The organism is Sedimentitalea sediminis (assembly GCF_042687825.1).
Classification (GTDB): Bacteria; Pseudomonadota; Alphaproteobacteria; order Rhodobacterales; family Rhodobacteraceae; genus Sedimentitalea.
In genome coordinates, this window is sequence record NZ_JBHUQE010000005.1 from 1 (window position 1) to 55,420 (window position 55,420).

The window sequence follows — 55,420 nt, forward strand, 5'->3', positions numbered from 1 at the left end:
AACCGATTTGTGCAACAAGGCCAATCATTCCACTACCCAATGTCTCTCGAAAGTGCGCACTCAATCATGAAATATAAGGGTCGTGCGACACGATCGAACAAACTATTTGAACCGAGGTCTGGTAGGAAAGCAGGTGGTGTTCGCACATATCTCGCCAAGGATCAGGGGGCCGCGACCGTCCCTGGAACGAGGCCGTCAGGTAAAAGGTCCGGGGGACCTTTTGCGGTCGGAGCGATCGAAGATCAGGGGGCACGCAGTGCGCCCGCGTCGTGCCAAAGGCACGCAGTGTGCCCGCGTCGTGCCAAAGGCACGCCTGCGGAGCGAAGAAGACGGTCGGACGCGGCCCGGGCTGGCAGCCCGCGCCAAATTCTCCCTCTGTGGGACATCTACTATACGCGACTTCATCGCAGCAGATCAGCCCGAGTCGTGCCTCTGCTGTGCTCTGCGCGTTTGGGGCAGTATAAGTCCACCGCCCCTACCGGGACGCGGCTCACCCCGCTTCAACCACACAACGGAGCGGCAGGACGACGCGGGATATCCAAGGATGGGATTCATCTGTGCGCGACGGCGTGAACTCTGCCTATCCGCCGCCCTTGGGCATTGCCCGCCTGTTAAAAAACGGAGTCAAACCGGTTATCCCGCCCTCACGGCTCTGACAGCCGCATACGGACCTCGCCCTGGCGCATCGCGCCGAAGATCAAAAAGCCATCGTCCTCGATCTGCGGATGTTCGCTGACCCAGTCGCGAAAGCGGTCGTTGGTGACCACGCGGGCCTGCAGATGCGTGGCGGCTGCCAGCAGCAGCGGGTCGGCGGGCGTTCCTTTTGGCGCGACAAAGACCTGACGCGCGGAAATCCCCAGCGCCTTGGCCAGCGCATGCGGCCCCAGATACCGTTGGCCGATCTTGTAGCCGGCATTGGCGTCGAACCAGACCACCGGCACATATCCCTGCCGGCTCAATTCCTGCAGCACCTTGCGCACCGTTTCGATCCTGGCCTGCCCATCTTGCCAGTGCATCACATTCGACCCATCGACCACGATAAACCGCTCTTGCCGCCGCCGGCGTGCTATCAGGATCAGGATCGTGGCGGCCAGCAGGCAGACAGCGAAAAACGGAAAAAGAACCCCCGACAGCGGACCGGGAATCAGGATTGAACCGGCGAGTCCGGCAAGAGAAATCAAAAAGACGACGAAAGGAACAGGCACCGGTATTCAGAATCTTAGGCGGGGCCTTCAGGATCGCAAAACTTTGCTAAAGTTCCGTTGTGACGTGGGGAAGGGAAGGTTCCCGCTCACAGACTCGGCCCCTTCAACTGTCCCGCGCACCTGTTCCGGAAAATTGCACAGGTCGCAGCGTCCAAGCATCGTTGCCGAAAGACCGGCCCAGTTCCACCGAAAGACGGCACAATCCCGGCAGCAAAGGACCCCATTACCGGCTCCTGCAGGCTCTGCCTGTCAGGAGGCCGCCCCATGCATGTTGCGCATTGCCCCGGGCGACGGACCCGGGCAGCCCGAACGGGCCACCCGAACTGTTTCAGGAACCGGTGGGCGCGCAGACTGTGGCGCCGGCTTCGGTTGTGGCCAGTTGGTAACCCACGGCACAGCTGGCGTTGCCGGCCTTGTCAAAGGTCGGCTGCACATAGACCGGTGTCGGATCGGGCTGGGCACAGGCGGTAAGGGCCAACGCGCTTAGGCCGAGTGCGGCAATTCTGAGTTTCATGATGTGCAATCTCCTCGCTTTGAATGGGTATCCCAAACCAGTTCTGGAATATGCATTGAAGAATAGGCGGGCGGCCACGCGCTGGCAACATGGGTGGCACATTTCGACCCTGGGCGGCAGGATTTCGGTCGGGCAAGAAAAAAGGGGCGACCGGTTCTGGTCGCCCCTGTTCGCATCTTCAGGTCGTGTCGCGGCCGAAATCAGGCCTGACGCTGTTTGCGCCGGCGGGCGAATGCCCCCAGCCCGGCCAGACCGGTGACCAGCAGCAGACCCGCTGCCGGAACCGGAACCGCAGCGATGTCCAGGCGAATGACCATGTCGTCATAATCCTGGTCGCCGGCCCCGTCGCCAAAGAAGGCGTAGACCGTGGTCACGTCACCAACCGCATTACGGATGTCGGTGAAGGCCATGTGCAGATCCGGGCTGTTGGCCTGGCCGCTGTTGTTGTCGATGAAGAAGTTGCCACCGAGATTGGTCAGGAAGCGCAGATCGACAAAGTTACCGGTATTCAAGTAGGTGAAGGTGTCACCGACATTCGACGTCAGGTTGTCAAAGGTCGTACCGCCAAAGGACAGGCGTGCGCCATTGTTGGCCCCGGCCTCGGACCCCAGATAGGTCGCCGTGATCACCGTGTTCGGATCGACCGTCAGGCCGCCAAAGCCGGCGCCACCGATACCGTTGACATCCTGAAAGTCAACGATTGCATGCGGCAGCGGCGGAACGACGTTGTCGTACATGCCCGCAGGCAGTGTCGTAGAGGTCGGGTTCCCGACGATTCCAAAAGTTGCTGCGGCTGCGGATACGGTCATGCCGACGACCGCCACTGCCGAATATGTAAGGGTTTTGAAAGTGTTCACTTTTTTTTCCTCGCTAACACTGGGCGTTTTGTACTGGTTCGTTTCAAATTCCATTGAACATATATTAACTAGCAAGTTTTCGCCGACAGGGCAATTTCTTTCTGATTTGAGCCAAATTTTCGATTGCAAACGAATCACTTGGTGGCAAGAGACCGTCAAACCGACGCGAACGTGGTCAGAATGCGTGTCAGCGGCACCGTGCGGACCGTCTCTGGCCCGGACATGAAGCGCACCGAAAACCCGTGTCTGCCGCGACGGATCTCGCGTGTACTGTTGCCGTGCAGGATCGGTGTTACTCCTTGCGGAGCATCCGCCCGGGAACCTGCCATCGGCAGGCCCAGGGCGAAATGTTGCATCGGATCACCGAACCACGTGCACGGCGCAGCGGGCGTGGCGCACAACCTGCGCCGCGGTCGATCCCAGCAGCAGGTCCTGCATGCCGGGACGATGCGAGGCGATGATGATCAGGTCCGGATCGTTCTCTTCGGCCCAGTCCAGAATCGAACGCCCGGAATGTCCCTCGATCACAATGGCCTGTGCGTTCGGCAGGGCTGACGCCAAATCGTTCAGCTGACCCTGAATCGCATCGCGCGCCTCGCGCAGGTAGTCGGCGGGCATATAGGAAATCGCATAGCCCGGTATGTGCTCGACCACATGCAACAGGGTTATGTTGGCCTCTGGCGCCGCCAGCAGCTGCGCCAGCTTCAGTGGAGCCGAGGTGTCGCGGTCAGCGTCAAAGGAAATTGGAACGAGAATATTGTGATACATCGACTGTCTCCCCTTTTCTGTCGGCACCAGTCTGCGCCCGTACCGCGCAGACGGCCTTGATCCACATCATAAGATTTGCATGTGTCGCCCGTTTCAGCCAAAGGATTCTGCAACATCATACATCACCGGTTCGAACGACCGGCACAGCTCGTTTATCTTGCGATTGCGCTTGCGCATTTCGTCGCTGCGCAACATCGCCTGGAAATCCTCGCGGCGTTTCCATTGCGAATAGTTGGCGATCCGGGTCTGCGCATCGTTCACATGCAGGCTGGCCGCGATGAATCCCGGCTGCTTGCTGATGAACTTGTCATAGGCATCGGTCAGCGCATCCAGCAGATCCTGACAGGTGCCCGGCGACATTTCGAACGTCGTGATGACGGTCTGAACGTCACTGTCCTTGGTGATGGTTTGCATCGGTTCCTCCTTGGTATTGGCCCCAGCCTATCACAGCTGCTCCAGCCTTTCCTCGACTTCGCGCATCAGGGCCGCGATCTCTGCATGTGCCGGCCCCTTGGGCGCCTCCAGCGCTGCGCGCCCCTGTCCCAGCGTTTCGGCATAGACGACCCGGTTGGTCATTGCCGTCTCGGCCGTGTCCGCGTCCAGTTCGGCGGCCTTTTCGGCGACATCGGCGGACAGTCTGGTCCCGGCACGCGCCCGGGTCATCACCATCAGCGCCGCCTTGTTCTCGCGGATCGCCAGGTCGAGCACCGCTTCGACGGCCCACAGGTCCAGATGCGAGGTCGCCACCGGGATCAGCACCAGATCGGCGGCGCGCAGGGCCGGACGCAGGTCGCTGTCGGCCTTTGGCGGCGTGTCGATGATCACGATGTCATGGTTATCGGCCAGTTTGCGGCATTCGTAACTGACCCCCCAGGCCGAGGCCGTGGAGAACTCGACCCCCGGTTCCTCGCCGGTTTCAAGACGGGTCATGAACCAACGTCCGGCGCTGCCCTGCGGGTCGGTATCCATCAGGGCCACCGACCGCCCGGCACGGGCAAAGCCCACGGCCAGATTCACCGCCAGCGTGGTCTTGCCGGCCCCGCCCTTTTGTTGCGCGATCGTGATGATATGTCCCATGGCACCTCCCGCTGTGCTGCGCCGCAGCTTACGCGGTTGCCGATGAGGCGCAATGGCCAATCAGACGCATCCCGGCACGGCGGTAATACTCGGTTAACCAAGCTTTCGGATGCTGAGCGCCGGAGGGAGCGCAATGCGCTGCATCGTCATTGCCCTGTTGTTCTGCGCGGTCTGCGCGCCACCGGCCCTGGCCGGCGCCTGGTTGCGCGAGCAGAAAACCGCGTTCACCGCTCTGGGCGCGACGGTACGGGGCCACGATCAGGGCATCGATTACGAGACCCGGTTCTATCTGGAATATGGCCTTCGTCCACGGGTTACCCTGGGGCTGGATTTCAACGAGATCCCCGGCAAGGCGGGGCATGCGCTGGTGTTTGCCCGCCTGCCCCTGGGCCGGCCCGACCGGCGCACCCGCCTGGCCCTGGAACTGGGCCTCGGCGGGCACCACTGGCAACGGGACTGGGCCGCCATGTACAAGATCGCGCTGGCCGCCGGACGGGGGTTTGAAAGCCGTTTGGGCAATGGCTGGATGGGGGTCGAAACGGCGGTTGAACGGCGCACCGGCCTGTCCGACCCGGCCTTCAAGCTGGATACGGTGGTCGGCCTGTCCTCGGGGTTCCGGTTCCGGCCTCTGATCAAACTGGAAACCGCCTATATGCGCGGCCAGCCGTTTAGCTGGGCGCTGAAACCCGGGGTCATGTTCGATCTGGCCGGCAGCACATGGGTGGTCGGTTTGGAACGGCGATCGGCGGCACAGGACACGCTGGGCGTGACCTTTGGACTGTGGCGGAATTTCTGAACCGGACCTGGCGGGCTTGACCCGCGCCCGGACCGGTCTAGTCTGGCCCGATGCCCAGCCCGATCCGCCCCACCGACGACGCCGCACGCGCCCTGGCCCGCGATCTGATGGCGCAGGCCAGGATTGCCGCGCTGGGTGTTTTGACCCAACCGGGCACGCCCATGGTCACACGCATCGCCTTTGGCCTGTCGCCGGCCGGACAACCCCTGAGCCTGGTGTCGGATCTGGCCGCCCATACCGGCGCCCTGCGCGCCAACCCGGCCTGTTCGCTGCTGGTTGGCGAGGCCGGTGGGCGTGGCGATCCGCTGAACCAGCCGCGCCTGACCCTGCAGGCCCGGGCAAAGTTCCTGCCACGGGACGATCCGCGCCATGACGGCATCGCCGCGCATTACCTGCGGGACCATCCCAAGGCCAAGCTGTATATCAGCTTTGCCGATTTCGCCTTTGTCCGGTTCCGGATCACCGATGCGCATCTGAACGGCGGTTTCGGCAAGGCCTTTGTGCTGACACCGACAGATCTGGGCCTGACCACGGCCTGAATCCGCAGGCGCGCGGTCGGGCCGGCGCCCGGCAACCCGAACAGGGCCGGACGGGCAAAGCGCAGGTGCAACGGCGGCGCGGGTTCGCCTCAGACCAGTTCGCCGGCCAGCGCGCGGTCGATCAGTTCCACGGTCTCGTCGATTCCATAAAGCGCGATAAAGCCACCAAAACGCGGACCCTGGCTGGCGCCCAGCAGCACCTCGTACAGCGCGGTGAACCAGCCGCGCATCGGATCGAAACGCTCGCGCCCCACGGCATAGACCACCGATTGCAGCGCCTCGTCCTCGATACGTCCATCATAGACGGCCAGTTGCGCGCGCAACTCCTGCAGCGCCTCGCGTTCGGCCTCGGTCGGGGCGCGATAGCTGCGGGTCGGTTTCACGAAATCGTTGAAATAGCGCAGCGCGAACCCGGCCGCCTTGTCCAGGTCGGGGTGGCTTTCCGGGGTTGCGTCGGGCGCATAGCGGCGGATGAACCCCCACAGTTGTTCCTTGTCCTCGGCACCGGACACCGAGGCCAGGTTCAGCAGCATCGCAAAGGGCACGATCAGGGTGGATTCGGGTACGTCACCGCCGTGAATATGCCAGACCGGATTGTTCAGCCGTGCCTTGAGATCCTGCCCCTGATAGGCCCGCAACTGCTGGTGATACTCGTCGACCGCCTTGGGAATCACGTCGAAATACATGCGCTTGGCCGTTTTCGGCTTTTGGTACATGAAATAGGCCAGACTTTCGGTGCTGGCGTAGGTCAGCCATTCGTCGATGGAAACGCCATTGCCGCTGGATTTGCTGATCTTCTGGCCGTTCTCGTCCAGGAACAGCTCATAGGTGAAATGCTCGGGCCGACGGCCGCCCAACAATTCGCAGATCCGGTCATAGATCGGTGTGTTGGTGCTGTGATCCTTGCCATACATTTCGAAATCGACATCCAGCGCCGCCCAGCGGGCGCCAAAGTCGGGCTTCCACTGCAGTTTGACGTTGCCGCCGGTCACCGGCAGCGTCATTTCCTCGCCATCGTCGGTGTCAAAGGTGATGGTGCCGTTCTCGGCATCCACATGTTTCATCGGCACATACATCACCCGGTTGGTTTCCGGGTGGATCGGCAGAAAGATCGAATAGGTCTTGCGGCGCTCCTCGCGCAGCGATTTCAGCATTACCGCCATGATCGCGTCATAGCGTTCGGCGGCGCGCAGCAGCACCTGGTCGAACTGGCCCGAGCGATAGAATTCGGTCGCCGAGATGAACTCGTATTCAAACCCGAACGTGTCCAGAAACCGGCGCAGCATCGCGTTGTTGTGATGCCCAAAGCTTTCGAACTTGCCGAACGGGTCGGGCACGCTGGTCAGCGGGCGCTGCAGATGCGGTTCCAGCATCTCGGGGTTGGGCACGTTGCCGGGCACCTTGCGCATGCCATCCAGATCGTCGGAAAAACAGATCAGCCGGGTCGGGATGTCGCTGATGGTCTCAAAGGCCCGCTGGATCATCGTCGTGCGGGCAACCTCGCCAAAGGTGCCGATATGCGGCAGGCCGGACGGCCCATAGCCGGTCTCGAACAGCACATAGCCCTTTTCCGGCGGAGCCTTTTGATAGCGTTTGACCAACCGCCGCGCCTCTTCGAAAGGCCAGGCTTTGGACGCAAGGGCAGCTTCGCGCAGTTCAGGCATGTCGCACTCCGAAAACAGTGGCCGCGCTGACTGCGCGACGGTGCTGCATCTCCTATTGCGCTGCCACCACCCCGTCAACACGGCGGGGCATCTGCAGCATCGGAAGGACTCTATTGCCGCGGCAATAGAGCAATGCGCCCATAGCGCAGAAAGAACCCGGCAAAGCCCAGCGCCCAGATCGCGCCGGACAGGTGGATCGGCAGCATCGGATCGCCAAACACGGGCGCGATCACCCGCAGCGCCGCGCCCAGATGCACGGCGCCCAGGATCGCGACATCCAGTCCGTTGCCGGCAATTGGCCGGTTCGCATGGCCCAAAACCGCCCGGATCATCACGATCATCGTCATGCCGCCCACCGCTCCGGCGCCGACCGCATGCGCCACCTGAATCTCATCCACCCCCGATCCCAGGGTCTGGGCGGCGATCAGGGCAAAGGACACGGGCAGCCATGCATAGCCCATATGCAGCGCCAGCAGCAGCGGCTCGGCGGCCACCGACCAGGCTTTCCAGCGGGCCAGCCGCAATGCCAGCAGCACCGCCGCCAGCAGCGCCAGACCGCCAGTGACCAACTGGTCCGGCAGCACGATCCAGCCAAGCACCGCAGCGATCGCCGCGCCCATCGCCACCGCGTCGAACCTGCCAAAGACGGGAATGCCCGGCGTATGCCCGCGCGCTTTCAGCCAGTTGCGGCTGAAAGCCGGGGTGACCCGCCCGCCGACCAGCGTGATCAGAATCAGCGCCAGACCGAATCCCGCCCGCTGCGCCAATGCCTCGTGACCGGCCAGAAACAGCGCATCCGCACCTGCGAACAGCCAGACCAGCGCCGCCACCGGCAGGTTCCGGCGATTGCCCCCGGCCCAGATCTCGCGGCTGGCCAGCGCCGCCAGGGCCACCGGAAAGCCCAGCGCCAGCGCTGCCTGCAGCGCGCCGGCCGGCATCAGCGCCAGACCGGCCCGACCGGCCAGCCACAGCGCCAGCAGCCCGACCAGCGGCGCGCCGCGCAGCGCCGCCCGCCCGGTCCAGTTGGGGATCGCCGTCAACAGAAACCCGCCCAGCGCCAGACTGAGATAGCCAAACAGCATCTCGTGCCGGTGCCAGCGCAGCCCGTCGGCGGGCAAGGCCAGATCGACGCCCGAATACAGCAGCAGCCAGATAGGGATCACCAGCGCGGCGAACAGGCCGGCGACGGGAAAGAACAGACGATAGGCGCCGGTGATCAGGATATGCATGGGTAGGCCTTTCTGCCGGTGGGCGGCCTGCCCCCGCGCCCGCAGAGGCCAACCACGAGACTGCCTATTGTGCTGACCGGGCCGCGTCAATATTCTGCACTGCAACAAGACTTGACCCAAAGGATGTTATCCCGTGACCAATTCCGCCGCCAACGTACTCAGCGCACAGGATTGCCTGGTCGCGCTGATGATCGCTGTTTCCGCTTCAGACGAAAACATGCGCACCGCCGAACTGGTCAAGATCCAGTCGGCGGTCAACATGCTGCCGGTCTTTGCCGAGTACGACATCGACCGGATCAAGGCCACGGCCCAGGTCGTGTTCGACCTGTTCGAACAGGAAGACGGGCTGGATGCGCTGTTCGGACTGATCCGTGACAATCTGCCGGAACGGCTGTTCGAAACCGCCTATGCGCTGGCCTGCGACGTCGCCGCCGCCGATGGCGCGCTGGCCGAGCCGGAACTGCGCCTGCTCGAGGAAATGCGTTACGAGTTGGACATCGACCGCCTGCATGCCGCCGCCATTGAGCGCGGCGCCCGGGCACGACACGTGACCTGATATCATAGCCGGCACCGTCTGGCCGGCTCTGCGGCAGTGCCCATGATCGTTGGCGAAAAATCGCCGAACCGCACGCTGTGCCGCGCTTGGAAATCGCCCTGTCCCTCCTATATCAGGTGCGTTCGGACAAGCGCGCCGAGCAGCGCGCGGTCCGGATATCCGATTACCGGAATCAACCCTTTTGGGAGTTTACGATCATGTTGAGAACGTCTGCCATCGCACTTGCCATCGCCACCACAGCCGGCATGGCCCAAGCAGCAGGGCCCGCAGCCCCCGAACCGGCCTTTGCCGCCCCGACGGCGCGGTCCTGGGAAGGCGGATATGTCGGTGGTCAACTCGGCTATGCCTACAGCGAATTCGACCTGAACAGCAACAGCCTCAGCAATTTCGACAAGGACAGCGTCAGCGGCGGTATCACTGCCGGTTATCTCTGGGCGCTCGGCCAGGGCTGGTACATGGGTCCGGAATTCCAGTACGACTGGGCCGACCTGTCCGTGACCGACAACACTTCGGGGCAAACGGCGACCTTTGACGGTATCGCCCGGCTCAAGTTGATTGCCGGTTATGAACTGGGCAATGGCCTGCTGTATGGAACCGCCGGTTTTGCCTATGCCGATTTCGACAATGTCGGCTCGATCATCGACATCGACAAGAACAGCTATGTGGTCGGTATCGGCTATGACTGGCGCGTTACCGACGAATGGACCGTGGGTGCGGAATATCTGTACCACAATTTCGACAGCGTCGGATCGGCGGGTGGCGACATTGACCTGAATACGATCCAGCTGCGGGCGGCGTACCGCTTTTGATCCCGTGAGACTGCGAGACGGCGCTGGGCGTGCCAAGCCCGGCGCCGGTTCGATCATTGCCATTGTGGCGCCTTGCCGCAATGGCCTTTCGTGGCCCTTGCCGCAAGCGAACGGCCACGGAAACCCGTCAGTTGCCGTATAACATACCCCAGCGTTCGATCATTTGCTGCTGCAACCTCTTGGCCCGCCGGTTCCAGCCTCGCGCGCCCTGGGGTCGTTCGCGATCGGCCCGCCGCAACTGCGATCGCGCCCGCGTATCGGCGGCAAAGATGGCAAAGGCCAGTTCGGTTCCGTCCTCGGCCACCATGTAGCCACCCAGTCCGGAAACGAAATTCAGCGTTCCGGTCTTGGCGTTCACCGAAATGGGGTGGGACCGGTTGACCCGGCCCTTTGCGTCGCGCAGCCCAAACGGTTTCAGCAGCGGCCCCAGCACGTCCTGTTTGCGCGCCTGAACCAGGGCCCCGACCAGATCCTGCGCGGTCATCCGCGACGCGGCACCCAGGCCCGAATGGTCGACCAGGCGGGTTCCTGTCATACCGAACCGGCCAGCGGCCCAACGACTCATCTCGGCCGCCGAATCGGCCAGCGAAGCGGGCCGCTTGCCGCGCGCGACAGTGGTCGACAGGCCGACCATCTCGGCGGTCAGGTTGTTCGAGTATTTCAGCATGTCCTTGAGGATCGGCCGCAGCGGGGTGCTGTGGTGCTGCACCAGAGTCCGGGCCTCGCCGGGCAGACGCACGGCGATCCGGGCCGGTTTCAGAACGATCCCGTGCGACCGGGCCATGGTGGCAAAGACATCGCCGGCATAGGCCCCCGGTTTGCGCACCGGCAACCAGCGCGCCCCGCCCTTGCCCAGCGCCTTGCTGGCCACCGTCCACTGGTCGCTGCCCTGCTGATCGGCATAGGTATAGACAGGCAGGTTGCGCCGCACCACTTTCATCCGCGCCATGGCGACGTCTGGGCGATACCGTCCGGTGCGCGCATCCATGGTCACGGCATAGCGCTTGCCCGCCAGCCGCCATTCGAAATGCACCCGGTTGAAATTCAGCGCCAGCCCCGAAACCGCCGGGCTATAGCCCACGTGGTCGGGCTGTTCCGGATCGATGCTGCGCACCACCGGTAGCGCGGCCTCGTAGACCAGGAAATCGCCGTGCACCTCGCGGATGCCAGTTTTCTTCAGGTCGGCGGCCATTGCCGCCAGATCGTCGGTATTCAGCGTCGGATCTCCGCCTCCGGCCAGGATCAGATCGCCCTTGAGAATACCGTTCTGCACCGGCCCGACGGCCATGAGACGGGTTGTAAACCTGTGGTCGGCCCCCAGTGTTTCCAAGGCATAGAGCGCCGTCAGCGCCTTGGCGACGCTGGCAGGGGGCAGGCCCGTGGTGCCGCCCGCGGCCTCCAGTTCCAGACCGGTTTTCACATCCGCCACGGCACAGACCACCTGGCCGCTCAATCCGGATTTGGCGATCAACGCATCAATGCCGCCCGCCTGGCGCCGCACGAAATTCGCGCCCCGCATTTGCGGACGCAGCGACACTTGCGGCGGCCCGGCCTGCGCAGCACCCGCCGCAATCACGGCCCCAAGCCCCCCCAGTACGAAACGCCGTGTGCAGTATCTGTCCATGTGCTTTCCGTCATCCTGGTCGGTCTGCGCCGACCCCCGTCACGCGTTCGCCGCAGGTTTACTAAACCGCAGCTTGCAGGCGCAGACAACCTTCCGGGGCGTGTCTTAACAAACTGTTACCGCACCACCGTAGACCATTTTTCCCCGGCCCGGATCGCGGTCGAACTGAGATCGCTCATCGGCACGTTGACGAAACACCAGGCCGGTGCCGGCGCCATGGCCAGCGCGTGACTGGCAATGCCGGCGATCCGGTCGCGGCGATAGAGTCGCGCCGCCGGCGACATCCGCGCGCTGATCCGCTGGCCGGGCCTGGCCAGCACCCCCAAGGGCACGCTTTGGGCGATCCGTCGCCAGTTGCGCCAGCGATGGAACTGCGCCAGGTTGTCCGCCCCCATCAGCCACACGAACCGCACGCCAGGATACAGAGCCTGCAATTGCGCCACGGTATCGGCCGTCGCGCGGGTACCCAGCCGCGCCTCGATATCGGTCACCTGCACCCGCGGGTGGGTAACCAGCGCGCGGGCCGCCGCGATGCGCGCCGCCATCGGCGCCGGACCGCGCGTTTTCAGCAGATTGCCGGGACTGACCAGCCACCAGACCCGGTCCAGCCCGAAGCGTTTGAGCGCCTCGCGCGACACATGCACGTGCCCCGCATGCGGCGGATCAAAGGACCCGCCGAACAGGCCCACGCGCATGCCCGCCCGCGCCACCGGAAACCCGACACCGACCACCGCTTCATCCCGCATTGCTCTTTCAACCGCCCTTGGATAGACCACCGGCGTCGCAGCGCACAAGCAGGAGAGCACTGAAATGGCCGCCTACCAGTACGTCTATCACATGCAAGGGGTCTCCAAGACCTATCCGGGTGGCAAAAAGTGTTTCGAAAACATCCACCTGTCCTTTCTGCCCGGCGTCAAGATCGGCGTCGTCGGCGTCAACGGCGCCGGCAAATCCACCCTGATGAAGATCATGGCCGGACTGGACACCGATTTCACCGGCGAGGCCTGGGCCGCCGAGGGCGCCAAGGTCGGCTATCTGCCGCAGGAACCGCAGCTGGACGAGTCCCTGAGCGTGCGCGAGAACGTCATGCTGGGGGTCGCGCCGAAAAAGGCCATTCTCGACCGCTATAACGAACTGGCGATGAACTATTCCGACGAGACCGCCGACGAGATGGCGCAATTGCAGGATCGGATCGACGCCGAGAACCTGTGGGATCTGGACAGCCAGATCGATGTTTCGATGGAGGCGCTGCGCTGCCCGCCGGACGACGCCGACGTGACGACCCTGTCGGGTGGCGAACGCCGCCGGGTGGCACTGTGCAAGCTGCTGCTGGAAGCGCCCGACATGCTGCTTTTGGACGAACCCACCAACCACCTGGACGCGGAAACCATCGCCTGGCTGCAACAGCACCTGATCGATTACAAGGGCACCATCCTGATCGTCACCCATGACCGCTATTTCCTGGACGACATCACCGGCTGGATCCTGGAACTGGACCGCGGCCGCGGCATTCCCTACGAGGGCAATTATTCCGCCTGGCTGGAACAAAAGGCCAAGCGGCTGGAACAAGAGGCCCGCGAGGACAAGTCCAAGCAGAAGACGCTGGAACGGGAACTGGAATGGATGCGCCAGGGCGCCAAGGCGCGCCAGGCCAAATCCAAGGCCCGGATCAAATCCTATAACGAAATGGCCGAACAGTCCGAGCGCGAAAAGCTGTCGCGCGCCCAGATCGTCATCCCCAACGGGCCGCGCCTGGGGTCAAAGGTGATCGAGGTCAACGGGCTGTCCAAACACATGGGCGACAAGCAGCTGATCGAAGGGCTGGATTTCTCGCTGCCGCCGGGCGGCATCGTCGGGGTGATCGGCCCCAATGGCGCGGGCAAATCGACCCTGTTCAAGATGCTGACCGGGCAGGAAAAACCCGATGCGGGTACCGTCGAATACGGCGACACCGTCGATCTCAGCTATGTCGACCAGTCCCGCGACGACCTGAAACCGGACGATACCGTCTGGCAGGCGATCACCGGCGGTGCCGAACTGATCCAGCTGGGCGATGCCGAGGTCAATTCGCGCGCCTATTGCAGCTCGTTCAACTTCAAGGGCGGCGATCAGCAGAAAAAGGTCGGGCTGCTGTCGGGCGGCGAACGCAACCGCGTGCACATGGCGCGGCTGCTGAAAGAGGGCGGCAACGTGCTGCTGCTGGACGAACCGACCAACGATCTGGATGTGGAAACCCTGCGCGCGCTCGAAGACGCGCTGGTCGATTTCGCCGGCTGCGCCGTGGTGATTTCGCATGACCGGTTTTTCCTGGACCGCATCTGCACCCATATCCTGGCGTTTGAAGGCGACGCCCATGTGGAATGGTTCGAGGGCAATTTCGAGGATTACGAGGAAGACAAGAAACGGCGGCTGGGTGACGTCGAACCCAAGCGCATGAAATTCAAGAAGTTCACCCGTTAGGGTGGGCTTCTTGAATTCCGCGTGGGTTCGACGGGTGCGCGAAAGCGTTTGCGCAGCAAATGCGGGCGTACACGTCGAATCGTGTATGTTGGCACCTGATTTATTGACTCCCCACACCAGAACTACTATATTTTGTGGCGGCAGCGGAAGGTTGAAAAACTACCGTGTGGTGGACAAGCCGGTCTCTCGGCGTAGAGCATCCCGCGAATCTACCCCGAAACTGCAGGCGCTTAGCGGTGCTATGTCGGTCCCTAGCTCGGATTGGCTAAGGTGGTCCGACAACCATGTTGTCGGGTGACCGCCGAAAGGCAGCTCCAAGTGATCATAGGAGCACGCCAAACCGCCGTTATAGGGGCGGTATAAAAGTACTGAGCGAACTATAACGCTCATCCGGATGGGCATCGCTAGAGGCTAACTCAATGCGGTTCACATTCAAGGTGAAAGGGCGAGTGACCTATTCCGACATTGTCGGAACTTTGGCTCTCTTGCTGACGATTATCGGCTTAGTGCTGTAACGTTGGGCGGTCTTCGGACCGCCCTTTCTTCATTAATACACCCAAGCGCCCGACCGCAGGTCGGAGGCCGTCTTGCAATGGGTGAAGGCGTCAAGCAATCGGTCCAGAGGAGCGATTGCAGCCGGAACGGGGACCTTTTGAGGCCGGAGAGGGCGTAGCCCCGGGGGTGACCCAGTCGCGCCCGCCGACGCACCAAAGATGCGCCGATCAATAGATGGCACGCCTTCGGCGTGACGGGGCGGTCTCTCGTGCACTGATACTCTATGCACTGTCGACAGGCGATTGTTAGCAATCGCAGAGAGACGGGCGCGGCGAAAATGCGGGGCGTTTCCGCTGGGGTGAAATACCCGACCGGGCCGAACCCGGTCGACCGCTCGTTCAGTGCGGCGCTAGACACTGCCGGCTGCGCGGACGCTCAGACCCTTCGCAGATTTTGGCGAACAGACGCGCGGCCTGTGACCATGCTATTCTGGCGCCACCACAACCCGCGACACAGGACATCCCCGATGAGCAAGGACTCCGTCAAGGCCGTTGCCGAGACCCAGAGCGGCAAGAAGGCAAGCATCAGAAAATACCAGACCGAACCCGCCGACACCAAGGAACTGAAACTGCCCAAGGACGTGCGCGAAGGGCTCGAGGCTCATTTCAGCGGCGCCAAGCTGTCCAAGGTCCGCGTGCATATGGGCGGCAACATCAAGGAGGTCGGCAAGGAGTTGAAGGCCAAGGCATTCACCATCGGCCAGAACCTCTATGTCACCAAGTCAGGCGATGCCAAGAACAGCGAATTGCTGGCGCATGAACTGACCCACGTGATCCAGCAGGCCGGCGGCAAGATGCCAAAGAAAAGCAAACCCGGCACCGCCTTTGTCGCCAAGAAATAGCGGATTGGCGCAGGGCCTGCGTCAGGTGCGCGGAATCAAAAGGCCTTGCCTTCCTTGACGCCCAGCTTGCGGAAGAGCATCGCCGCCGGGCAGAACCCGGTGATCGAGGACTGGATCAGGTTGGCGCCGATGAACACGGTGAACCACATCCACAGCGGCGAGACCAGCGCGGTCAGAACCACGCTGAGCAGAATCATGAAACCGGCGAACATCATTACGGTGCGATCGAGGGTCATCTGGAATATCCTTTCCTGTCCGGCGGTACAGTTTCCGCCACATGCAGGACATATGGACTCTCTTTCTAAAATATTCAAGTTATAGAATATTAATTTTCCCCCACCTGTTCCGGCACGCGCCGGGGTCCATGGGACATCGTATTGTTGCGTTCAACGCCAGCCATCGCGGCCACCGCCCGGTGCAAGACCATCAGGTCTCGGCGACGACTTCGCCACGCATTTCACCGGTCATGCGCGACAGGTCTTCGGTATGCACCTTTTTGCGGACCTCCTCGATCGCCCGGTTGGCGGCGTCACGGGCGGCCTCGTCCGGCCATTCGGTGATCGCGGCACTGGTGCGCTCGCTGGTTCTGACCACCGTCACGCGGGTGGCCCCCAGTGCCTTTAGCGCGGGCAGACGCTTTTCGCGGATACCGCGCATGGCAATGTCATAATCGGCCCCGTCCGTAATCTCCCATGTGGTGATCGTCACATAAGCCATCATCCTCTCCTCTCTGTGTCGTGCGCTGAAAGCATACACTTTTTTCGGCCAGATTGACAGATTTCCGGGCCACCTCGGTACGCGGACCGGACGAGGCGGGCGCAGGATCGCCGCGGGCCACTGGACAAAGCCGCCCGCGTCGCGGGGTTTTCGGTTGCGGGTCCGCGTCCGGAGCGGCAATGCTGGGCGATGTTCACCGCAAAGCGGCAAAATCCGGCCCTCGCCGCCGGGCTGATCCTGCTGGCCACCAGTTTCATCGCCGGCACGACGCTGTTGGCCAAGGCGTTGGGCTCGGATGTACTGGGGCCGGCGCTGAATCCGCTGCAGATCAGCCATGGGCGGTTCGTCTTTGCCTTTCTCGCCCTGGCCGGCACTGCCACCGCCCTGCGGCCGACCTTTCAAAATCCGCATTGGCGCCTGCATGCAGGGCGCACCCTGTTCGGCTGGCTGGGCGTGACGCTGATGTTCGCTTCGGTCACCCTGATTCCGCTGGCCGATGCCACGGCGATCAGTTTTCTGAACCCGGTCTTTGCGATGCTGCTGGCGATTCCGCTGCTGGGCGAACGCGTCGGCCCGGTGCGCTGGAGCGCTGCCGCGATTGCCATGACCGGGGCGCTGATCCTGCTGCGACCGTCGCCGGGCAGTTTTCAGCCGGCTGCATTTCTGGCGCTGGCGGCGGCAATGATGCTGGGGCTGGAACTGATCTTTATAAAGACTCTGTCCGGTCGGGAACCTGTTTTCCAGATCCTGCTGATCAACAACCTGTTCGGCCTCGGCATATCGTCGATGGCGGTTCTGGCGGTCTGGCAAATGCCCACGGCCGCGCAATGGGCTGGTCTGGCGGCGCTGGGCGTGCTGATGGCCTGCGCGCAGACCCTGTTCGTCAATGCCATGGCCCGGGCGGATGCCAGCTTTGTCGCGCCGTTCAGCTATGCCACTCTGATCATGGCGGCGCTTTTTGACTATGCCGGGTTTGGCGTGGTGCCGGACAGTATCACGGTTTTGGGCGCGGCGGTGATCATCACGGGCGCGCTGTTGCTGGCGTTGCGCGAAGGCCGCATGCGCTGATCCGGCCGGTGGCGTTCCTTTTGTCCCACGGCCCGCCGGCGCCGCATCCTTGCCAAAAGACCGCCGCCCGATGCACGCCGGTTCAAGATGCCTTGTAACTCGGGGCACAGTGACTAAAATAGATGACCGAAACGGATTTCCGAAGCGGCCGCAAACGCGGGCCGCTTTTTAGCTGGAAAGGTAGCCTATGTCCTGGACTGACGAGCGCGTCGAAACGCTCAAGAAAATGTGGGGCGAAGGCCAGTCGGCCAGCCAGATCGCCAAGGAACTTGGCGGCGTGACCCGCAATGCAGTGATCGGCAAGGTCCATCGTCTGGGGCTGTCGAACCGCGCCGCCGGCGCGGCGGCAGCCAAGCCCGAGGCCAAGCCCAAACCGGTCGAGACGCCGAAACCCGAGGCCAAGCCGCGGCCCTCGCCCAAGACCGAGGCCGCCCGGCCGGTCACCACGCCGGAAACCAAGCCGGCCATACCGGCCCGCAAACAGATCATTCCGGCCGGACAGCCGCTGCCACCGCAGCCGTCGGCCAATGAAATCAGCCCCGAAGCGTTGGCAAAGGTCAACGAGGTCGAAAAGAAGTCAAAGAAGATCAGCCTGATGGAACTGACCGAGCGGACCTGCAAATGGCCTGTCGGCGACCCGGCAACCGAAGATTTCTGGTTCTGCGGCCTGCCGGTACAGGCCGGCAAACCCTATTGCGAGGCGCATGTGGGCGTGGCCTTTCAGCCGATGAGCTCACGCCGCGACCGCAAACGCTGACCGCACCCGGTTGCGGTCGCCCCGCCCCGCAGGGCGAGCGACCTGCTGCCGGCATCAGACCGCTGATCCGCTCCGCCTGACCACACCGCACAAGGCATAGCGACCCGTCATGAACGGGACGCCACCCGGTGACCGCCGATGGCGCCGGGTCTAATCCCCGATCGGCGCTGCCGACGTAAAGTTGGGGATCGGGTTGCCCGAGGCATCGGAAGGCTCGATCTCGGGCCAGTTACCTTCGGCCAGGTCGATATTGCCCGGAATGTCTTCTTCCCAGAATCCGACCACGTTCTTGGTGATGTTCAGATACAGCTTGTCATCGACGATGCGCCACAGGTTCGGGTTGCCGGGCACCTTGCCGCCCTTGCTGACGCCATAGGCGCAATGACCGTCATATTGCGGCGCGTATTTGGCCGGATCGCTCAGAAACAGGTCGCGGTTTTCTTCGCTGACAAAGGCAAAGGTGGCGCCGTTATAGTCGGCGGTGATGTCCTTGTGGCCGGGGATGCCTTCGGGCTGGGGCGTGCCGACCGGGCTTTGGGTCAGACCGCGATAGGCCACCACATCGTATCCCGAGACGGCAAAACCGGTGTGATCGGTATATTGCTCGCCGGCAAGGGCCGGCAGAGACAGGCCGATGGCGGCCAAAAGGGCCAAGGCAATGGATTTCATTGGGTTTCCTCACATCTGTCGCGCCGGCACCATGCCATGCGTCCGCAGTTACACTATGAGATCCAGCGCATCTGGCTAGATGCGCTCGCGCGTGTGTGACGAAACCGGATCGGACGTGACCGCCGCTGCCAAGCCAAGGACAGACGCGCGGAGATGTCACCGATCATGACGCAACATGGTCAGATATGCCGCGCGATATCCGCGATCAATGGCCGGGACAGCCGGTATCGCGACCGCCCCGCGCCATCAGCGCAGAATCGGAGGGCTGTCAGGATCGCTGCCCGGTGCGGCGCGCAGCGGGCGCACCGGATCGGGCTGTGGCAGGTCGAACCGCAAGCCGTGCCGCGCCAGTTTCGCCGCGATCGGTTCGGCAGAGGCAAAGAAACCTACATCCATCGCGCCGGCCTCGACCCCGGAAAAGGTCAGCGCCTCGCCCGCCGCGCGCGCCAAAGCATCCTGTGCCCCCTCGACAGCATCGACAAAGCCCAGCAGATGCCCACGGCCACCATCGGCATAGGTCACCCCGACCAGATAGGCGGCCGGCGCCAGCCCCGTGGCCGTGGCCAATTTGCCATCCAGCGCGGTGATCAGCGCCTCGGGCAGGCCCGTGGGGGCGGACATCTCGGCAATCCGCGCTTCCATCCGGTCCGGCGACCGCGCCAGGGTCCGGGCCAGCCAGGCAATCGCCTCGGACGGGATCAGGATCGCGGACGGGGCGACATCCAGGTTCAGCCCCAGCCCGATCTCTTGCTGCGCCAGCAATTGCGCCAGCGCCCGGCCCGACAGCGCCGCATAGGGCGCGGGTCGTCCGGCGAACTGGGCCAGACGGGCCTCGCGGTCAAAGGCCAGAACATAGCGCCCGTCGGCCACTTCGAACAATTCCGGCGACAGGTTTTCATCCCGCGCCTCTTCGGTCAGCAGCAGAAACAGCTCGCAATCGCCGACGCGCTCGAAAAACCGCAGTCGCGCGGTATCTTCGTCCGGGTCTGCCTGCATCGCGGCATGCGCCTGATCCAGCGGCGTTGTTTCGGTCATGTCTGCATCTCCTGCCTTGCACCCCGATCCGGCAGTCACCGTACCAGCGGGCGGTCTCTGGCCACTCGGTAATTCGCCCGAACCGGTGACGCAAGGGTCGCAACCGCGGCGCTTGGTCCCCGGCCCGGCTCAGTCCGCTGTATCCCGTACGCGCTGCACCGCCTGTTGCAGTGCCGGCAGGACCTCGCGCTGAAACCAGGGGTTGGCCCGCAACCAGGCCGTATTGCGCCACGAGGGATGCGGCAGCACAAAGGTCTGCGGTGCATGATCGCGCCAGGCTTTGACCGCCTCTGTCACCGACCCGCGATGCCCCAGATGCCGGCGCATCGCATGCCCGCCCACGATCAGGCGCAATCGGCTGGGACCGATCTGCGCCAGGCACCGCGCGTGCCAGGTGTCCCAGCAGATCGGTGGCGGCGGCAGATCCGCGCCCTTGGCCGAATATCCCGGGAAACAAAAGCTGGTCGGCAGGATCGAAACGATCCGGCGATCATAGAAGACGCCCTCATCGACGCCCATCCACTGGCGCAGGCGATCCCCGGATCGGTCGGAAAACGGGCGGCCGCTGTCATGCACACGCATTCCCGGGGCCTGACCGGCAATCAGGATCGGAGTGGCGTGACGGAACCAGACGACAGGCCGTGGGCGATGCGCCGTCGCGGTCGCCGCGAACCGCGCGCGACACAGATCGCAGCCCGCGATTTCCAGTTCAAGATCCGTCTTTTCCGTCCGCATGGTCCAACCCGGCCGTTCCCTCCCGATCGCCGATGCTGCCCCCGCAAACGGACGGGTGCAAGACCTGTCCGCGCAAAGGTCGGGCTTGCGCCAGCCATCGCACCATGTCACGTCAACACCGACAACCACAGGTTTCAGGCAGACGACGGCACGCCCGCGCATGGATATTTGTTTCACAATTGGACATAATGCGGCCCATCCCGGGCTACACCCCGTTAACGTCTCTTTGTTAAGCAGGCCGAACAGCGACCGCGCCCTGATCGCTGACGCCGCAATGAAAATTGGCAGATTATCGCCAGGAAACCGATGATAGAATTCGAGAATGTCAGCAAATCATTTTGGACGGGTACTCAGCGCAAGGTGATCCTGGACCGGGTGTCGTTCCGGGTCGATCTGGGGCAGTCTCTGGGCATTCTGGCCCCCAACGGCACCGGCAAGACAACGCTGATCAACATGATGGCCGGACTGGAGAAACCGGACGAGGGCGAAATCCGACGCGGCTGCAACATCTCGTTTCCACTGGGCTTCATGGGCGGGGTGATCGGCAAGATCTCGGCGATGGAAAACGCCCGCTATATCGCCAAGCTGTATGGGCTGGACCCGGACTATGTCGAGGCCTATTGCCGTTGGTTGTGCGATCTGGGCGAGTATTTCGACCAGCCACTGGGCACCTATTCCGACGGCATGAAGGCCCGGTTTTCTTTTTCCCTGATGCTGGCCCTGGATTTCGACATCTATCTGATCGACGAGGGCATGCCCGGCACGACAGATGTCGAATTCAACAGAAAGGCCGGTTCGGTGCTGCGGGAGCGACTGAAAACCACGACCATCATCATCGTGTCGCACCAGGCCGCAACGCTGCAGAAATTTACCCGCTCTGCGGCCGTGCTGCTGGACGGAAAATTGCACATGTTCGACACTTTGGAAGAAGCGAAACGGCTGTATGACTACGAAACCTAGGGCAAAGAAATACCGCATCAGGCGGATTTCCGCAGCACCTGCCGAGGCTGCTGACGGCACGGGCGCACAGGACGCTCCGCCCCCAACGGATCAACCAGCACCGGCCAATCCCGACCACCCGGCCGGGGCGTCCGCGGCGGCCCGGCCCGACGCAGGGCACCCGGCCCCGGCGGACTCCACCGCGCCCCGCAGCGAAACCGAACCGGCAGGACCCGACACCGGCTTGGGTACCGGCGCTCCAAAAACCGACGCACAGGCGCAGATTGAGGCGATCCAGAACGAGGGACTGACAGGACGGCAATTGCGGATGGCCAGACGGGTGGCGCAAAAGCACAATCTGCAGGCGACCTCGGATTTCGATGCGGTGCGGTTGCTGCGCCAACGTGGGATCGACCCGTTCAAGCGGGCCCATATGCTGGAACTGGTGGTGCCCCGAGCCAGTGGCGCGCCAAAAGGCGACCGTCCGGCCTTTGCCGATCTGACCGACCCCGATCAGACCGATGGCACCGACCGCGGCCGAATTCAATTGCCACAGACGGTGTCCCCGGGCAAGCCGTCGCTGCCCTCGACCGAACTCAGCCCGGCCGAACAGCGCAACCGCCAGATCACCGAGATCCAGCGCGATATCGTCCGCCGCCGTCGCCGGAAACTGCTGCTGCTGCTGACCCGGCTGGCCGTTTTCGTGCTGCTGCCGACCGCGCTGGTCGGACTGTATTTCTACAAGATCGCGTCGCCGATGTATTCGGCCAAATCCGAGTTTCTGATCCTGCAGGCGGACAATGCCGGCGGCGGCGGACTGGGCGGGCTGCTGACCGGAACGCAATTCGCCACCAGCCAGGATTCCATCGCCGTGCAATCCTATCTGCAGTCCAAGGATGCGATGCTGCGGCTGGATCGCGATGTCGGGTTCAAGGCACATTTTGCGCAGGACTGGATCGACCCGATTCAACGTCTGGCGGCGGATGCCAGCAACGAGGACGCCTTTGAAACCTACAGCAAGAACGTCAAGATCGGTTACGATCCGACCGAAGGCGTCATCCGCATGGAGGTGGTTGCCGCCGACCCGCAGGTCAGCGCCGATTTCTCGACCCGCCTGATCGGCTATGCCGAGGACCGCGTGAACAACCTGTCCCGGCAAAAGCGCGGCGACCAGATGCAGGACGCGGTGCAGGGGTTCGAAAACGCCCAGACAGAACGACGCAAGGCGCAAGAGGCGCTGGTACAATTGCAGCAGAAAGGCGCGATCCTGGATCCCGAAGGCGTGATCGCGGGCCTGCGCAGCCAGATCAACAACATTGAAATTCAATTGCTGGAAAAACAGCTGCAACTGGCCGCCCTGATGGACAATGCACGGCCCAACCAGGCCAAGGTCGATGGCGTCAGCGGCGATATCCGCCGGCTGGGCAATCTGCTGGACGAGTTGAACGCGCGCATGGTCGACGCCTCGGAGGGCGAGAATTCGCTGGCGCAGCTTTCGGTGCGCATCCAGATGGCACAGGCCGATCTGGCAACGCGCGACATGATGCTGCAATCGGCGCTGCAACAGGTGGAACAGACCCGCATGGAGGCCAATCGCCAGGTGCGCTATCTGACCGTCTCGGTGAACCCGGTGCCCAGCCAGGAGGCCAGCTATCCGCGCAAGTTCGAGGACACGGTCCTTGCATTTCTGGTATTTTCAGGCATCTATCTGATGATCTCTCTCACCGCATCGATCTTGCGCGAACAGGTAACGACCTAATCATGACCCAAGTCGCCGTCGCCGATCTGACCATCGGCAATGACCGCCCGCTGACCATCATCGCTGGTCCCTGCCAGCTGGAAAGCGCGGAACACGCGCAGATGATCGCCACCGCCATGAAAACCGCCTGCGACGCGGCGGGGGCGCAATATGTGTTCAAGGCCAGTTTCGACAAGGCCAACCGCACCAGCCTGTCGGGCCGGCGCGGGCTGGGCATCGACGAAGGGCTGAAAATTCTGGCCGATGTCAAAACACGGATCGGCGTGCCGGTCCTGACCGATGTCCACACCGAAGCGCAATGCGCCCCTGTGGCCGAGGTCGCCGATATCCTGCAGATCCCCGCCTTTCTGTGCCGGCAGACCGATATGCTGCTGGCCGCCGGTCGCACCGGCGCCGCGATCAACGTCAAAAAGGGTCAGTTTCTGGCGCCCTGGGACATGGCCAATGTGGTGGCCAAGATCGAAAGCACCGGCAATGACCGCATCCTGTTGACCGAGCGCGGCGCGTCCTTTGGCTATAACACGCTGGTCGCCGACATGCGCAGCCTGCCGATCATGGCAAAGACCGGCTATCCCGTGGTGATGGACGCCACCCATGCGGTGCAGCAGCCCGGCGGCCAGGGCGGCAGTTCCGGCGGACAGCGCGAATTCGCCCCGGTCATGGCCCGCGCCGCCGCCGCGATCGGTGTCGCCGCGATCTTCATCGAGACGCACGAGGCGCCCGATACGGCGCCCAGCGACGGTCCCAACATGATCCCGCTGGATCAGATGCCACCCCTGATTGACATGTTGATGGCGCTGGACGGGATTGCTAAGGCGCACCCAATCCAACTGTAACGCAATTATCCGAGACGATTTCCCATGTATAAACCTGCTGCCAAGGTGTCTCCGAACACCTGGGACTTTCTGCGCGATGCGATGATCACCCCGACCGGGTTCCGCGAATATGACGCTCGCTGGAAATACCCGGACGAAATCAACCTGCCCGGCATCACCGCCCTGGGTCTGGGGCTGGGCACCCAGATGCACCGGCGCGGCATCCGTCCCGAGATCGCGGTCGCCAACGATTACCGGGACTATTCCCTGTCGATCAAGAACGCGCTGATGCTGGGGTTGATGCAGGCCGGAATCCGGGTCCGCGACATCGGTCCGGCCCTGTCGCCGATGGCCTATTTCAGCCAGTTCCACCTGGATGTGCCCGCCGTCGCCATGGTCACCGCCTCGCATAACCCGAACGGCTGGACCGGGGTCAAGATGGGGTTCGAACGCCCGCTGACCCATGGCCCGGACGAAATGAGCGAACTGCGCGACATCGTACTGAACGGCCAGGGCGAGCCGCGCCCGGGCGGTGCCTATGAATTCGTCGACGGCGTGCGCGAAGCCTATCTCGACGATCTGGTCGGCGATTTCCGCATGTCCCGCCCGCTCAAGGTGGTCTGCGCCACCGGCAATGGCACGGCCTGCGCCTTTGCGCCGGAACTGTTTGAACGTATCGGCGTCGAGGTCGTGCCCAGCCACAACGACCTGGACTATACCTTTCCCAACTACAACCCGAACCCCGAAGCGATGGAAATGCTGCATGACATGGCCGACAGCGTGCGCGCCTCGGGCGCCGATTTCGCGCTGGGATTCGACGGCGATGGCGACCGCTGCGGTGTCGTCGATGACGAGGGCGAAGAGATCTTTGCCGACAAGGTCGGCGTCATCATGGCGCGCGATCTGGCGCGGCTCTATCCCGGTGCGACATTCGTCGCCGACGTCAAGTCCACCGGGCTGTTCGCCTCGGACCCGGAACTGCTGAAACACGATATCAAGGCGGATTACTGGAAAACCGGCCATTCGCATATGAAACGACGGGTCAAAGAGATCGGCGCGCTGGCGGGATTCGAGAAATCCGGCCACTACTTTCTCGCCGAACCCATTGGCCGCGGCTATGATTGCGGCATGCGCGTGGCCGTTGAAATCTGCAAGCTGATGGATCGCAACCCGGATAAGTCCATGTCGGATCTGCGCAAGGCCCTGCCGCAGACCTTTGCCACCCCGACCATGTCGCCCTATTGCGCGGATACCGAGAAATACGATGTGCTGCAGCGCTTGGTGGAAAAGCTCGAAAAGCTGGCCGAAACCGGCGGGACGGTCGCGGGTCGTCCGATCGACCGGGTGGTCACCGTGAACGGTGCCCGGGTGATCCTGGACAACGGCGCCTGGGGGTTGGTGCGCGCCTCGTCCAATACACCGAACCTGGTGGTGGTGTGCGAAAGCCCGGAAAGCGACGCGGAAATGCGCGCGATCTTTGCCGATATCGACGCCGTCATCCGCACAGAACCCGCGGTCGGAGATTACGACCAGACGATCTGAGGCGCCGAACGGCACAACCCGAGGCCCGCGCCGGTTGACGCGGGCCGAAATGGGATAGGTCGCGCAAATATCGCACCGGGCGGCAAGCCCGCCTCAGTCGCGGCCCAGCAATTTCAACAGCTGGGACTTGGCCTCGTCTTCCAGCTTGTCCTTCAGCACTTCTTTGGCGTCCTGGTCCGGCGCCACCTTGACGTCTAATTCGCGTTCCAGTTTCTGCTGCAGCTTGGCCTTGGCATCCTCTTCCAGCGCCTTCAGCTCTTTGTCCGCCCGCGCCTTTGCCGCCGCTTCCAAATCCGGCTGAATGCGCACCGCGGTCCATGGCCCTTTTATCCGGATCGGGATCGACACCCCCTGCCCGGACTTGGCCCGCAATGCCACCGGCGTGAATTGATAGTTGATATCGCGCGCGCCCAGACCCACCCGACCAGCGCCGTCGGCGCGATAGTTCTTGAGGCTCAGCAGCAGGTCGTCATTCTGCAGGTTGCCACCCTGCATCGTCCAACTGGCGGTCAGGCTGTCAAAGACCGTGGTGCCACCGCTGCCGCTGCCGCGCCGCATCAACTGATCCAGATCCACCCCCAGGATCACACCGCGCCCCATGCGCAACGCCCCCGCGCCCGACAGCGAGCGCATGATCGCATCGACCGACCCGCCGGAACCAAGAAACTGCAATTCTCCGGCCGCCTGCCCCTGAATGCGTTCGAACCCCAACAAGGCGCGCTGCGCGGCCAGGATATCGATATCGCGGGCCTTCAGCTTGCCGCCCACGGAAAACCCCTTGCGGTTATTGGCCACCAGCCGTCCGCTGAGATTGCCCTTGAACACCGAAACCCGGTCCAGATGCAGCACCGCGCGCGATCGTTCCAGCGCCAGCCGGGCCTGAACCGAACCCAGTGACAGGTCCGGGGTCCGGAGACCCTGCAGGGTCAGGCTGATCTCGGCATTGGCCAAGCCCAGCGCGCTGGCGTCAATCGGCGCTTTTGACCAGCCATCGCCAGTTGTGCCAGGCGCGGCCGCGGCATCCCCAGCCCCGGCACCCGTACCAGCCGGCGCCAGGTCCAGCACGCCGGCCTGCAACTGCGCGGTGATCTGCGGCACGCCGGTCAGCAGAATATCCGCGGCCCCGCTGAGGCGGTTCTGGTCCAGCTTAGCCGTGATCTCGCGCAGCGCCAGCCGGCCATCGGCGGTATAGGTCACATCCGTCGTGATCTCGGCCGACCGGCCCAGCCCCTGCGGCGGTACGGTGCCCGCCAGCCCAAAACCCGCCAGCATCGCCGCCATGTCGCGCCCCTGCACTGTCAGGCGGCCCGCCGCGTCGCCCGCCATGGCCGCGCGCCCTTGAAACGCCACGGCACCTCCCGGCGCCGCCAGATCGGCCTGCACCGGCACCACCGCGCCTTGCAGAAAAGCCGCCGGCTGCGAGATTTGCGCGGCAATGCTAATCGGCTGACCGGCCGGACGCAGCACCACCGCGATCTCGGCCGCGGCATCGGGATCGGGCCAACGCAGCGTCAGGTCTGTATCAGTCAGGATGATCGGATCGCCTTGTGCCGCGGCGTAGACCAGCGTTGCCCGTTTCAGTTCCAGCAATTCCAGGGTGACCGGCATCTGCCCCGCCCCGGTGTCCGGCGTCGCCGGCACAGAAACGGCCGATGGGTCACCTGGTGCGCCGAGTTCCCAGTTTCCCCGCCCGTCCGGCGCGGTCTGCAGGCGCAGCACCGGCTGCTGGGCCCGGATTTTGGTGATGTGAATGTCGCGCTGCAGCAGGGCAGGCAGCGCGACCCCGATCTCCAGACTGTCGGCGGTCAGCATCGGGTCAGGGCCCGCCCAATCGGCATTGCTCAGTTGCACCGGGCCTGTCCGTATCCCCAGAACCGGCCACAGGCTTATCGAGACATCGCCGCCAATCTGCAGGCTGCGCCCGGTCCGCGCCTCGATCTGGTCGGCTGCGATGCGCGCGATCCGCTCGCCGGGCAACAGCAAAATGCCGCCCAAGACAATGGCCACCGCCGCAACAACAACAATTCCGATCCGTACCAGCCAGCGCATCGCCTACCCCCGACAAAACTGCCCCGACCCTAGCCCGCCGCCGTGGTGCTGCCAACACCGGCCAGGTGTCCAGCGCATTTGTGGCGCGGTTTGGCGTCAGACGTCTGGGGCATCCACGGGTTGCCGCTGGCACCAGCGCCAGGCCGCGACGATCTCGGACACCACCAGGTCGGCATCCGCATCCTGCATCGCGTATCCGATCACCGAAATGCGGATGATCTGGCGGCCCGCCCATTCGCCATGGGTCGGATAGACCCTTCCCCGCTCTTGCACCCGGCGCAGCACCCGCATCGTCTGATCATCCGCGCCAGTTCCCTCGCCACAGGCGACCGTGACCTGATTGCTATGGATCCGGTTCAGAACCGTCAGCCCGGGCTCGCGGGCCAGCCCGTCGGCGATGCGCCCGGCAAGGCGGCAGTGCCGCGTCACCATCTCGCGGACACCGGCCCGGCCCAAATGCCTGAGAATGGCATAGCTGGGAACGCCGCGCGCCCGACGCGACAGCTCCGGCGTGGAATCCGTAGGTTCCCAATGGGCGGTGGTTTCGGGCAGATAGGCGCCCCGGGCCGACATCGACGCGACCAGCGCCGCCCGGTCGCGTACCACCACCATGCCGGCGTCAAACGGCGCGTTCAGCCATTTGTGCAGATCGACCGCCCAACTGTCCGCCAGCTCGACACCGGCCAGCCTGTCGGCCAGTTCAGGGACCGCCGCCAGCCACAGCCCGAACGCCCCGTCCACATGCACCCATCCGCCGCGCGCGCGCACCATCGGAATAAGCTGCGAAAACGGGTCAAACGCGCCGGTATTGATCTGCCCGGCCTGCAAGATCACCAATGGCGGGGCCGAACAGGCTTCCAGTGCCTTTTCAAAGGCCCGGGGGTCGATCCGGCCCTGGGCGTCGGTCGCCACCTGGACTGCACGGGCAGCACCGAAACCGGCATAGCGCAGCGCCGCAAAGGGGGCGGAATGGGCATCCCGCCCGATCAGAACGGGAATTTCCGCGGCCCCGAACAGACCGTCCCGTTCCACGTCCCACCCCTGGTCCGCCAACAGCCGGTTGCGGGCCGCCATCACCCCGACCATGTTCGCGACACTGGCTCCGGTGACCAAACCCGCGCCGCTGCCCGGCGGCAGCGACAACAGATCGATCACCCAGTTGCAGACTGCGCGCTCCATGCCGGTGACGGCGGGTGTTTCAAAGGACGATCCGGCGTTCTGCCCCCAGGCCGAAACCAGGAAATCGGCCGCCACCCCAACCGGGTGCGAGGCCCCCAGCACATATCCGAAAAAGCTAGGGGCCGCCATCTTGTGCAATCCGCCCTCGGACGCCTTGACGATATGGCCGATCACCTCGGTCTCGGACAGCCCGGTTTCTGCCAGGGGTTCCAGAAACGGCGCCACCGCCGCGTCCAGACTCAGCTGCGGACGCGCTTGCCCCTGCCCCAGCGTTTCGCGAAAATCCAGGGCGGCATCGGCGGCCGCCCGGATCGCCTGTGACTGGGCGTCGGTCAATCCCGCCCGTTCCAAGGTCGGTTTGTCCATGTGTTCTCCTGCGTTTTGCCAATCTGGTGGGTCGCGCTATGCCGATCACCCTAGCATGGATGCGCCCCGCGGCCGTGGAAATTTGCAACGCCGGCGCGACGGTTGCCCTTGTCCCGAAGGCGCATCGAGACGCGTTGCCCGCGCGCAGAATCTGGCCGTCCGGCGGGTTGCGGCTCTAGGCATCGCCCCCCGGCCCGTCTATATGCCCGGGGATGAGCACCAACCCGCCCGATCTGCGCCCCGACCTTGCCCCCGCCGCCCGCCTGCGCGACAGCGCCCGCCCGGGCCAGCCGACCATCGGCATGGTCAGTCTGGGCTGCCCAAAGGCATTGGTGGACAGCGAACGCATCCTGACCCGCTTGCGCGCCGAGGGCTATGGCATCTCGCCGGACTATGCCGGGGCCGACGCGGTCATCGTCAATACCTGCGGATTTCTGGACAGCGCCAAGGCCGAAAGCCTGGATGCCATCGGCGAAGCCCTGACCGAAAACGGCCGGGTCATCGTCACCGGGTGTCTGGGGGCCGAGCCGGATTACATCCGCGAGCATCACCCGCGCATCCTGGCCGTTACTGGCCCGCATCAATATGAACAGGTGCTGGACGCCGTTCACACCGCGGTGCCGCCCGACCCGGACCCTTTCGTCGATCTGTTGCCCGCCACCGGTGTTTCCCTGACACCGCGTCACTATAGTTATCTAAAGATTTCCGAAGGTTGCAATCACAAGTGCAAGTTTTGCATCATCCCGGACATGCGCGGAAGACTGGCCAGCCGTCCCGCGCGCGCGGTGCTGCGCGAGGCCGAAAAACTGGTCGGGAACGGTGTGCGCGAATTGCTGGTGATCAGCCAGGACACCAGCGCTTATGGCACCGACCACCGGGATCGCGACGCGAAACACCCGATCCTGCCGCTGGCCCGCGACCTGGGCAGCCTGGGTGCCTGGGTGCGGCTGCACTATGTCTATCCCTATCCGTTCGTGCGCGATCTGGTGCCGCTGATGGCGGACCCGGCCAATGGTGTGCTGCCTTATCTGGACATCCCGTTCCAGCACGCCCACCCGGACACGCTGAAACGCATGGCGCGGCCCGCCGCCGCCGCGCGGACGCTGGATGAAATCGCCGCCTGGCGTGCGATCTGCCCCGAGATCACCCTGCGCAGCACCTTCATCGTCGGCTATCCCGGCGAGACCGAAGCCGAGTTTCAGACCCTGCTGGACTGGATGGACGAGGCGCAACTGGATCGCGTCGGCTGCTTTCAATACGAAAACGTCGCCGGTGCCCGCAGCAACGCCCTGCCCGATCACGTGCCCGACGCCGTGAAACAGGACCGCTGGAACCGGTTCATGGAAAAGGCCCAGACCATATCCGGGGCGAAACTGGCCGCAAAGGTCGGCCGGACCCTGCAGGCGATCGTCGACGAGATCGATGACGAGGCCGCCACCTGCCGCACCATGGCCGACGCCCCCGAGATCGACGGCAACCTGTTTATCGATCAGGGCTTTGCCGGCTTGAAACCCGGCGATGTCGTATCGGTCGAGGTTGATGAAGCGGGCGAATATGATCTGTGGGGCAAGCTGAAGGAATAGCGCCGCCTCGGGCAGAGCGCCATGGGACGACCGGTCAACCCCGAAACACCGCAGGAACAGCGGCGCAGCTTTTGGTTGCCGACCGGCATGCTTTCGCTATCCTGCCCGTTACCAATCAGGGAGAGCCATCCATGTCCGACGCACCGATCATTGCCCAGAAAGCCCCGTTTCCGGTCGAGGTGACCGAAGGGAAAACCTATTTCTGGTGCGCCTGCGGGCGGTCGGCGAAGCAGCCGTTTTGCGATGGCAGCCACAAGGACACCGGATTCAGCCCGATGAAATACACCGCCGAGGCCGACAAAAAGCTGTTCTTTTGCGGCTGCAAGCATTCGGCCAAGAAACCGCTCTGCGACGGCAGCCATTCCAAGCTGGACACCTGAATACGGCCCCGCAGGGTCAGCGACTGCGGTGGTCCAGATAATGGCGCACGGCATCCTGCACCCGGCGGAACCGGTCGCCGCCCAGCTTGCGGCCCCCGAACCAGCGCGTCACCACGACGATATGGCCGTGCAGCCCTTCGCGTTCCAGCATCCGCACGATCACCATGCCCGCGCCGGATTCGCCGTCGTCGTTCTTGACCGGCCCTTCGGGCAGCAGCACCGCCCAGCTGTTATGGGTCGCGCGGGCGAATTTCCGGTCGCGGCACAGGGTCTTGACGAAATCGCGGGCCGCTTCGCGGCTGTCCACCATGCCGCCCGAGACCGCGTATTTGCTGCCCCGGTCGCTGAAAATGCCGTCAAAGACCTGCACCCTAACGTGTCAGCCGTTCCAGAGCCCGGCCATTGGCCCATGTGCCATGCAACGCGCCATCCTGCATGATCACATAGACGACCGGGTAGGAATCGCCCCAGTCGACCGTGATCACCCGCCCCTGCCGGATACCGGTGCCGCTGTAGGCCTGTGTCCCGACCTGCCAGGCCATTGCGACCGACTCGCCGGTCTGCGTGATCCGCACGCTGCCGGAATAGGTCGATCCGTCCGGGTTGCGGCCCTCGGCCCGATACAGGCCGGTCACCGAATTTTGTGCCAGAACCGGTCCGGTCACCAGCCCTGCCAGAATCAGACCCGCGGCCATGCGCCGGGATATGCGCGCCATCATCAAGCTGCCTCCTGTCGCTTTCCCGCCCAGCATTGCCCGGCGACGGGCGCGAGTCACGCGGTTTCAGTCCGAGCGCAGCCGCGTCAGCAGGTCCCGGTGCATGCAGTGATCGGGCGGCTCGGCGCTGGCGCCGGTCTGGCGCGCCAGCCAGCGCTGACAGATCACCTGACAACCGCCGGCCTGACAGCGGGCGACCATCTCGCGGTATTCCACCGGAGTGAGCCGGCCCTCTTGCATCGCCCTGGAAAGACTGACGCCCATCACCCGGGCCACCGAACGGGTCAGCCAGAAATGCTTGTCGACCCGGTTGAGACCTGCGGATGAACCGTCCATCTCAGGCGTCCTCGGTCTGTCTTTCGCCAGCGCGCCGGCGCAGGTCCCGGAACCGGCCCCGGTTCGGGCAGGTTTCTGGCGCATCGCCAGCATCGCCATGACCATCCAGCCAGTCCGGGCATTCCCCGGCCCAGCCACAGTCTCGGCAGCGCTGGACCATATCGGCCCATTCATCCTGTCGCAGGTCACCGCTTTTATACAGCGCCACCGGATCGACGCGCGTGACCATTGCCATCCGCGTCGCCAGCCGCACATGGTGCATCAGATTGCCCAGCACCCGCATTGTTCGCCTCCGTTGCGCCGCCGCGTTTCGCGACCGAAAACTGGGGTCGCTCGCACGCGCCCCGCCTGTTGCGATTCAATCTAACGCTGTCCAGAGCCGGCGCTTTGACACAGGTCAAGCCTCTGGCGTCCCGATGCCGAACGGGCCGGTCGCCGGACAAGGGGACGAGGCCGGGTACTCACACGCCCAACGCGCCCAAGGTGCGCCTGACGGTTTCAACGCGGGCGGCATTGGGCGGGTGACTGCCCAGGAACCGGTCGCCCGGGTCAGGAATACGGGTGAAGAATTCGGCGCCCCTGAGCGGGTCAAACCCTGCGCGATAGGTGATGACCGTGCCCAGTTGATCCGCCTCCAGTTCGAAATCCTTGGAATAGGCGCGAGCGCCCACCACGGCGCCCAACTCCTGCGCGCTGGCAACCTCGCTGGCGCCGCCGCCGGTCAGCGTGGCCAGACCACCGAATATTTCCGCCGCGGTCGCCGAATTCAGGCGCTGGCGCGTCAGGTGATTGGCGATGTGATGCGCCGCCTCATGTCCCATGACAAAGGCCATCTCATCGGCATTGCGCACGCTGCCGATCAACGAGGCAGTAAAGGTCAGAACCGGGCGACCGCGCTCGTCTTCGCTTTGAAAGGCGTTGGGCTGGGCCCGCGGGTTCGGATCGACGGCAATCAGAAAGTCGCAGTTCACGCCGCGTCCCTGACGCCGGCATTCGTGTTCTGCGACAGGTTCAACCTGGCGCACGACCTGGGTGAACATCCGCGCAGCCTGTTCGGGTGACAAAGCTTGCCCCTGCGACACGGTCGGCTGACTTTGCGGCGCAGGTGCAACCCCGACATCGCAGGCAGCCAGTCCCGCCGCGACCAGAACCAGCGTTACTCTCCAACGCATGTCGTCCTCCGCATGTCCTGCTCCTCTGATACTCTGCGCCATCGCGCTGACGGCTTTACCCTAGCACGGCAAAACGCACCCGTCAGCGCTCCGCACGCTGCTGCACCCTTGCCAAGGGCGCGGCACACCGTCAGGGTGATCGCATGTTTTCGATCGAGCACGAATTTGATGCCACTGTCATCACCCTGGTGGACGAGGGCGCCGCGCCGCTGCAGGAAGACGTGACCATCAACAGCTTCGCTGAATGCGTCACCCTCGAACAGCTGGACCCGCGCACCGACACGGTGCACAAGATCACCCTGTCACCGGAACAGTTGCGCGACCTGGCCGCTGCTCTTGACCTGCCCGAAGGTGTCTATCAGCTGCGCGCGGTTCCCGGGCCGGAATAGCGGAACCGCTTTGTGCGCGCGGTCTGGCCCCGCACCAGTGTCAGGTGCGACGGCGCCACCCCCATCGCCTGCGCCAGCAGCGCCTGAACCGCAGCGTTCGCCTTGCCGTTTTCCGGTGCGGCCGTCACCGCAGCCCGCAATTCGGCCCCTGAGCGCCCAAGCCGCGTCGCTGCAGCCTTGGGTGTGACGCGCACGGTAATTTCGGTGCCCGGCCGCGCCAGGTCCGACAGGTCCGGCAGGTCTTTGATCCTGGGTTTCGCCATGGGCACAGTCTGCGCCGGTTCCACGCCGGTGCGCCATAGACATTTTCCCCGCTGCGGCGGTATTTTCCGCAGGCAGAATACGGGGGTGGGCACGCGATGACGACGGGGTTTTTCTGGGACGAGCGGTGTTTCTGGCATGCCGGGGGCAATTATGTGTTCACTCTGCCGATCGGCGGGCTGGTGCAGCCGCAGGTCGCCGGGGGCCTGCCGGAAAACCCCGAAACGAAACGGCGGCTGAAGAACCTGATGGACGTGACCGGCCTGACCGCCGAACTGGCTGCCCAGCGTGCCGAACCGGCCGGAAGTCAGGATCTGCTTAGAGTGCATCCAGAAAGCTATCTGACCGAATTCAAAAGATTGTCCGATGCCGGTGGTGGTGAATTGGGCCGACGCACCCCGTTTGCTGCCGGCGGCTACGAAATTGCAACCCTGTCCGCCGGCCTGGCCCTGGCCGCTGTCGATGCGGTGCTGACCGGACGTCTGGACAATGCCTATGCCCTGTCGCGTCCGCCTGGGCATCATTGCCTGCCGGACTTTCCCAACGGGTTCTGCCTGCTGGCCAATATCGCCATTGCCATCGAGGCGGCCAGGGTCCGGCACGGTCTGGGCCGGGTCGCGGTGGTGGACTGGGACGTGCATCACGGCAACGGCACCGAGGCGATTTTCTACGACCGCGCCGATGTGCTGACGATCTCGGTGCATCAAGAAGGAAACTATCCGCTGGACACCGGCGCGATCACCGATCGCGGGCGTGGCGCCGGCGCCGGCTATAACATGAATATCCCGTTGCCCGCCGGGGCCGGCCATACCGCCTATCTGGCAGTGATGGACGAAATCGTGCGCCCGGCGCTGGAGGCATACAGGCCCGACATGATTATCGTCGCCTGCGGGTTTGACGCCGCCGCCTGCGATCCGCTGGCCCGAATGCTGGCCACGGCGGACACGTTCCGGCAGATGACGATACGGGTCAAACAGGCAGCGCAGGACCTGTGCGACGGGCGGCTGGTTCTGGTGCACGAGGGCGGCTATTCCGAAATGTACGTGCCATTTTGCGGCCATGCGACGCTGGAGGCGCTGTCGGGCAGCACGGTGACCGCGCCCGACCCTATGGCCGAAGCCTTTGCGGTACGCCAGCCTTCGCCGCGATTCGATGCGTTCCTGCGCGCCGTCGTGCGCGACGCGGCAACCGAGCTGCGGCCGGTTGCCGGTTGATTTCGCGCCGGGTTTTCCGGATTTCGGGTTGAAACTCGGGTTTGGACAGCCGACATCAGGGCCAAAGACAGAACAAGGCCGATGTCATGCCCGATCCCAGCCCCGCCGCGCTCGAATTCCTGCTCTCTCGCCGCTCGCGCCCGGCCAAGACCCTGGCGCCGCCGGCTCCGGACCGCGCGCAGCTGATGCCGATCCTGACCGCCGCGGCCCGCAGCCCGGATCACGGCAAGCTGGAACCCTGGCGGTTCGTCGTCATCCGCGGTGTGGCCATGGCCCGACTGGCCAATCTGGTGGAGATCCGCGGAGCAGCCCTGGGTAAATCCTCTGAGGACATCGCCAAGGCCCGCAGCCAGTTCGACCAGGGCCATCTGGCCGTGGCCGTCATTGAGGTGCAAAAACCCAGCGACAAGATCCCGCCGATCGAACAGAGCTATTCCGCCGGAGCGGTCTGTGTGGCGCTGCTGAACGCGGCGCTGGCCTCGGGCTGGGGCGCCAACTGGCTCAGCGGCTGGCCCAGCCATGACGCCACCTTTTGCCAACAGGGGCTGGGACTGCGGGACAACGAACGCATCGCCGGCTTCATCCATATCGGCACCGAACGCAGCGCCCCGCCGGAACGCCCGAGACCTGACCTGGACGCCATTACCGAATGGAAGGACGCATGATTTTTTCCGCCTTTTCAAAAGCGGTGAGCCAGATGGGCGATCCGCGGTTCCGCCGCGTTCTGCTGACCGGCATCGCTCTGACCATCGCGCTGCTGATTGCAGCCAGCGCCGCGTTCATCGCGCTGGTCAACTGGCTGGTGGGCGGCGACGTCACCCTGCCGCTGCTGGGCCAGGTGGCCTGGGTCGACGATCTGCTCAGCTGGGCTTCGGTGGGGCTGATGATGGTGCTGTCGGTCTTTCTGATGGTGCCGGTCGCCTCGGCCATCACATCGATGTTCCTGGATGACGTGGCGCAGGCGGTCGAGGATCGGCATTATCCGGGCCTGCCGCAGGTGCCCGGCGTGCCCCTGGGCGAGGCGTTGCGCGACACGGTGAACTTTCTGGGCGTGCTGATCGGCGCCAACCTGCTGGCGCTGATCCTCTATGTGATCTTCACACCTTTTGCGCCGTTCATCTTCTGGGCGCTGAACGGGTTCCTGCTGGGGCGGGAATACTTCACGCTGGCGGCAATGCGGCGTGTCGGACGTGCCGGCGCCAAACAGTTGCGCGCACAACATCGCGGGACGATCTGGCTGGCCGGTGTCCTGATGGCCATCCCGCTGTCGGTGCCGCTGCTGAACCTGCTGATTCCGATCCTGGGGGCGGCCACCTTTACCCACATCTTTCATGCGGTTCAGCGGCAACCCTAGGTCCCGCGTCAATCCAGCCGCACGATGTCCGCGCCGTTCCAGTACCAGACGAACCGGCAGGGCTGACGGCCGCGCGCCTGGCATTCGACCATCGACCCTGCGGTCGCGACGCCCATCCTGCCATTGCTCAGGGGTTGCAGTTCGACCCCCAGCGCCAACAGATCCTCGGGTTGGCCGCGCCGCGGGAACAGCGCACTGACAAACAGTTGGGCCGAACACATCGAAGCGCCGCAAAAAGGGCGCGGATAGCCGCCGCTGCAGGTGATCTCGCTCCAGTCGACCACGACATCCGTTTGCCCGTCACCGTCAATATCACCGCTCAGATAGGCCTTTGGGCCGATGATGGCGGGCCCGCCACAACCCGATTGCACCGCCGCCTCGGCGATCTCGCGCATCGGCACCTGGCGCGGCAGCGGCGCGGCGACACTGTGCCAGGGCAGGCCGATGGATGTGAACATGGTCTGACAATGGCGGGTCAACTGCGCCAGGGCCGGGCCAAACCCCGTTGCCGATACGCGGCGCGACCCCGCGTCGCTGCGCAGCTCGAAACTGTCCGGCCCGCTGATTGCAGCAAACACCGGATCGGTGGCCGGCAAATCGACTTCCCATGTCGCGAACAGCTCGTTCCAGCGGATCGGGGGCAGACGGTGACCGGTGCTGCCGATCACCACCAGCACGTCCCGTCGCGCAGATTCCATGCCTTGCGGCACACCGATGGTTTCCGGGTCGAAATAGAGGCGGAACGCATCGCGCGGCGTGATGTCAGGCTCCATGTTGCCGGTCTGTGCCGCAGTCAGGCCCTGTGGGGACCTTTCGCCGCAAAGCACCGCAAAACCCGGCCCTGGCGAAAGGCTGATCGCGGCGCTGAAAAACGAACCGTCGTCAAAAGTTGCAAACCGCCACTCCTGAGCCTGGACCGAAACCGACGCCGTCGTGCAGAGCAGACCGGCTGTCAGACGCGCCAAAAAGAACCGCATGCGGTTAAGGCGTGCCCAGCAGCCAGCGCCCATCGGCGGATTTGCACATGCTGTTGCGCAGCTCGACCTGTTTTGCGTCGCCATTTGGGTGAATGAAATGCTGCAGATACACGCAATTGCCGCGAATGGCCGCTACACGCACCGTACCGCGCGATGCGGTTTCCGGGTTCGACCAGGACGTCTTGCGACCCGGCTGCGGGCTGGCATGTTGCAACAGCCTCATTTCGGCATCTCCCATCATGTCGAAATCGTCGGGGCTGAGACCGGACTGGCGGAGGATCTTGGCCAATGGTTTCGCAGTGCCAACCGGGGCAACCCCGACCGACAGCGTCAACGCCAGCAACAGGGTCAAAATATGTTTCATCATTTCCTCGCTTCGGTCAGCCGCAACAGGTCCGGGGCCATCGTTACAACGCCACCCGGAGCTTGTCCAAACCTGACCGTCCAAACCCGGAATTTTCTTGTCAGCGCGCATGATCTTCAAAAAATGGCGAAGAATCCTATCTGACGCTCGCACCTTGGTCATCGGCCTGCTTTGGCTGCATAGTGCGCAGAACCATCCAAGGGGGTCCAGATGTCCGCGCCAACTTATTACGCACCCCAGGGGGGGCACCCGCCACAACAGCAACTGCTGACCGACCGGGCGATGTTCACCGAGGCTTATGCGGTGATCCCGAAAGGAACGATGCGCGACATCACCACCAGTTTTCTGCCGCATTGGCACGACACGCGCCTGTGGGTGATCGCCCGCCCGTTGACCGGCTTTGCCGAAACCTTTTCGCATTACATCATGGAGGTCGCCGCCGGCGGCGGCAGCGACAGCCCGGAAACCGACCCCGAGGCCGAGGGCGTGCTGTTCGTGGTCGAGGGCGCCGTGACGCTGACCGTCGCCGGGGACCGTCACGTGCTGGAACCGGGGGGCTATGCCTATCTGCCGGCGGGCTGTGCCTGGACCCTGCACAACCATGCCGGGCCGGCAGCGCGGTTCCACTGGATCCGCAAGGCCTATGACCCCGCCCCCGGGCTGGACGCGCCGGACCCGATCATCACCAACGAGGCCGATATCGCCCCCAGTCCGATGCCCGGCACCGAGGGACGCTGGGCCACCACCCGGTTCGTCGATCCGGCGGATCTGCGCCACGACATGCATGTCACCATCGTGACCTTTCAGCCCGGCGGCGTCATTCCGTTTCTGGAAACCCATGTGATGGAACACGGGCTCTACGTACTGCAGGGCAAGGCGGTTTACCGGCTTAACCAGGACTGGGTCGAGGTCGAGGCCGGCGATTACATGTGGCTGCGCGCCTTCTGCCCGCAGGCCTGCTATGCCGGCGGGCCGGGCCCTTTTCGATATTTGCTCTACAAGGATGTGAACCGGCACATGCCGCTGCGCCTGTCAAAACGCTGAATTCAACCCGAAATCCTTGCAGCCATCGGCGCATCGGCTACAGTCGGGCACGCAAGGCACCGGTCGGCCACGGTCCGCCGGTGCCCCGAAACACAGCGAACCCAGCGGAGACCGGCCCGATGAAAACTATGACCCTGACGCTGACACAGTCCCTGATTCTGGCGCTTGGCCTTGCGGGTTGCACGACGCCGGTCTGGACCGATCAGCGCGTTCAGAAACAGGTGCAGGTTCTGGGGCGCACCTGGACCGTGACGCCGGATGCAAAGAAACCCGATGCCTATATTGCCAGCCGCGACAACAACAACCTGAACCCCTTTGGCAAACCGGTGGCACGGCGCACCCCGCAGGCGGTCAGGGCGCTGGAACTGGCCACCGGCTGCAAGGTGGTTCCCGGCACGCTCTCGCAGAACGTCTCGGCCGAGTTCCGCGCCGACATGGCCTGCACCCGCTGACCACGGTGAGGAACCTTAGGCGGCGACATGTCCGACGCTTCGACCGCGCGCTGATCCAGGCATCGGGCAGCCTCTTTTCGCGCAGCTAAGGACGCCGAAACCACCGCAAACCGCGGCGATATCATTGAGCTTGATTTGCAGCCCTGTCATACCCCAGCCATGCGTATTGCGATCAACGGATTCGGCCGCATCGGCCGCACGATCTTGCGGCAGATTCTGACTCTGCCGCAGCACCGCGACATAGAGGTCGCGGTGATCAACGACATCGCCCCCGCAGACATGCTGGCCTATCTGTTCCAGTATGACAGCACCTTTGGTCCCCTGCCCCACGAGGTCAACGCCGCGAACGGGCATTTGTCGGCCGCCGGTCGCCGGATCGCGCTGTCGCACGAAACCGATCTGACCCGACTGGATCTGAGCGGCGTCGATGTGGTGCTGGAATGCACCGGCATTGCCCGCAGCTCTGACGTGGCCGAGCGCGGTCTGGCGGCGGGGGCCGGCGCGGTGCTGATCTCGGGGCCATCGCCGGCGGCCGAGGTCACCGTGGTGCTGGGCGCAAACGAGCACGAAATGGGGGCTGCGCGGATCGTGTCCAACGCCTCGTGCACGACCAACGCGCTGGCTCCCCTGTTGCGCGAACTGGACCGTCTGGCCGGAATCGAAACCGCCCATATGACCACGATCCATTGCTATACCAACAGCCAGCCGATGGTGGACGCGCCGCGCGGCGACCCGGCACGCAGCCGGGCCGGGGCCTTGTCGATGGTTCCCACCACGACCAGCGCCACGCAGCTGATCGATCAGGTTCTGCCCGATCTTGCCGGACGCATCAGCGGTGCCGCGCTGCGGGTACCGACCGCCAGCGTCTCGGCTGTCGATCTGGTGGCCAGTCTGGGCCGGGAGATGGACGAGGCCGGGTTTCTGGCAGACCTGCGCACCGCTGTGGCGGACTCGCCGGTGCTGGGTTGGACCGACCGGCCACTGGTGTCGACCGACCTGCGCACCCGCCCCGAGTCGCTGATCATCGCCGCACCGGAAACCCGCATGACCGGCGCCCGTCAGGTCCGGGTGTTCGGCTGGTACGACAATGAATGGGGCTTTTCCGCGCGCATGCTGGATATCGCCGCGCGGATGCACGAGAACGGGACGCGCTGACGCCCCGCTCTTCTGTTTCAGGTATGCCGATCAGACGTGATCGTCCCTGGTGATCGACCCGCGGCCATGTCCGGCCATGCCGCCAGACACTTCTTCGGTCGCCTCGTCCGCCAGTTCCTCGGGCAGGATCAGGTTCAGCACGATGGCAATCAGCGCGGCCGGCAGGATCCCCGAGGCCCCCAGGATACGCAGCGAATCCGGCAGGTTCTGCAGCGCGTTGGCCGAGCCCGGCGCGACGTTCATCACTTCGAGTTGCAAGCCCAGACCGACCGAGATCGCCACCGCAAAGATCACCATGTTGCGGCGATTCCAGTTCACGTCCGACAGCATCGAGATGCCGGCTGCCACGACCATGCCGAACATCACGATTACGCCCCCGCCCAGCACCTCGATCGGGATGGTGCGGATCAGCCCGCCGATCTTGGGCACCAGCCCGCAGAAGATCAGGAAAACCGCACCGATGGTGACGACATGGCGGCTCATGACCCCGGTCATGGCGATCAGCCCGACATTCTGGCTGAACGAGGTGTTGGGAAAGCCCCCGAACAGCCCGGCCAGGGCGCTGCCGAACCCGTCGGCAAAGGTGGCGCCGGTGATCTCCTTGTCGGTGGCCTCGCGCCCGGCGCCGCCTTTGGTGATACCCGACACGTCGCCGACGGTTTCCACCGCCGAGACAAAGGCCATCAGGCAGAAGCCGATAAAGGCGGCAGTGCTGAATTCAAAGCCGTATTTCAGGGGCTGCGGCAGGGCAAAGGCGGCCGCGCCGTTCCAGCTGCTGCCGATGGCGTCAAAGGTCAGCATGCCCATGAGCAGCGCATAGATATATCCGACGATGATGCCGATCAGCACCGCCGAGACCGCCAGCATGCCCCGGGCAAAGAATTTCAGCCCCAGGGTGACGAAAATCACCACCAGCGCCGCCGACCAGTTCAGCATGCTGCCATATTCCGGCAGGTTGCGCATCTTGGCGGGCACGCCCCCGGCGGCATATTCGATGCCCACCTTGACCAGCGCCAGGCCGATCATCGTCACCACCAGCCCGGTCACCAGCGGCGGCAGGGCAAAGCGGATCCGGCCGATGAACGTGCCCAGAAAGGCATGGAACAGGCCGCCCAGAATGACACCGCCAAACAGCGCGGCCAGCCCGTCGACCCCCTTGCCCGCGACCAGCGGGATCATGATCGGGATAAAGGCGAACGAGGTGCCCTGCACGATCGGCAGCGCCGCCCCCACCGGCCCCAGCGTGACGGTCTGCAACAGGGTCGCGACCCCGGCGAACAGCATCGACATCTGGATCAGGTACAAGAGTTCGGGAAAATCCGGCGAATTCGAGCCGAAACCGAAACCGGCGGCACCGGCAACGATGATCGCGGGCGTCACGTTCGAGATGAACATGGCCAGCACGTGCTGGATGCCCAGGGGAATCGCCTTGTGTAAAACCGGGGTATAGTTGGGATCGCGCAGCTGTTCCGCGGTCCCGATGGAAGTGTCAGCCATGTCAATTCTCTCTGTTTCGTCATGGGGATCGAACCGCTTCTGCCGGCGGCTTCGAATTGGCGGGCCCTCGGGTCTGGTCGAAAACCCGCGCGAGGTCGGCGGCGATCTACGGCTTTAGTTCCGGACCGTCATAGTCCACGGAGACTTCGATTGTACCGTCTATGATCTGCTGGCGCAGTTCATCCAGTTTCGCGCGCACATCGTCTGGAACATCGGGCGCCAGTGCCAGTGATACGGCATCGGGGTTGTCCAGGCCGATCCGCACGATCGTGCCCGGCTGCCAGGTGCCGTTCTTCACATCGCGCGCAGCCTGCAGGCCCGGGATGCTGACATTGGCAATTGCCGACGCCACAAACACGTCCGGATGATCCGGATACCAGTCTCGTACGTTACCGATCTGCTTGACGCCATGTTCGCGCATCGCGTCGATGGCGCCGCTGCGCCCGGCGTTCAGCATGGTGAACACGATGTCGGCTTTTTCGTCGATTTGCTGTTTGGCCACACGATAGGACAAGGCGTTGTCATCCTGGTTGCCCGCAAAGATTGTCAGGAACTTGGCGTCGGGGTTGGTGTGCATCAGCCCGTTGTAGAACCCGCCGCGCCCTTTCAGACCCGGCTTGACCCGGATACCGGAAATATGTCCGACCACGCCAGTCTGTGTCATCAACCCGCTCATTGCGCCGGCCAGCCAGGCGCTTTCCTCCTGCAGCACTTCATAGCTGGACAGGTTTGGCCCGGTCACCGCTCCCTGGACCACGACAAACTTGACGTCCGGAAACTCGGCGGCGACGATCTCGGCGGCCTTGTTGTTCTGACCACCATGCGCAATCACCAGATCGGGGTTTTCGGCCGCCAATGTGCGCAGAGCCTCGGCCAGCAATTCGGGCTCGGGGGCGACGCCGTCGATATAGCTGGTCTTTGCGCCCAACTCGTCGCCGATGGCGACCAGACCGTTATACCCGGCTTGCATGAAACCCTTGTCGTCGATCTGGCCGGCCAGCAACATCGACACCGAAAACTGTTCGGTGTCCGCGAAAGCGGTTAGCGGCAGAACCGCAATCGAAAGGGCCATTCCCAAGACTTGCCGTTTTGTCCTTCGCGTCATCACATGTTCTCCCATGTTGTGATGGGCGCAAGCCTATCCAGTTTGGCCGCTCAGCCTAGCGAGATTTCCGGCGAAGGACCTTCAAAAAAATCAGAAGCACCCGTTCAAAGTGAAATACAACCCATTGTATTAATTAGGTTTTAATATCATCTTGCAGCCAAATCCAACCCGCCTCCGGATGGAACAGCGGGCTTGGAAAGACTGTCGAAAATTCCGACGGTACAGCGCTCAGTTTGAGGGTCCGAGGATCCTGTAGGGTTGCGCGAACCAGTGTTCCTGCAGGTTGTCGCCTGCGCCGATACGATCCAGCACGGCGAACAAGCCGGGCGCGTGCAACGGGGTCAACACGCCGTGCCAAATGCCCCGATGATAGTTCACCGCCTGCCCCGGTTCGGTGCGAAAGGCCAGCGGCTCTCCCGGCATGCCGCCGTCATCCGGCGCGACCACCACCAGAAACGGCTGGTGGCTCATGGGCACAAAGGCCTGGCTGCCCTGGGGGTGGCGTTCGACCATGTCCAGCCTCAGGGGCAGCGCGCGGGGATTGGCGTCAAACAGGCTGAGCCCGGCGCGGCCATCGGAAAAATCTAGCCGGGCGCGGTCGTGATAACGTCCGCACTGGCCCTGATTGATGATCTTGTCGGGCGCCCCGGCGCAATCGATCAGATCGCCGAACGGCGCGAAACCCTGTGCCGAAATCGGCTGGATAACGATGTCGCGGCTCATGACGGCAGCAGGTCGCGCAGACGCAGTTCGGCGATGCGCTCGACCTGACGGCAGGCTTCGTCGAACTCGGTTTCGCGGTCATTGCCGATGCGGCGTTCAAACGCCGAGCGGATCGACGCCTTGGTGTTGTCGCGCACCGCGATGATGAAAGGAAACCCCTGCTTTGCCACGTATTCGGTATTCAGCCGGGTAAAGGTCTGGCGTTCGTCGTCCGTCAGCATGTCCAGCCCGGCCCCGGCCTGTTCGGACGTGCTTTCGGCGGTCAGTTGTCCCGCCGCCGCCAGCTTGCCCGCCAGATCCGGGTGCGCGGTCAGCACGCTCAGGCGTTCAGCCTCACTGGCCGAGCGGAACATGCGCGCCAAAGCATTGTGCAACCCGCCGGCCGTGTCATGCGCCGGCCCCAGCTCCAGGTCAAAGGCTCGCTCGGCGATCCAGGCGGAATGTTCAAACACCCCACCATAAGCGGCCACAAAAGCGGCCCGATCCATCTGCGAGGGGCGCGGGCGGTCCACCGGCGGATGGGTCTGCGCCCAGTGCCGGGCGATGTCCAACCGGGTCGCGAACCAGACATCCGCATGCGCGCGCACATGATCCAGGAACCGCCGCAGCGCCATCACTCGTCCGGGTCGGCCGATCAGGCGGCAATGCAGGCCGATCGACAGCATCTTGGGCGCACCGGCCGCGCCTTCGGCATAGAGCGCGTCGAAACTGTCCCTGAGATAGGCAAAGAACTGATCGCCCGAATTGAACCCCTGCGGCGTGGCGAACCGCATGTCGTTGCAGTCCAGCGTATAGGGCACCAGCAACTGATCGCGATCCCCGAACCGCTGCCAATAGGGCAGATCGTCGGCATAGGTATCGGCGACATAGTCGAACCCGCCTTCTTCGGCAGCCAGCCGCACGGTGTTGTCCGAGCAGCGCCCGGTATACCAGCCGCGCGGGCGCTCTCCGACGACCTCGGTATGCAGGCGGATCGCCTCGGCCATGTCGGCGCGTTCGGCCTCGGGGTCGGCATCCTTGTATTCGACCCATTTCAACCCGTGGCTGGCGATCTCCCAGCCAGCGGACTTCATCGCCGCGACCTGATCCGGCGAACGCGCCAGCGCCGAGGCCACACCATAGACGGTGACCGGCAGATCGCTCAGCAAACGGTGCAGCCGCCAGAACCCGGCCCGGGCGCCGTATTCATAGATCGATTCCATGTTCCAGTGCCGCTGGCCCGGCCATTGCGAGGCGCCGACGATCTCGGACAAAAAGGCTTCGGATGCGGCGTCGCCATGCAGCACGCAGTTTTCGCCGCCCTCTTCATAGTTCAGAACGATCTGCACGGCGATCTTTGCACCGCCCGGCCATTTGGCGTCAGGCGGGGTCGCGCCGTACCCGATCATGTCGCGTGGATATCGAGTCATCTCTGCCCTCCGGTTTCCGCCCCTTGTAAATCAGAACAATGCGCGATGTTTTCAAAAAATGCAGAAAACACTATCGGCAAAGCAGGGTTTGCAACGGGTGCCGGACTGCGGCACACCAATTCAGCGACAGGAGGATCGACGATGACCGGATATCTGACAACCCATGTTCTGGATACGGCCCGGGGCTGCCCCGCCGAGGGGCTTAGGATCGAACTGTTCCGCATCGACGGCGCTGAACGGCACCTGATCCGCAGCCTGATCACCAATGATGACGGGCGGACCGATGAACAGATCCTGCCGGCCGCGGAATTCGCCACCGGCGAGTATGAACTGGTGTTTCACGCCGGTGCCTATCTGGATGCCATTGGCACACCGCCCGAACAGCCGCGTTTTCTGGATGTCATCCCGCTGCGCTTTGGCATGTCCGAAGCGGCGCATTACCATGTGCCCCTGCTGCTGTCGCCCTTTGGCTATGCCACCTATCGCGGCAGCTGAACCGAGGCTTCGGCGGTGCGCACCGCCGCCCCCATGCGGTCGGCGGTAAACTCCATGAACAGCCGGGTCTTGGGGTCCTGGTGCCGCCGATGGGTATAGAGACAGGCCATCTGCACCGGCACCGGGGGCGTCTGTCGCGCCACCGGCACCAGATCGCCCGACAGGATATGGTCGGCCACTTCGAAAACCGGTTTCATCGCGATCCCCTGCCCGGACAGGGCCCAGTCGGTCAGCACGTCGCCATCATCGCATTCATAGCGCCCCGACACGGCGAATTTCTGCGGCCCGTCGGGAGTGTCCAGCAGCCACTGGAACTCGGTTGCGCCGGGAAAGCGCAGGTTCAGGCAGTCATGCGCGCCGTTCACCAGTTCCTTGCCCGATTGCGGGCAGCCATGCGCCGCGACATAGGACGGGGCGGCAACCAGCACCCGCTGGCACTCGGCGATCTTGCGGATGCGCAGGTTGCTGTCGGCGGGCCGGCCCAGGAAAAAAGCCAGATCCAGCCCCTCGGTGGTCAGATCCACGGACCGGTCGGTCAGCCGCAGGCGCATGTCGATCTGCGGATATTCGGTCAGAAACGCCGGCACATGCGGCGCCACCAGACGCCGCCCAACCCCCAGCGGCGCCGCCACATACAGCGATCCGCGCGGATTTTCGGTCAGATTGACCACCTGCGCCTCGGCCTCTTCCACCGCATCCAGAACCGCGCAGGCCCCGCCATAAAATGCCTGGCCCTGCTCGGTCGGCGTCAGATTGCGCGTGGTGCGCTGGAACAGGCGCACGTTCAGATATTCTTCGAGCTGGGATATCCGTGCCGAGGTCACCGCCGGGGAAATCCGCAGATCCCGGCCCGCCGCCGACATGCTGCCCAGTTCATAGACCCGCACAAAGGTTCTGATGTTGTCGAAATAGGACATTGTTCCAGAATTTTTGATACAGCTTGGTACTATATCGGAATACCGAAAAACCGCCGTCTTGCCTAGTCTGTCGGCAGCACAACAGGAGAGCCACGATGTATGATTTTGCCATATTCTGGGACTGGATCGCCTTTGCCGTGCGCTGGCTGCACGTGATCACGGCAATGGCCTGGATCGGTTCGTCCTTTTATTTCATCGCGTTGGATCTGGGGCTGCGCAAGGCGCCGGATCTGCCGGCGGGCGCGCATGGCGAGGAATGGCAGGTGCATGGCGGCGGGTTCTATCACATCCGCAAATACCTGGTCGCCCCGGCGGAAATGCCCGATCACCTGATCTGGTTCAAATGGGAAAGCTACACGACCTGGCTGAGCGGCGCAGCCCTGTTGATGCTGGTCTACTGGGCCGGGGCCGAGCTGTATCTGATCGACGCCAACAAGGCCGATCTGGCGGTCTGGCAGGGCATTCTGATCTCGGCGGCCTCGCTGACCATCGGCTGGATCATCTATGATTTCCTGTGCAAATCCAAGCTGGCCGAGCAGCCGACCCTGCTGATGGTGCTGTTGTTCATGATGCTGGTGGCGATGGGCTGGGGCTATAACCAGATCTTCACCGGACGGGCCATGATGCTGCATCTGGGTGCCTTTACCGCCACGATCATGACCGCCAACGTATTCTTTGTCATCATGCCGAACCAGCGCGTCGTGGTGGCCGATCTGCAGGCCGGGCGCACGCCCGATCCGAAATACGGCAAGATCGCCAAGCTGCGCAGCACCCACAACAACTATCTGACGCTGCCGGTGATCTTTCTGATGCTGTCCAACCACTATCCGCTGGCCTTTGCCACCGAATGGAACTGGCTGATCGCATCGCTGGTCTTTCTGATGGGGGTCACGATCCGGCACTATTTCAACACCACCCATGCCCGCGCCGGCAACCCGACCTGGACCTGGCTGGTCACCGCATTGCTGTTTCTGGCCATCATCTTTCTGTCCACCGCCAAGATGCATGACGACGTCGAAACCGCCGAGGCGCTGCCGATGACCCCCTATGAAACCCGGATGGCGGCGGCCGAAGGGTTCGAGGACGCGCATGACGTGGTGCTGGGCCGCTGCTCGATGTGTCATGCAAGGGAACCCGGCTGGGAGGGTATTTCCCATGCGCCCAAGGGGGTCCTGCTGGAAACCGAGGCGGATGTGGCGCGCAACGCGCAGGCGATCTATCTGCAGGCCGGGATCAGCCACGCGATGCCGCCGGCGAACGTCACCTATATGGAGCCCGAGGATCGTGCCGCCATCGTACGCTGGTTCAAGGCCACCCGGATGTGACACGGCCTCACCGCGGGTCGCCACGGCAGGCAGCGGGGGCAGAAAATCGCCCCCCATCGCACACGCTCGCCCGGCGTGTGTGATTTCATGTTTTCTATCCGTCCGGACGTGATAGGTAATCATGAACATTTCGTTAATCGTGACATTGTGGGCCGCGCCGTCCGGCCCGCAGTCGTGACAAAGGCATTCTGGAGCCTTGCCATGATTGAACCGTACCATGTTTGACCCCCGACGGTTCCCGTCCCTGCGCCGTGGCCTGCTGGTGCTTGCTTTTGCGTTGGCTCCCAGCCTGACGCAGGCATTGGACACGACCCTGACCGCCGCCGGTGCCGACGATGATCTGCAGGATCGCCTGACCGCGGCCTCGGCGGTCATGGCCGCCGAAACCAACGGCCTGAACACCGCCCAGGAATTGCTGGCCGCGGCCCTGTCGGACTATCGCACGCTGGTCCAGATCCTCTATGACGAGGGCTATTTCAGCCCGGTGGTTAATATCCGCGTCAACGGGCGCGAAGCGGCCGAGATACCGGCGCTCGAGCCGCCCCGCAGCGTCAAGAGCATCGCCATCTCGGTTCAGACCGGCCGGGCCTTTCGCTTTGGCCGGGCCCGCGTCGCACCGCTGGCCCCGGCAACCGAGCTGCCCGAAGAATTCCGCACCGGCGCGCCGGCCAATACCGGTATCCTGCGCGACGCCGCCGCCGCCGGTGTCAGCGCCTGGCTGGATGTCGGTCACGCCAAGGCCGGTGTCGGCGATCAGCGCATCGTCGCCAACCACCGGCAGGCGGTGCTGGATGCCGACATCACGCTTTTGCCCGGACCGAAACTGAAATTCGGCCGACTGACCGTGCCGCAGGATTCCGCGGTGCGCCCCGAGGCGATGGCCAAGATCGCCGCCTTTCCCAGCGGCGAGACCTTTTCCCCGGCGACGGTACGGAAGGTCGGCACCCGGCTGCGCCGCACCGGCGCATTCTCTTCGGTCACCCTGGAAGAGGCCGACACCCCCAATCCGGACGGCACCCTGGATTTCAACGCCGTGGTCATCGACCAGGCGCCCCGGCGAATCTCGTTCGGGGCCGAGATCTCATCGCGCAGCGGTCTGGACCTGTCTGCCAAGTGGACACACCGCAACCTGTTCGGCGCCGCCGAACGGTTCCAGATCGAGGGCCGCATCCGCAATCTGGGCGGCACCGAAGATGTCGACGGTCTGTTGTCGGCGCGACTGGACCAGCCGGCAAAGCTGGGCGGGGATGACAACCTGTTCTACGTCGCCCTGCTGGAGCGCCAGAACAAGCCGCATTACAGCCTGTCGCGCGTCTATGCCGGGGTCGGTGTACGTCGTGTCTATTCCGACGATCTGTTCGCCGAGCTGACCCTGGGGGGCGGGCTGAACCGGGCCGATGACGCGTTCGGATCAAACCGCGATTTTCGCATGCTGACCCTGCCGCTGCGCATCCAGCTGGACCTGCGCGACGACCGGGTGAATGCCACGCGAGGATATTTTGCGGATACGATTCTGACGCCGATCGTCGGTGTTTCGGGAACGAAATCCGGGCTCTCGGCCTATGGCGATCTGCGCGGATATCTCAGCCTGACCGCCTCGTCGTCGATCGTGCTGGCGGGCCGATTGCAGATGGGCAGCGTGCTGGGTCCCAGCCTGCCCGACATATCGCCCGAATTCCTGTATTTCTCGGGTGGTGCCGGCACTGTGCGGGGACAGCCCTATGAATCCCTAGGCATCCCGGTCGGCAGCGGCATCGCTGGCGGCCGTTCGTTCCTGGGGCTGGCGACCGAAGTGCGGGGGCGCGTGACCAACAAGATCTCGCTGGTCGGCTTCTTTGACATTGCCGCGGTGGACAGCAACCAGTGGATCGACGGCAGTTCAAGCTATCATTCCGGGGCCGGACTGGGGGTGCGCTATGATCTGGGCGCACTGGGACCGCTGCGGCTGGACCTGGCCCTGCCTGTCGAGGGTACGACAGGTGATGGATTGCAATTCTATCTCGGGATCGGACAGGCGTTTTGAAACGATTTCTGACATATGCATTGATCGGCGCGGCCTGCCTGGCCGCACCCCTGCCCGCGCAGGACGCCGAAGAGGACGCCGAGTCCGGCGGTTTTCTGGTCGATCTGCTGCAGGACAACCTGTCCGGCGACAACCGCTATATCAAGGTGACCGGCCTTGAAGGCGCGTTCAGCAGCCGGGCGACCATCAGGCAACTGACCGTATCCGACGATGACGGCGTCTGGCTGACCGTGTCCGATGCCGTTCTGGACTGGAACCGGCTGGCGCTGGTGACCGGGCGGTTTTCCGTCAATACCCTGAGCGCCGGCACGATCGAGGTTTTGCGACAGCCCAAGCCGATTGAGGCCCCCGCCGATCTGCCCCCCCCCGAAGCGACCCCGTTTCAGGTGCCGGAACTGCCGGTGGCGGTCGAAATCGGCGCGCTTAAGGTCGCGGCTTTGCGTCTGGGCGACGGGCTGATCGCCGGTGGCGCCGAACTGGAAATGACCGGCGCTTTGTCCCTTGCAGACGGCAATCTGGACACGACACTGGCGGTGTTACGGCTGGACCGGGCTACCGACAAACTGGATTTGACGGCCGGGTTCCAGAACGCAACCAGCCAAATCACCGTGGATCTGCAGCTGTCCGAGGCCGCGGGCGGGCTGCTGACACAGGCGCTGGACGTGCCCGACCGCCCGCCGATCCTGCTGACCGCCCAGGGCCAGGGGCCGGTGACCGATTTCACCGCGGATCTGACGCTGTCCTCAAGCGGCATCCAGCGTTTGGGCGGCCAGGTGCGCCTGCGCGAGATCGGCCCCGAGGATGGTCGCGACGACGCGCCGGGCGGCATCGGTTTCCAAGTCGATCTGGCGGGCGATCTCACGCCGTTGCTGGCCCAGGACTATCGGTCGTTCTTTGGCGACGATCTGCGGCTGGAACTGCAGGGGTTCTCTGGCTCTGACGGTCGGCTGGCGGTCGAGACGCTGGACGTGCTGTCCAACGCCCTGACCTTGAACGCGGCGCTGGATATTGCCGGGTCTGGTCAGATCGAAACCCTGCTGGTGCAGGGACGCATCGCGCCGCCGGATGGGGCAGCCGTGGTCCTGCCGCTGCCCGGGCCGCGCACCGAACTGCAGGCGGCGGTGATTTCGGCCCGATTGCAGGCTGAAACCGACGACACCTGGGAGGTCCGGCTGGGCGTGGACGGTCTGGCGCGTCCCGACATGACGCTGCAGCGGTTCGAGATCAACGCCGACGGCACGCTGGACCAGCAGAACACCACCCGGCTGAACGGCAAACTTGCGCTGACGCTTGCGGGTCTGGGCTTTGCCGACTCGGCGCTGAACCGGGCGGTGGGCAGCCAGGTGACCGTCACCGGCGATTTTCTGGCGGTCGATGAAACCGCGTTCCAGCTGGACGGTTTTCGCATCGCAGGTCAGGACTATGCGGCGACCATCGACGGGGAAATCGACGGCCTGACCAGCGGCTTTCGCATCGAAGGACAGGCCGCAGTCAAGGCCGAGGACCTGTCGCGCTTTTCCGGCCTGGCCGGGCGCGATCTGGGCGGCGCGGTCACTGCCGATGTCACCGGCACCGGTGCACCGCTGAACGGCACGTTCGACTTTGACCTTGGCGCAGCGGCGCAAGACCTGATCACCGGTGCGCCGCAGCTGGACGCGGTGCTGCCCGGGCGCACCCAGCTGACTCTGCAGGCGGCACGTGGCGAAACCGGCCTGACCCTGCGGACCCTGCACGTGCGAGGACCGGCGCTGGCCGTCCAGGCCACCGGCACTGCGCGCAGCGGCAGCACCAATATCGAATTTGACGCCCAGCTGGACGATCTGGCCCGCGTGGTGGCGCAGATGCCGGGACCGCTGAGCGCAAAGGGCGCAGTGGTTCAGACCGAGGACCGGCTGACCGGCACTCTGCGTCTGGACGGCCCGGATGACAGCTTTGCCGATCTCAACGGGCGGCTGGACAGCGACGGTGACGTCGACCTGACCTATGCGGCTGCGCTGACCCGCATCGAACGGTTTCTGCCGCAACTGCCCGGGGCGCTGACCGCCAAGGGCACGGCCATGCGCAACGGCGGTGGCTGGCGGATCGACACCAGCGCCGAGGGGCCGGCGGGCTTTGTTGCCAAGGTGAACGGGGCGGTGCAGCCTGGCGCGGACATCATTCTGGACGTGAAACTGTCCGAGCCGCGCAACGGTCCGGTTTCGACGCTTTTGAACATTCCCGATCGTCCAGCCCTGCAGTTGACGGCGCAGGGACAGGGACCGGCCAGCGATTTTGACGCTGATATCCGGCTGACCTCGGACGGCGGCGACAGGCTGCGAGGAACGGTCCAGCTGAGCGAAGCTGCAGTGGCGAACACCGCCGGCGCCATCGCGTTCCTCGCCGATCTGGGCGGCGATATCCGCCCATTGCTGAACCCGGCTCATCGCGAGTTTTTCGGCCCCGATCTGCGGCTGGCGCTGGCTGGCCGATCCGGCCCTCAGGGCCGGTTGACGGTCGAACGTCTGGACGTGACGGCACAGTCGCTGACCCTGACCGGCGCGCTGGACATGGCGGGCACCGGGCTGATCGACCGCGTAAAGATGACTGGCCGGATCGCACAAACGGGCTCGGGCCCGGTGCTGTTGCCCCTGCCCGGCGCCCCCACCACGGTAGCCGCGGCGCGATTTGACGCCGAACTGGGCACAAGGTCCGCCCAGGCCTGGGATCTGGGGCTGACGGTGAACGGCCTCAGCCACCCCGAACTCTCGCTGGCCAGGGCCGAGCTTGCGGCCGATGGCACGCTGGATCAGACCGATGACATGCATTTGACGGGACGGCTGCGGGCCGCGCTGGACGGGCTGACCCCGTCCGACCCGGCACTGGCCATGGCCGTGGGCGAGCGGTTGGACCTGCGCAGCGAGTTTGAGCTGATCGAACGGACGACGCTGAAACTGGCCCGCACGGCGCTGACCGGTGCCGATTTCGCCGCTGAACTGCAGGCCGAGATCGCCGGGCTGGGCGGCGACCTGCAGTTGTCCGGCCGCGCCCAGGCCCAGGCCCGCGACCTGTCGCGCCTGTCCGGACTGGCCGGCCGCCCTGTGCGCGGCGCCCTGGAGGTCGATCTTTCCGGCAGCGCCGACCCGACCGGCGGCATCTTTGACATTGATCTGGCCGCTCGTGTGGACGATCTGCACAGCGGAATTCAGCCGGTCGACGCGGTCTTTCCCGGTCGCACAACGCTGAAACTGTCCGGTGCGCGCGACGCATCCGGTCTGGATGTCCGCGATTTCCGCCTGAATGGTCAGGCGCTGACGGCCCAGGCCGCCGGCAGCCTGCGCCGCGGCGGTGCCGATCTGAAATTCGACGCCAATCTGGACGAACTGGCCCGGCTGGTGCCCGAGGCCAAAGGCCCGCTGACCGTCACCGGACGCGTGGCGCAGCAAGAGGCCGACATCGCCGGCAGCCTGCGGGTCGACGGGCCGCACGAATCCTTTGCCGATCTGCATGGCACGCTGGCCCCCGACGGCGCGATCGATCTGGATTTTGACGCGATGCTGGCCCGACTTGAACGGTTCGTGCCGGAATTTCCGGGCGCCATCACCGCGCGCGGCGAGCTGCAGCGCCAGAACAATACCTGGCAGATCACCGGAAGATCCGAAGGCCCGGGCGGATTCGCGGCGGATATCGCGGGCAGCGTCGATCAGGCCAGCATGATCTCGGATCTGACCGCAAAGGGGCGCCTGCAGCTGGCCCTGGCCAATCGTTTTATCACCCCGAATTCGGTGCGCGGCACCGGGGAATTCGACTTGACCTTTCGGGGTCCGCCCGAACTCGCCTCGCTGAGCGGCACGATCCGCACCGCCAACAGCACCGTTGCGGTGCCGGCCGTAAGGCAGACCATCGACGATCTGGATACGGATATCACCCTGTCCGGCGGACAGGCCCGGATCAATGTCTCTGCCGGGCTGCGCGCCGGCGGACGGGTGCGCGTCACCGGACCGGTGGCGTTGTCACCGCCGTTCAATGCCAATCTGGTGACGGAATTGCAGCAGCTGGTTCTGACCGACAACGTCGTCTTTACCTCTTCGGCCAACGGACGGCTGGACATCGCCGGCCCGCTGACGGGCAACGCAACGATCAAGGGCGAAATCCTTATCGGCGAAACCGAAATCAACATCAACGCGCTGTCCGGTTCGCTGGGCGCGGCCCCGATCCCGACGATCACCCATCGCGGCGAGCCCGGCTCTGTCTTTGTCACCCGCAAACATGCCCAACTGGTGGAAACGGACAAGGGCGGAAACGGACCCGATATCGGCTTGGACATCCGCATTTCCGCCGCAAACCGGGTATTCGTGCGCGGCCGCGGACTACAGGCGGAACTGGGCGGCAACATCCTGATCCGCGGCTCGACGTCCCGGGTCGCGCCCTCGGGACAGATCGGCCTGATCCGCGGCAACATGGATATTCTGGGCCGACGCCTGAGCCTGAGCAAAGGGCTGGTCTCGCTGCAGGGCAACCTGGAACCCTATATGGAATTCGCCGCCACCACGAACACCAGCGACGGCGTTGCGACGCTGGAAATCGCCGGGCCGATGACGACGCCCAAGATCACCGTCTATTCGCAACCGGAACGGCCCAGCGAAGAGGCGCTGGCCATGCTGATTTTCGGCAACCAGTATTCCGAGGTTTCACCGCTGCGCATCGCGCAGATGGCGGCCTCGCTGGCGCAGCTCAGCGGCTCGGGCGGCGGCACCACGGAAAAGGCCCGCAAGGGGTTGGGCGTCGACACGCTGGACATTGGCACGGATGACAGCGGCCAGGCCAAGGTCGGGGCCGGCAAATACATCGCCGAGGGGGTCTATACCGACGTATCGGTCAACACGCTGGGCGATACCGAACTGAACCTCAATCTGGACGTCAGCGAGACCCTGACCCTGAAAGGTACGGTGGACAGCACCGGCGACACCGCCATCGGCCTGTTTTTCGAACGCGATTACTGATCGTCGCAAGCGGGGCCGTCTCAGGCGTCGGTCTGTCGGGCCAGAATGCGCGCCGCGCCGGTCAGGGCTGCGGCATCGTCGGTAACCAGCCGCACCGGCACGCGCCCGACATGGTCGGCAAATCGTCCCGGCGCGTCAAAGCTGTGCAGGAACAGCGCCCGCGCCGGCGACCCCAGAATACCCCGCGCCGCACCGCCGGCGAAATGAATGCCGCCAAATGGCAGATAGTGAAACACCAGTTGCCGCGTGAAACTGCCCAACAGCCGCGCCGTCAGATCGACAGACCGGTTGACCGCCTCTTCGGCGGCACAGCCATAGGCTGCCAGAATGCCAGCGCCCGAACGTTGTTCGCCCCCCGAGAGGTTCCAGTAAAGCCGCGCCAGCCCGCTGCCCGAGAACAGCGCCTCGACGGTATCGAAGGTGTCC

Annotated in this window: 57 protein-coding genes (1 of these 57 cut by a window edge); 25 read left to right on the forward strand and 32 right to left on the reverse strand. The window is 64.2% G+C overall.

Annotated elements, in window-relative coordinates; translation table 11 throughout:
* Positions 1-644 precede the first annotated feature (644 nt).
* The 7 genes from ACFMPD_RS05695 to parA all read right to left on the reverse strand — a co-directional run bounded on the left by ACFMPD_RS05695 (position 645) and on the right by parA (position 4,421).
* Complete coding sequence (locus tag ACFMPD_RS05695; RefSeq protein ID WP_380992718.1) at positions 645-1,181, reverse strand: NYN domain-containing protein; 537 nt, start codon at positions 1,179-1,181, stop codon at positions 645-647.
* Between the two features lie 352 nt (positions 1,182-1,533).
* Positions 1,534-1,719, reverse strand: a complete 186-nt coding sequence (locus ACFMPD_RS05700) for a hypothetical protein (RefSeq protein ID WP_380992720.1) — start codon at positions 1,717-1,719, stop codon at positions 1,534-1,536.
* A 200-nt stretch (positions 1,720-1,919) separates the two neighbouring features.
* Positions 1,920-2,714 (reverse strand): VPLPA-CTERM sorting domain-containing protein, encoded by a 795-nt coding sequence (locus tag ACFMPD_RS05705; protein ID WP_380992722.1) that lies wholly within the window; start codon positions 2,712-2,714, stop codon positions 1,920-1,922.
* 17 nt (positions 2,715-2,731) lie between these two features.
* Positions 2,732-2,932 carry a hypothetical protein gene (locus tag ACFMPD_RS05710; RefSeq protein WP_380992724.1) on the reverse strand — a complete coding sequence of 67 codons (201 nt, stop codon included), beginning with the start codon at positions 2,930-2,932 and terminating at the stop codon, positions 2,732-2,734.
* A 4-nt stretch (positions 2,933-2,936) separates the two neighbouring features.
* Positions 2,937-3,344, reverse strand: coding sequence for a universal stress protein (locus ACFMPD_RS05715; RefSeq protein WP_380992726.1), 408 nt, complete (start codon positions 3,342-3,344; stop codon positions 2,937-2,939).
* Between the two features lie 93 nt (positions 3,345-3,437).
* Positions 3,438-3,758, reverse strand: a complete 321-nt coding sequence (locus ACFMPD_RS05720) for an antibiotic biosynthesis monooxygenase family protein (RefSeq protein WP_380992728.1) — start codon at positions 3,756-3,758, stop codon at positions 3,438-3,440.
* A gap of 30 nt (positions 3,759-3,788) precedes the next feature.
* Positions 3,789-4,421 (reverse strand): ParA family partition ATPase, encoded by a 633-nt coding sequence (gene parA, locus ACFMPD_RS05725; RefSeq protein ID WP_380992730.1) that lies wholly within the window; start codon positions 4,419-4,421, stop codon positions 3,789-3,791.
* Positions 4,422-4,554: 133 nt separating this feature from the next.
* On the opposite strand from parA, the gene ACFMPD_RS05730 reads away from it, so the two are divergent.
* Positions 4,555-5,217 carry a hypothetical protein gene (locus tag ACFMPD_RS05730; protein ID WP_380992732.1) on the forward strand — a complete coding sequence of 221 codons (663 nt, stop codon included), beginning with the start codon at positions 4,555-4,557 and terminating at the stop codon, positions 5,215-5,217.
* A 50-nt stretch (positions 5,218-5,267) separates the two neighbouring features.
* Positions 5,268-5,756, forward strand: coding sequence for a HugZ family pyridoxamine 5'-phosphate oxidase (locus tag ACFMPD_RS05735; protein ID WP_380992734.1), 489 nt, complete (start codon positions 5,268-5,270; stop codon positions 5,754-5,756).
* An 89-nt stretch (positions 5,757-5,845) separates the two neighbouring features.
* Here ACFMPD_RS05735 and ACFMPD_RS05740 read toward each other — a convergent pair whose 3' ends face one another.
* Together ACFMPD_RS05740 and ACFMPD_RS05745 are read right to left on the reverse strand one after the other, a co-directional pair.
* The gene (locus ACFMPD_RS05740; RefSeq protein WP_380992736.1) at positions 5,846-7,420 is read right to left on the reverse strand and encodes a lysine--tRNA ligase; all 1,575 of its coding nucleotides are present in this window, start codon (positions 7,418-7,420) and stop codon (positions 5,846-5,848) included.
* 110 nt (positions 7,421-7,530) lie between these two features.
* Entirely contained in the window at positions 7,531-8,649 is a 1,119-nt protein-coding gene (locus tag ACFMPD_RS05745; RefSeq protein WP_380992738.1) for an NnrS family protein, read from the reverse strand.
* A 187-nt stretch (positions 8,650-8,836) separates the two neighbouring features.
* On the opposite strand from ACFMPD_RS05745, the gene ACFMPD_RS05750 reads away from it, so the two are divergent.
* A complete protein-coding gene (locus ACFMPD_RS05750) occupies positions 8,837-9,205 on the forward strand; it encodes a tellurite resistance TerB family protein (RefSeq protein WP_380993022.1) in 369 nt (122 codons plus the stop codon).
* Between the two features lie 197 nt (positions 9,206-9,402).
* Positions 9,403-10,014 carry an outer membrane protein gene (locus ACFMPD_RS05755; protein WP_380992740.1) on the forward strand — a complete coding sequence of 204 codons (612 nt, stop codon included), beginning with the start codon at positions 9,403-9,405 and terminating at the stop codon, positions 10,012-10,014.
* A gap of 127 nt (positions 10,015-10,141) precedes the next feature.
* On the opposite strand, the gene dacB is transcribed toward ACFMPD_RS05755, so the two are convergent.
* Positions 10,142-11,638 (reverse strand): D-alanyl-D-alanine carboxypeptidase/D-alanyl-D-alanine endopeptidase, encoded by a 1,497-nt coding sequence (dacB, locus tag ACFMPD_RS05760; protein ID WP_380992742.1) that lies wholly within the window; start codon positions 11,636-11,638, stop codon positions 10,142-10,144.
* A gap of 116 nt (positions 11,639-11,754) precedes the next feature.
* Positions 11,755-12,384, reverse strand: coding sequence for a nicotinate-nucleotide adenylyltransferase (locus tag ACFMPD_RS05765; RefSeq protein ID WP_380992744.1), 630 nt, complete (start codon positions 12,382-12,384; stop codon positions 11,755-11,757).
* Positions 12,385-12,448: 64 nt separating this feature from the next.
* Here ACFMPD_RS05765 and ettA point away from each other — a divergent pair, with 64 nt between their 5' ends.
* Positions 12,449-14,098 (forward strand): energy-dependent translational throttle protein EttA, encoded by a 1,650-nt coding sequence (ettA, locus tag ACFMPD_RS05770; RefSeq protein WP_380992746.1) that lies wholly within the window; start codon positions 12,449-12,451, stop codon positions 14,096-14,098.
* 1,021 nt (positions 14,099-15,119) lie between these two features.
* On the forward strand, positions 15,120-15,494 hold the full coding sequence (locus ACFMPD_RS05775) for an eCIS core domain-containing protein (protein WP_380992748.1): 375 nt from the start codon (positions 15,120-15,122) through the stop codon (positions 15,492-15,494).
* A gap of 35 nt (positions 15,495-15,529) precedes the next feature.
* Here ACFMPD_RS05775 and ACFMPD_RS05780 read toward each other — a convergent pair whose 3' ends face one another.
* Both ACFMPD_RS05780 and ACFMPD_RS05785 read right to left on the reverse strand, forming a co-directional pair.
* Positions 15,530-15,730 carry a YgaP family membrane protein gene (locus tag ACFMPD_RS05780; RefSeq protein ID WP_380992750.1) on the reverse strand — a complete coding sequence of 67 codons (201 nt, stop codon included), beginning with the start codon at positions 15,728-15,730 and terminating at the stop codon, positions 15,530-15,532.
* Between the two features lie 190 nt (positions 15,731-15,920).
* Positions 15,921-16,211, reverse strand: coding sequence for a hypothetical protein (locus ACFMPD_RS05785; protein WP_380992752.1), 291 nt, complete (start codon positions 16,209-16,211; stop codon positions 15,921-15,923).
* A gap of 189 nt (positions 16,212-16,400) precedes the next feature.
* On the opposite strand from ACFMPD_RS05785, the gene ACFMPD_RS05790 reads away from it, so the two are divergent.
* Both ACFMPD_RS05790 and ACFMPD_RS05795 read left to right on the forward strand, forming a co-directional pair.
* Positions 16,401-17,279, forward strand: a complete 879-nt coding sequence (locus ACFMPD_RS05790) for a DMT family transporter (protein ID WP_380992754.1) — start codon at positions 16,401-16,403, stop codon at positions 17,277-17,279.
* Between the two features lie 187 nt (positions 17,280-17,466).
* Positions 17,467-18,036, forward strand: coding sequence for a GcrA family cell cycle regulator (locus ACFMPD_RS05795; protein WP_380992756.1), 570 nt, complete (start codon positions 17,467-17,469; stop codon positions 18,034-18,036).
* A gap of 150 nt (positions 18,037-18,186) precedes the next feature.
* Here ACFMPD_RS05795 and ACFMPD_RS05800 read toward each other — a convergent pair whose 3' ends face one another.
* From ACFMPD_RS05800 to ACFMPD_RS05810, 3 genes are all read right to left on the reverse strand, one after another.
* Positions 18,187-18,705, reverse strand: coding sequence for a YHS domain-containing (seleno)protein (locus ACFMPD_RS05800; protein WP_380992758.1), 519 nt, complete (start codon positions 18,703-18,705; stop codon positions 18,187-18,189).
* 246 nt (positions 18,706-18,951) lie between these two features.
* Positions 18,952-19,740, reverse strand: a complete 789-nt coding sequence (locus ACFMPD_RS05805) for an SseB family protein (protein ID WP_380992760.1) — start codon at positions 19,738-19,740, stop codon at positions 18,952-18,954.
* Between the two features lie 129 nt (positions 19,741-19,869).
* Positions 19,870-20,475, reverse strand: coding sequence for a uracil-DNA glycosylase family protein (locus tag ACFMPD_RS05810; protein WP_380992762.1), 606 nt, complete (start codon positions 20,473-20,475; stop codon positions 19,870-19,872).
* Positions 20,476-20,781: 306 nt separating this feature from the next.
* On the opposite strand from ACFMPD_RS05810, the gene ACFMPD_RS05815 reads away from it, so the two are divergent.
* Genes ACFMPD_RS05815 through ACFMPD_RS05830 form a run of 4 tightly spaced genes read left to right on the forward strand, consistent with a single transcriptional unit; the run spans position 20,782 to position 25,530 of the window.
* Positions 20,782-21,435, forward strand: a complete 654-nt coding sequence (locus ACFMPD_RS05815; RefSeq protein WP_380992764.1) for an ABC transporter ATP-binding protein — start codon at positions 20,782-20,784, stop codon at positions 21,433-21,435.
* Entirely contained in the window at positions 21,419-23,173 is a 1,755-nt protein-coding gene (locus tag ACFMPD_RS05820) for a KpsE/RkpR family capsule polysaccharide export protein (RefSeq protein ID WP_380992766.1), read from the forward strand. The genes ACFMPD_RS05815 and ACFMPD_RS05820 overlap by 17 nt, the downstream gene beginning before the upstream one ends.
* Before the next feature lie 2 nt (positions 23,174-23,175).
* Positions 23,176-24,009, forward strand: coding sequence for a 3-deoxy-8-phosphooctulonate synthase (gene kdsA, locus ACFMPD_RS05825; RefSeq protein WP_380992768.1), 834 nt, complete (start codon positions 23,176-23,178; stop codon positions 24,007-24,009).
* Between the two features lie 24 nt (positions 24,010-24,033).
* Positions 24,034-25,530: a phosphomannomutase/phosphoglucomutase gene (locus tag ACFMPD_RS05830; protein ID WP_380992770.1), complete on the forward strand. Its 1,497-nt coding sequence runs from the start codon at positions 24,034-24,036 to the stop codon at positions 25,528-25,530.
* 93 nt (positions 25,531-25,623) lie between these two features.
* Here ACFMPD_RS05830 and ACFMPD_RS05835 read toward each other — a convergent pair whose 3' ends face one another.
* Positions 25,624-27,579, reverse strand: a complete 1,956-nt coding sequence (locus tag ACFMPD_RS05835) for an AsmA family protein (protein WP_380992772.1) — start codon at positions 27,577-27,579, stop codon at positions 25,624-25,626.
* Between the two features lie 96 nt (positions 27,580-27,675).
* Entirely contained in the window at positions 27,676-29,124 is a 1,449-nt protein-coding gene (locus ACFMPD_RS05840; RefSeq protein ID WP_380992774.1) for a pyridoxal phosphate-dependent decarboxylase family protein, read from the reverse strand.
* Between the two features lie 212 nt (positions 29,125-29,336).
* Here ACFMPD_RS05840 and rimO point away from each other — a divergent pair, with 212 nt between their 5' ends.
* Complete coding sequence (gene rimO / locus ACFMPD_RS05845; protein ID WP_380992776.1) at positions 29,337-30,707, forward strand: 30S ribosomal protein S12 methylthiotransferase RimO; 1,371 nt, start codon at positions 29,337-29,339, stop codon at positions 30,705-30,707.
* Between the two features lie 131 nt (positions 30,708-30,838).
* Positions 30,839-31,087 (forward strand): CDGSH iron-sulfur domain-containing protein, encoded by a 249-nt coding sequence (locus ACFMPD_RS05850; protein WP_380992778.1) that lies wholly within the window; start codon positions 30,839-30,841, stop codon positions 31,085-31,087.
* 16 nt (positions 31,088-31,103) lie between these two features.
* Here the strand turns inward: ACFMPD_RS05850 and ACFMPD_RS05855 are convergent, their stop codons facing one another.
* From ACFMPD_RS05855 to ACFMPD_RS05875, 5 genes are all read right to left on the reverse strand, one after another.
* Positions 31,104-31,457, reverse strand: a complete 354-nt coding sequence (locus tag ACFMPD_RS05855) for a YigZ family protein (protein ID WP_380992780.1) — start codon at positions 31,455-31,457, stop codon at positions 31,104-31,106.
* 1 nt (position 31,458) lies between these two features.
* Positions 31,459-31,806, reverse strand: coding sequence for an LIC10280 family protein (gene lfb1 / locus ACFMPD_RS05860; RefSeq protein ID WP_380992782.1), 348 nt, complete (start codon positions 31,804-31,806; stop codon positions 31,459-31,461).
* A gap of 63 nt (positions 31,807-31,869) precedes the next feature.
* Positions 31,870-32,139 (reverse strand): DUF6455 family protein, encoded by a 270-nt coding sequence (locus ACFMPD_RS05865; protein ID WP_380992784.1) that lies wholly within the window; start codon positions 32,137-32,139, stop codon positions 31,870-31,872.
* Between the two features lies 1 nt (position 32,140).
* On the reverse strand, positions 32,141-32,422 hold the full coding sequence (locus ACFMPD_RS05870) for a DUF6455 family protein (RefSeq protein ID WP_380992786.1): 282 nt from the start codon (positions 32,420-32,422) through the stop codon (positions 32,141-32,143).
* Positions 32,423-32,600: 178 nt separating this feature from the next.
* Positions 32,601-33,311, reverse strand: coding sequence for a M48 family metallopeptidase (locus ACFMPD_RS05875; RefSeq protein WP_380992788.1), 711 nt, complete (start codon positions 33,309-33,311; stop codon positions 32,601-32,603).
* Positions 33,312-33,454: 143 nt separating this feature from the next.
* Here ACFMPD_RS05875 and ACFMPD_RS05880 point away from each other — a divergent pair, with 143 nt between their 5' ends.
* Entirely contained in the window at positions 33,455-33,700 is a 246-nt protein-coding gene (locus tag ACFMPD_RS05880; protein WP_380992790.1) for a hypothetical protein, read from the forward strand.
* On the opposite strand, the gene ACFMPD_RS05885 is transcribed toward ACFMPD_RS05880, so the two are convergent.
* On the reverse strand, positions 33,670-33,963 hold the full coding sequence (locus tag ACFMPD_RS05885; protein WP_380992792.1) for a DUF167 domain-containing protein: 294 nt from the start codon (positions 33,961-33,963) through the stop codon (positions 33,670-33,672). The genes ACFMPD_RS05880 and ACFMPD_RS05885 overlap by 31 nt on opposite strands.
* Positions 33,964-34,059: 96 nt before the next feature.
* Between ACFMPD_RS05885 and ACFMPD_RS05890 the strand changes: the two genes are divergently transcribed.
* The 3 genes from ACFMPD_RS05890 (at position 34,060) to ACFMPD_RS05900 (ending at position 36,529) form a co-directional block, all read left to right on the forward strand.
* Positions 34,060-35,175: a class II histone deacetylase gene (locus ACFMPD_RS05890; protein WP_380992794.1), complete on the forward strand. Its 1,116-nt coding sequence runs from the start codon at positions 34,060-34,062 to the stop codon at positions 35,173-35,175.
* An 86-nt stretch (positions 35,176-35,261) separates the two neighbouring features.
* A complete protein-coding gene (locus tag ACFMPD_RS05895) occupies positions 35,262-35,840 on the forward strand; it encodes a nitroreductase family protein (protein ID WP_380992796.1) in 579 nt (192 codons plus the stop codon).
* On the forward strand, positions 35,837-36,529 hold the full coding sequence (locus ACFMPD_RS05900) for an EI24 domain-containing protein (RefSeq protein ID WP_380992798.1): 693 nt from the start codon (positions 35,837-35,839) through the stop codon (positions 36,527-36,529). Before ACFMPD_RS05895 ends, ACFMPD_RS05900 begins: the two co-directional genes overlap by 4 nt.
* 8 nt (positions 36,530-36,537) lie before the next feature.
* Here ACFMPD_RS05900 and ACFMPD_RS05905 read toward each other — a convergent pair whose 3' ends face one another.
* On the reverse strand, positions 36,538-37,494 hold the full coding sequence (locus tag ACFMPD_RS05905; protein ID WP_380992800.1) for a hypothetical protein: 957 nt from the start codon (positions 37,492-37,494) through the stop codon (positions 36,538-36,540).
* Positions 37,495-37,510: 16 nt separating this feature from the next.
* Positions 37,511-38,032: a hypothetical protein gene (locus ACFMPD_RS05910; protein ID WP_380992802.1), complete on the reverse strand. Its 522-nt coding sequence runs from the start codon at positions 38,030-38,032 to the stop codon at positions 37,511-37,513.
* 48 nt (positions 38,033-38,080) lie between these two features.
* On the opposite strand from ACFMPD_RS05910, the gene ACFMPD_RS05915 reads away from it, so the two are divergent.
* The 3 genes from ACFMPD_RS05915 (at position 38,081) to ACFMPD_RS05925 (ending at position 40,521) form a co-directional block, all read left to right on the forward strand.
* Complete coding sequence (locus ACFMPD_RS05915) at positions 38,081-38,914, forward strand: bifunctional allantoicase/(S)-ureidoglycine aminohydrolase (RefSeq protein WP_380992804.1); 834 nt, start codon at positions 38,081-38,083, stop codon at positions 38,912-38,914.
* Positions 38,915-39,033: 119 nt separating this feature from the next.
* Entirely contained in the window at positions 39,034-39,366 is a 333-nt protein-coding gene (locus tag ACFMPD_RS05920) for a hypothetical protein (protein ID WP_380992806.1), read from the forward strand.
* A 159-nt stretch (positions 39,367-39,525) separates the two neighbouring features.
* A complete protein-coding gene (locus ACFMPD_RS05925) occupies positions 39,526-40,521 on the forward strand; it encodes a type I glyceraldehyde-3-phosphate dehydrogenase (protein ID WP_380992808.1) in 996 nt (331 codons plus the stop codon).
* A gap of 30 nt (positions 40,522-40,551) precedes the next feature.
* Here ACFMPD_RS05925 and ACFMPD_RS05930 read toward each other — a convergent pair whose 3' ends face one another.
* The 4 genes from ACFMPD_RS05930 to puuE all read right to left on the reverse strand — a co-directional run bounded on the left by ACFMPD_RS05930 (position 40,552) and on the right by puuE (position 45,255).
* Positions 40,552-42,018 carry a uracil-xanthine permease family protein gene (locus ACFMPD_RS05930; RefSeq protein ID WP_380992810.1) on the reverse strand — a complete coding sequence of 489 codons (1,467 nt, stop codon included), beginning with the start codon at positions 42,016-42,018 and terminating at the stop codon, positions 40,552-40,554.
* 106 nt (positions 42,019-42,124) lie between these two features.
* A complete protein-coding gene (locus ACFMPD_RS05935; protein WP_380992812.1) occupies positions 42,125-43,090 on the reverse strand; it encodes a BMP family protein in 966 nt (321 codons plus the stop codon).
* A gap of 261 nt (positions 43,091-43,351) precedes the next feature.
* Positions 43,352-43,846, reverse strand: coding sequence for an ureidoglycolate lyase (locus tag ACFMPD_RS05940; protein ID WP_380992814.1), 495 nt, complete (start codon positions 43,844-43,846; stop codon positions 43,352-43,354).
* Entirely contained in the window at positions 43,843-45,255 is a 1,413-nt protein-coding gene (gene puuE / locus ACFMPD_RS05945) for an allantoinase PuuE (protein WP_380992816.1), read from the reverse strand. Before puuE ends, ACFMPD_RS05940 begins: the two co-directional genes overlap by 4 nt.
* Positions 45,256-45,396: 141 nt before the next feature.
* Between puuE and uraH the strand changes: the two genes are divergently transcribed.
* Complete coding sequence (gene uraH / locus ACFMPD_RS05950) at positions 45,397-45,750, forward strand: hydroxyisourate hydrolase (protein ID WP_380992818.1); 354 nt, start codon at positions 45,397-45,399, stop codon at positions 45,748-45,750.
* Here uraH and ACFMPD_RS05955 read toward each other — a convergent pair.
* Entirely contained in the window at positions 45,735-46,667 is a 933-nt protein-coding gene (locus ACFMPD_RS05955) for a LysR family transcriptional regulator (RefSeq protein ID WP_380992820.1), read from the reverse strand. The two genes, uraH and ACFMPD_RS05955, sit on opposite strands and share 16 nt — an antisense overlap.
* A 95-nt stretch (positions 46,668-46,762) precedes the next feature.
* Between ACFMPD_RS05955 and ACFMPD_RS05960 the strand changes: the two genes are divergently transcribed.
* From ACFMPD_RS05960 to ACFMPD_RS05970, 3 genes are all read left to right on the forward strand, one after another.
* Positions 46,763-47,992, forward strand: coding sequence for a urate hydroxylase PuuD (locus ACFMPD_RS05960; RefSeq protein WP_380992822.1), 1,230 nt, complete (start codon positions 46,763-46,765; stop codon positions 47,990-47,992).
* Positions 47,993-48,209: 217 nt separating this feature from the next.
* Complete coding sequence (locus ACFMPD_RS05965; protein ID WP_380992824.1) at positions 48,210-50,015, forward strand: autotransporter assembly complex protein TamA; 1,806 nt, start codon at positions 48,210-48,212, stop codon at positions 50,013-50,015.
* A complete protein-coding gene (locus ACFMPD_RS05970) occupies positions 50,012-54,994 on the forward strand; it encodes a translocation/assembly module TamB domain-containing protein (RefSeq protein ID WP_380992826.1) in 4,983 nt (1,660 codons plus the stop codon). The genes ACFMPD_RS05965 and ACFMPD_RS05970 overlap by 4 nt, the downstream gene beginning before the upstream one ends.
* 20 nt (positions 54,995-55,014) lie before the next feature.
* Here ACFMPD_RS05970 and ACFMPD_RS05975 read toward each other — a convergent pair whose 3' ends face one another.
* Positions 55,015-55,420, reverse strand: the 3' end of a protein-coding gene (locus tag ACFMPD_RS05975) for a glucokinase (RefSeq protein ID WP_380992828.1). It continues 563 nt past the right edge of the window; the window shows 406 of its 969 coding nt (coding positions 564-969); its start codon lies beyond the right edge, outside the window; its stop codon occupies positions 55,015-55,017.

Bases quoted from the DNA above. Each gene is read 5' to 3' on its own strand.
- ACFMPD_RS05815 (WP_380992764.1), top strand. From the start codon at position 20,782: ATGATAGAATTCGAGAATGTCAGCAAATCATTTTGGACGGGTACTCAG.
- ACFMPD_RS05895 (WP_380992796.1), top strand. From the start codon at position 35,262: ATGCCCGATCCCAGCCCCGCCGCGCTCGAATTCCTGCTCTCTCGCCGC.
- ACFMPD_RS05730 (WP_380992732.1), top strand. From the start codon at position 4,555: ATGCGCTGCATCGTCATTGCCCTGTTGTTCTGCGCGGTCTGCGCGCCA.
- uraH (WP_380992818.1), top strand. From the start codon at position 45,397: ATGACCGGATATCTGACAACCCATGTTCTGGATACGGCCCGGGGCTGC.
- ACFMPD_RS05745 (WP_380992738.1), bottom strand. From the start codon at position 8,649: ATGCATATCCTGATCACCGGCGCCTATCGTCTGTTCTTTCCCGTCGCC.
- ACFMPD_RS05715 (WP_380992726.1), bottom strand. From the start codon at position 3,344: ATGTATCACAATATTCTCGTTCCAATTTCCTTTGACGCTGACCGCGAC.
- ACFMPD_RS05785 (WP_380992752.1), bottom strand. From the start codon at position 16,211: ATGGCTTATGTGACGATCACCACATGGGAGATTACGGACGGGGCCGAT.
- ACFMPD_RS05775 (WP_380992748.1), top strand. From the start codon at position 15,120: ATGAGCAAGGACTCCGTCAAGGCCGTTGCCGAGACCCAGAGCGGCAAG.
- lfb1 (WP_380992782.1), bottom strand. From the start codon at position 31,806: ATGATGGCGCGCATATCCCGGCGCATGGCCGCGGGTCTGATTCTGGCA.
- ACFMPD_RS05835 (WP_380992772.1), bottom strand. From the start codon at position 27,579: ATGCGCTGGCTGGTACGGATCGGAATTGTTGTTGTTGCGGCGGTGGCC.
- ACFMPD_RS05940 (WP_380992814.1), bottom strand. From the start codon at position 43,846: ATGAGCCGCGACATCGTTATCCAGCCGATTTCGGCACAGGGTTTCGCG.
- ACFMPD_RS05740 (WP_380992736.1), bottom strand. From the start codon at position 7,420: ATGCCTGAACTGCGCGAAGCTGCCCTTGCGTCCAAAGCCTGGCCTTTC.
- ACFMPD_RS05765 (WP_380992744.1), bottom strand. From the start codon at position 12,384: ATGCGGGATGAAGCGGTGGTCGGTGTCGGGTTTCCGGTGGCGCGGGCG.
- ACFMPD_RS05735 (WP_380992734.1), top strand. From the start codon at position 5,268: ATGCCCAGCCCGATCCGCCCCACCGACGACGCCGCACGCGCCCTGGCC.
- kdsA (WP_380992768.1), top strand. From the start codon at position 23,176: ATGACCCAAGTCGCCGTCGCCGATCTGACCATCGGCAATGACCGCCCG.
- ACFMPD_RS05820 (WP_380992766.1), top strand. From the start codon at position 21,419: ATGACTACGAAACCTAGGGCAAAGAAATACCGCATCAGGCGGATTTCC.
- ACFMPD_RS05850 (WP_380992778.1), top strand. From the start codon at position 30,839: ATGTCCGACGCACCGATCATTGCCCAGAAAGCCCCGTTTCCGGTCGAG.
- ACFMPD_RS05800 (WP_380992758.1), bottom strand. From the start codon at position 18,705: ATGAAATCCATTGCCTTGGCCCTTTTGGCCGCCATCGGCCTGTCTCTG.
- ACFMPD_RS05755 (WP_380992740.1), top strand. From the start codon at position 9,403: ATGTTGAGAACGTCTGCCATCGCACTTGCCATCGCCACCACAGCCGGC.
- ACFMPD_RS05700 (WP_380992720.1), bottom strand. From the start codon at position 1,719: ATGAAACTCAGAATTGCCGCACTCGGCCTAAGCGCGTTGGCCCTTACC.
- parA (WP_380992730.1), bottom strand. From the start codon at position 4,421: ATGGGACATATCATCACGATCGCGCAACAAAAGGGCGGGGCCGGCAAG.
- ACFMPD_RS05890 (WP_380992794.1), top strand. From the start codon at position 34,060: ATGACGACGGGGTTTTTCTGGGACGAGCGGTGTTTCTGGCATGCCGGG.
- ACFMPD_RS05720 (WP_380992728.1), bottom strand. From the start codon at position 3,758: ATGCAAACCATCACCAAGGACAGTGACGTTCAGACCGTCATCACGACG.
- ACFMPD_RS05795 (WP_380992756.1), top strand. From the start codon at position 17,467: ATGTCCTGGACTGACGAGCGCGTCGAAACGCTCAAGAAAATGTGGGGC.
- ACFMPD_RS05875 (WP_380992788.1), bottom strand. From the start codon at position 33,311: ATGCGTTGGAGAGTAACGCTGGTTCTGGTCGCGGCGGGACTGGCTGCC.
- puuE (WP_380992816.1), bottom strand. From the start codon at position 45,255: ATGACTCGATATCCACGCGACATGATCGGGTACGGCGCGACCCCGCCT.
- rimO (WP_380992776.1), top strand. From the start codon at position 29,337: ATGAGCACCAACCCGCCCGATCTGCGCCCCGACCTTGCCCCCGCCGCC.
- ACFMPD_RS05840 (WP_380992774.1), bottom strand. From the start codon at position 29,124: ATGGACAAACCGACCTTGGAACGGGCGGGATTGACCGACGCCCAGTCA.
- ACFMPD_RS05870 (WP_380992786.1), bottom strand. From the start codon at position 32,422: ATGCGGGTGCTGGGCAATCTGATGCACCATGTGCGGCTGGCGACGCGG.
- ACFMPD_RS05885 (WP_380992792.1), bottom strand. From the start codon at position 33,963: ATGGCGAAACCCAGGATCAAAGACCTGCCGGACCTGTCGGACCTGGCG.
- ACFMPD_RS05920 (WP_380992806.1), top strand. From the start codon at position 39,034: ATGAAAACTATGACCCTGACGCTGACACAGTCCCTGATTCTGGCGCTT.
- ACFMPD_RS05910 (WP_380992802.1), bottom strand. From the start codon at position 38,032: ATGACCAAGGTGCGAGCGTCAGATAGGATTCTTCGCCATTTTTTGAAG.
- ACFMPD_RS05750 (WP_380993022.1), top strand. From the start codon at position 8,837: ATGATCGCTGTTTCCGCTTCAGACGAAAACATGCGCACCGCCGAACTG.
- ACFMPD_RS05960 (WP_380992822.1), top strand. From the start codon at position 46,763: ATGTATGATTTTGCCATATTCTGGGACTGGATCGCCTTTGCCGTGCGC.
- ACFMPD_RS05880 (WP_380992790.1), top strand. From the start codon at position 33,455: ATGTTTTCGATCGAGCACGAATTTGATGCCACTGTCATCACCCTGGTG.
- ACFMPD_RS05865 (WP_380992784.1), bottom strand. From the start codon at position 32,139: ATGGACGGTTCATCCGCAGGTCTCAACCGGGTCGACAAGCATTTCTGG.
- ACFMPD_RS05935 (WP_380992812.1), bottom strand. From the start codon at position 43,090: ATGGCCCTTTCGATTGCGGTTCTGCCGCTAACCGCTTTCGCGGACACC.
- ACFMPD_RS05810 (WP_380992762.1), bottom strand. From the start codon at position 20,475: ATGCGGACGGAAAAGACGGATCTTGAACTGGAAATCGCGGGCTGCGAT.
- ACFMPD_RS05965 (WP_380992824.1), top strand. From the start codon at position 48,210: ATGTTTGACCCCCGACGGTTCCCGTCCCTGCGCCGTGGCCTGCTGGTG.
- ACFMPD_RS05830 (WP_380992770.1), top strand. From the start codon at position 24,034: ATGTATAAACCTGCTGCCAAGGTGTCTCCGAACACCTGGGACTTTCTG.
- ACFMPD_RS05915 (WP_380992804.1), top strand. From the start codon at position 38,081: ATGTCCGCGCCAACTTATTACGCACCCCAGGGGGGGCACCCGCCACAA.
- ACFMPD_RS05790 (WP_380992754.1), top strand. From the start codon at position 16,401: ATGTTCACCGCAAAGCGGCAAAATCCGGCCCTCGCCGCCGGGCTGATC.
- ACFMPD_RS05900 (WP_380992798.1), top strand. From the start codon at position 35,837: ATGATTTTTTCCGCCTTTTCAAAAGCGGTGAGCCAGATGGGCGATCCG.
- ACFMPD_RS05805 (WP_380992760.1), bottom strand. From the start codon at position 19,740: ATGACCGAAACAACGCCGCTGGATCAGGCGCATGCCGCGATGCAGGCA.
- dacB (WP_380992742.1), bottom strand. From the start codon at position 11,638: ATGGACAGATACTGCACACGGCGTTTCGTACTGGGGGGGCTTGGGGCC.
- ACFMPD_RS05710 (WP_380992724.1), bottom strand. From the start codon at position 2,932: ATGCAACATTTCGCCCTGGGCCTGCCGATGGCAGGTTCCCGGGCGGAT.
- ettA (WP_380992746.1), top strand. From the start codon at position 12,449: ATGGCCGCCTACCAGTACGTCTATCACATGCAAGGGGTCTCCAAGACC.
- ACFMPD_RS05780 (WP_380992750.1), bottom strand. From the start codon at position 15,730: ATGACCCTCGATCGCACCGTAATGATGTTCGCCGGTTTCATGATTCTG.
- ACFMPD_RS05955 (WP_380992820.1), bottom strand. From the start codon at position 46,667: ATGTCCTATTTCGACAACATCAGAACCTTTGTGCGGGTCTATGAACTG.
- ACFMPD_RS05930 (WP_380992810.1), bottom strand. From the start codon at position 42,018: ATGGCTGACACTTCCATCGGGACCGCGGAACAGCTGCGCGATCCCAAC.
- ACFMPD_RS05925 (WP_380992808.1), top strand. From the start codon at position 39,526: ATGCGTATTGCGATCAACGGATTCGGCCGCATCGGCCGCACGATCTTG.